The organism is Streptomyces sp. NPDC058678, assembly GCF_042714835.1.
Classification (GTDB): Bacteria; Actinomycetota; Actinomycetes; order Streptomycetales; family Streptomycetaceae; genus Streptomyces.
The window spans coordinates 56452-113250 of sequence record NZ_JBHXSG010000029.1 but is presented as its reverse complement, the minus strand read 5'-3'; the positions used below and the strand labels follow the sequence as shown (position 1 = coordinate 113250).

Below are 56799 nucleotides of genomic sequence, written 5' to 3'. Positions count from 1 at the left end.
GGGGCGAGGTCGCGTGCGCTTGCTTGTGCGGATGTGCCTGGTCAGGGTACCGCCGGTGAGGGTGGGGCGGTGGGGTTCGGCCGGGCCGGGTGCCGCTGCGCAAGTCACAGGGGCGCCCCGGCCGAATGTCAGCCCCGGATGATGCCCAGGACCTCGTCCCGGACCTTCGCCATCGTCGCCTCGTCCCTCGCTTCCGCGTTCAGGCGCAGCAGGGGCTCCGTGTTGGAGGGGCGGACGTTGAACCACCAGTCGGCGGCGGTGACGGTGAGGCCGTCGAGTTCGTCCAGCGTGACGTCCTCCCGGTTCTCGTACGCGGCCTTGACGGCGGTCAGGCGGCCGGCCTGGTCGTCGACCGTGGAGTTGATCTCGCCGGAGCCGGTGTAGCGGTCGTACTGGGCGACGAGGGCGGAGAGGGTGCCGTCCTGGCCACCGAGGGCGGCGAGGACGTGCAGGGCGGCGAGCATGCCCGTGTCGGCGTTCCAGAAGTCCGCGAAGTAGTAGTGCGCGGAGTGCTCGCCGCCGAAGATCGCGCCGGTCCTGGCCATCTCGGCCTTGATGAAGGAGTGGCCCACGCGCGTGCGTACCGGCGTGCCGCCGTTCTCCTTGACGACCTCGGGCACCGACCAGGACGTGATCAGGTTGTGGATGACGATGCCCTTGCCGCCGTGCCTGGCGAGTTCGCGGGAGGCCACCAGGGCCGTGATCGCGGACGGGGAGACCGGGTTGCCCTGCTCGTCGACGACGAAGCAGCGGTCGGCGTCGCCGTCGAAGGCGATGCCGAGGTCGGCGCCCTCCTCGCGGACGCGCTTTTGCAGGTCCACGAGGTTGGCCGGGTCGAGGGGGTTGGCCTCGTGGTTGGGGAAGGTGCCGTCCAGCTCGAAGTACATGGGCACGAGGTCCAGGGGCAGGCCCTCGAAGACCGTCGGAACGGTGTGGCCGCCCATGCCGTTGCCCGCGTCGACGACGACCTTCAGGGGGCGGATGGAGGTCAGGTCGACGAGGGAGCGGAGGTGGGCCGCGTAGTCCGTCAACGTGTCCCGCTGGGTGATCGTGCCCGTCGTGGCCGCGGGGGCCGGGGCGTCCGACTCGCTCCACCGCTCGACGAGTTCGCGGATCTCGGCGAGGCCGGTGTCCTGGCCGACCGGGGCGGCGCCCGCGCGGCACATCTTGATGCCGTTGTACTGGGCAGGGTTGTGCGAGGCCGTGAACATGGCGCCCGGCAGGTTCAGCGCGCCGGAGGCGTAGTACAGCTGGTCGGTCGAGCACAGGCCTATCTCGGTGACGTGCACACCGCGGGCCGCGGCTCCGCGGGCGAAGGCGGCCGACAGTCCCGGCGACGAGGGCCGCATGTCGTGCCCGGTCACGATCGCGCTCGCGCCGGTCACCTGGACGAACGCGGCCCCGAAGAGCTCGGCGAGCGGCTCGTCCCACTGGTCCGGAACGACCCCCCGCACGTCGTACGCCTTCACGAGCTGGGAGAGATCAGCGGCCACGGCCACCCCTTCTGAAAGTCCTCTGGTCACCACAAACTACTCGCACCCACCGACGGGGAGCTGTGCGGTAGCCGACTGGACTCCGAGCCGTAACCTCAGGTCAGAAACGGAATGGAGCGGTCAGGGCAGCATCCAGCCCAGCATCGGCGAACGCTGCCCGACCACGATCAGACACATCACCAGCAGCAGCCCGAGGCTCCAGGGCAGCACCTTGCGCGGCAGATCCCCCTCACGGCCGGCGAGGCCCACGGCCGCGCAGGCGATGGTGAGGTTCTGCGGCGAGATCATCTTGCCGAGGACACCGCCCGAACTGTTGCCGACCGGGTCGCCGTCCGCGTCGAGGACGTTCAGGAGGGGCGAGCCCTACGTCTGCGTCGCCCTGGCGAGCCAGTCCTTGACGGCGGGGATCCGGGCGATGGAGAACTTCGCGACGATCGGCGCGTACGGGGCGTAGGCGCCCACGGCTTCACCGCGTGGGTCGGCCTCGTCCAGGGTCCCGCTGCGGGCGCCGGTCAGCACGGCCGCGCGTACGGCTCGGCGGCCGGCCTGCGCGCGTGGGGCACCGCGACCAGGACGCCAGCGCCGGGCAAGGCGGCGTTGATGTCGGCGAGTTGTGCCGAGAGTGGTTGGAGGCGGCGAACTGGGCGACGGCGAAGGCGACTCCGCACACCCGGGCAGGCACCCAGGTCTCACGCAGCCCGCGCCGCCCGTCTACCGGCCGGACCAGCACCAGCGGCACCACCAGGGCCGGCAGGGGCGTCTGACGGCCCACCACGGAGCCACGGCGTCCAGGGGCAGTTCGGGACCTGAGCTTGGGTCACGACCGGCGTGCCCATCGCGCAGAAGGCGACCATCGCGCAGAAGGCGACCGTCGCGGTGTTGGCGACAGGGCGACGACCGCGGCGCGCACCGGGTCGAAACCGAGCGCCGCCACCAGCATGACCGAGCAGATCGCGACGGGTGCGCCGAAGCCGGCGAGGGCCTCCAGGAGGGCGCCGAAGCAGAAGGCGACGACGAGGGCCTGGATGCGCGGGTCGTCCGACAGCCGCCCGATGGAGCGGCGCGGGATGTCGAAGTGTCGGGTGCGGACCGTCATCCGTTACACCCAAGGGCCTTGACGACGATCCAGACCGGCGGCACGCGAGGATGGGGAAGAGGCCGAAGACGGCTCCCTGGGCGGCGCTGGAGACGGTCTGGCCCGGCGGCATGCCGTACGCGAGCAGGCGACCGGCGCGGCTGACAGGGGGCCTGCGAGGCCCGCCAGGTGCGCCTTCACGCGGACGCCGCCGAGCAGGACGAGGACGATCACGAGGGGAAGGGCCGCCGCCAGGGCGGACAGGCCGAGCGAGTCGGCGGCGGGTTCCAGTTCCTGGACGTACACGAGCGACCTTGCTTCCGGCATGCGGAAAGCGATTTCTCGCTTGCACGGGACGGAGCGGTCACGTCCGCGCCAACGGCCCGTGAAAGGGCGTCACTCGATGAAACGCGCGTGCACAAGAACGGGGCGGGGAGGTCAGTTGTCCGGGGAGCGCAGGACCCGGAGATGGCCGCGGCGTGCGACCTCCATCGGGTCGGCTCCGCGCCCTCCGCCGCCACCGGCTCCTGCCGCCCGCTCCTGCGGACGGGCCGCCTCGCGCACGGCGTTGGCAAGCGCTTCCAGATCGTCACCGCTGGGCCGGGCGGGGGCCGAGGCGTCGAGGAGACGGACGACCTCCCAGCCGCGCGGGGCGGTGAGGCGCTCGGAGTGCTCGGCGCACAGGTCGTAGCAGTGGGGTTCGGCGTAGGTGGCGAGCGGGCCGAGGACCGCGGTCGAGTCGGCGTAGACGTACGTCAGCGTCGCGACGGCGGGACGGCCGCAAGCGGTGCGCGAACAGCGACGTACAGGGCTCACGACGTTGGACGGTACCGCACTCTTGAGCGGGCCGCGACGACTCCCCCTCAGGTCACTCCACCGTGTCGCGCTGTGAATCGCCCCACACACCACTCCGAACACACCGGCCTGACCTGCACGGACAGATGCGTCCCAGAGATCGAGCGGTTTTGAAACCGGTCACCACTCGGAACAAACCATGTCAATTGCCTTGAGAGCGACGGTCCTGGAGAGACATGTAATCGAGCCCAACCTTGGCTGGAATGGTCAACTGCCGTCATGCCGTACGGGACGGACGCCCAGGGTCCGGCTGCCGCGTGGGGCCGGGCACCCGGCCCGGGCGGGGACTACGCTTCACCAGTGATGGACAACCCCGTACCGCCCCGTGCCGCCGACCCCGGGCCCCGCCGTCGTGATCGACACGGCCGGGGCATGCGCGGGCCGATCGCGCCCCCGCAGGTGCCGCTGGCGGCCAGCCGTGCCGAGGCGTTCGCGGACCTGGTGCAGGACTCCGTGGAGCGCCTGGAGCGGCGGTGGCCGCAGCTCGCCGACATCGACTTCCTGGTGCTGGAGGTGCCGCGGCTGGACGCGCCCGGCGAGGTCTGGAACGACGAGGCGGTCCCCCTGGGCGGCACCATTCCCTCTCGCGAGGGGACGCCCGCCCGGGTGATCGTCTATCGCCGGCCGGTCGAGATTCGCACGAAAGGGCGCGACGAACGCGCCGCCCTGGTGCACGAGATCGTGGTCGAGCAGGTCGCCGAGCTGCTGGGGCTGACTCCGGAGACCGTGGATCCGCGGTACGGCGAGGACTGACCGCCTGCGGATCGAACGCCGCCCGGCCTACTTCTGCAGCACCGACAGGTCCTGGTCCGCCTCCGGTACCGCCACCGTTCCCCGGTCGTCCGGGAGGGTCTGGATCGTGAAGCCCGGGACGCCGTCCTCCGTGGCCGCCAGGGTCCGGGACGCGTAGACCGGGCCGCCGGAGACCGGCTCGATCGTCAGCGCGTACGTGCCCTTCCCACCGCTCGGGGCCGGGGCCTCGATGTTCTGGGTCGTGCCCGCCTTGATCGTGTACGTCTTCGAGACGGCCGTACCGCCGTCGCTGCCCACCGACGCGGTGACCTTGACCTTCGCGGCGCGGCCGGGTGCGACCACGGAGAGCGTGGTGCCCTTGGCACTGTTGTCGGCGGCCGACGCGCGCGTGCCGACCGGGCGGGTGGCGGGGATGAACGCCGTCTCCTGTTTCGACCCCTTGCCGCGTACGACCCGCAGCGCCGCGACCACCGGCACGGAACGGTCGGTGGGGGTCAGGATCAGTGAGCCGGCCTCGCCGCGGGTGACGTCGCCGAGGTCGACCGCGGTGGTCATGCCCGCCTTGACGTGCAGGGTCTCGTTGCCGGCCGGGGTGATCTGCCCGGACGGCGAGGAGAGCCGCACCTTCAGGTCGGCGTCGGAGTCGCCGGGGGTGAAGGCGACCAGGCGCACGGCGGTGGCGTCCTTGGGGATGCCGGGCAGGACCAGGCTGCCCGTCGGGTCGGTGGACGCGGCCAGCCAGTCGCCGCCGAGCTTGTCGTCCAGGGCCTGTACGGCGGCGCCCACGCGTCCGCTGCGGACGTTCACATGGACGGTGAGGTTCTCCTGCTTCTCGTCCGTGAGCGTGGACAGCAGGACCGGCTCGCTGGAGTGCGGCCGGACCGTGATGCCCTCCCCCACCGCGGACTCCAGGGCGCCGTCCTTGCCGTAGAGCTCGATGTCGACGACGGCGGCGGAGTCGTCGGGGTTGGTCAGGTGCACGTAGTCGGTGCGGTCGGCGGCCGTGCTGGCGCCCGGGAACCAGAACTCCGTGTCCGGCGCGGTGCAGTTGACGCCCTGGAGACCGCGGCCGGTGCCCGCGGCGACCTCGGTGGTCTCCTGGACGGTCCAGCCCGGCGCGAACTTCCCTTCGGCGGTCCCGACGAGCGCGGGCGCGTCGCCCCCCGAGGCGTCCCCGGTGACCGGAGTGCCGGGCTCCTTCGGTGTCAGGACCGGCTTGTCGGCCTTCTTCTTCCCCTCGCTCCCGCCGTCCGCCGACTGCTCCGTGGCGGACTGGAGTTCGGCCTTGCCGTCGCTCTCGGTCCCCTTCGTGACCGGAGTGAAGGACGTGTACGACGTGTCGGCGAGGTCGGAGAGGCTGGGCGCCGGGCAGAGCAGGCTGGTGCGCTCCACGGGCAGGACGGCCGCCGCCTCGGCGGTGTTCGTGCCGGCGGCGTCCGGCGTGGTCAGCACGGCGAATCCGGTGACGGCGGCGAGCGCGGCGGTGCCGGCGATCAGGGACAGGGTGGTGCGGTTCACTGCTGACTCCCGTCGGGGCGCTCACTGCCGTTGCCCTGCGGGGGCGGCTGCGTCGGGTCGTACGCCGGGTCGTAGCCCTGCTGGTCGTACTGCCGGCCGTAGCCCTGCTCGTACGGTGCCTGCTCGGGCCGGCCGCCGTACGCGTACGGGTCGTACTGGCCGCCCTGGTACGGGTCCGCCTGGTACGGCTGCTGGTCGTAGCCGCCCGGCGGGTACTGCTGCTGGGCGTCCTGGTACTGCCCGCCGTAGCCGTCGGCGTACTCGGTGCCCGCGTAGCTCGGGGTGTCCCTCCCCCAGCCTCGATCATCCTCGCCCGGGGGGACCCCCATGCCGTAGGACTGCTGCTGGGGGACGGCGGGGGCCTCCTCCGGAGGAGGGGGCGGGAACTCCTCGGGCCTGCCGCCCTCTTCGGCCTCGGCCTCTGCCTGGGCGCGCAGGCGGCGGGCGCGGCGGCCCTCGCCTGCGACGGCCTGGGCGGGGACGGCCGGCTCCTCGGGAAGGTCGTCGTCGACGTCGCGACGGCGGCCGGGCAGGGCCAGGACGACGAGGACGACGGCGAGCGCGCCCTGGGCCCACAGCCAGGCGGTGTGGGTGATCGGGTCGTCGAAGGTGACGTCCAGCTTGCCGCCGGAGGCAGGGAGTTCGAAGCCCTGGGCCCAGCCGTCGACCGTGGTGCGGGTGAGCGGGCTGCCGTCCAGCGTGGCCGTCCAGCCCTCGGCGGCGGTGTCGGCGAGGCGCAGGACGCGTCCCTCCGCGCCGGACGGGATGGTGGTGTGGATCTCGACGGGGCCGGCGGCGACGGGCTGCGGAACACCCGACTCGGGGACGACCGTGGCGCGCGCGACCTCCTGGTCGACCCGCCACAGGCCGCTGCCGTCCTGCTGGCTGAGCCGGGACAGGCCGGGTGTGGCGTCCAGGATGCGCGTGACCTCGCGGGGCGCGCCCTTGTGGACCAGGACGTAGCGCACGGCGAACTTGCCGAGCTGGTCGGCCTGGTCGGCGCCGGAACCGGCCACGAGGTTGGCGACGATCTTGTCGAGGCTGCTGTTCTCACCGTCGGCCGCGGCCAGTTCGGCGTCACCGAGGCGGGCGCCGGAGCCGCGCACCAGCATGTAGCCGACGTGGGCGGCGGAGTCGCTGTCGAGGACGAGGGTGCGTGCCTGGTCGCGGGTGCCGCTCTCCTCGGCGACGAACGCGGGCACCTGCACCGGGTCGCGGCGCTCCAGCGGTCCGTCGGCGCCGCCGAGCATCCAGCCGGCGGCGACGAGCAGCGGGCCCGCGGCCGAGGCGAAGGCGATCAGGGCGGCGACCGGCTGACGCCAGCCGAAGCTCTGCTCGGCCACGCGCGACCGTGCCCCGTCGGCGCCGAGGGCGGCGGCGACGAGGAGGGCGAGGCCGTAGACGAGGGTCGCGGGGCCGGCCCAGGTGGAGCCGTTGGACAGGACGGCGAAGACGAGGCCCACCAGGGCGGCGGCCCAGGCGGTCCAGATGCCGAACTGCCGCTCTGAGCGCAACAGGGCGGCGAGCGCGGCCAGGACGACGCCGATCAGCATCAGCCCGCTGACCGTGCCGGGGCCGCCGGGGCTGATGCCGAGCAGGTCGAGGGCGGAGGCCGTCGAGGCGCCGTAGTCCAGGCCGGCTTCCTGGAAGAAGCCGAACGGGAGGAGGGACAGCGACCAGGGGGCGAGGATCAGCAGGGGCGTGCCGAGCTGGGTCAAGAAGCGCAGGCCGTAGGCGGTGATCTCGGCGCGGCGCACGGCCAGCAGGCCGATGCCGAGGATCAGCGCGATGGGCCACACGATCGGCGTGAACGCCGTGGTGATGGTCAGCAGCAGGGCGTACGCCCAGGTGGCGCGCCAGCTGCCCCGCGTGCCCGAGCTGTGCGCCAGGCCGCTGGCCGCGATGCCCGCGCGCGCCATGAGCGGCAGCAGGATGGCCAGGACGGCGGTGCCGATGCGGCCGCCGGCGAGGGCACCGGTGGCGGCGGGCAGGAAGGCGTAGACGACGGCCGCCCACGCGCGCAGGAGGCGCGACTCGACGAGCGGACGGGAGGCGAAGTAGGCGGCGAACCCGGCCAGCGGCACCGAGCAGACCAGCAGGACGGTGACCGCGAGGCCGGTCGAGCCGAACAGCACGGAGGCGAACATCGCGACGAGCGCGAGGTACGGCGGCGCGGCAGGGGTGCCGCCGACGCCCACCGCGTGCCAGGCGTCCAGGTAACGCGACCACAGCTCGCTCGAGTCGGCCGGGGCGGGCAGCAGGGCGCCGCCCGCGAGCGCGCCGCCGCCGAGGAGGGCCCGGCAGGCGACCAGGGAGACCAGCAGCAGCACCAGGAAGAGCACCGGGCCGGGCTTGCGGGCGATGCGCTTGAGGCGGACGAACTGCTCGACCTCCAGGAAGTCGGCGTCGTCGCCGCCCGGACCGGACTCGACCGCGCCGCCGTGCCGGCCCGCCCCGGAGGTCACCTCTGGGTCGGAGCTGCCGAAGAGGCTGCTCGCGGCCTGCTCGACCGTGGCGCGGACGGTCGCGCCCGGTGGCGGGAACAGCGGCCGCATCTCGTCCTTGTCGACGGCCGCTCGGCCGCGCCTGCGGCGCCCGGCGAGGATCCGCTCGGGCCGCAGCAGGGTGCCCACCAGGCCGCGGATCTCGTCGACGGCCTGACCGGGGACCTTGCCGACGAGATAGGCGACGGTCCGCAACAGGGTGCCCAGGAGCAGCCGCACCAGCACCCAGGGCAGCAGGGCCGCACGCGTGTTGACGAGCAGGGTGTAGACGGCGCCGGCCTTGTCGACCTTGTGCGGGGAGGCGGTGGTGCGGCCCGCGCAGTCGACGGCGCGGCGCTCGCGCGAGGCGGCCTCGGCGTGCCGTACGACGGCTTCCGGGGCGATCAGGACGCGGTATCCGGCCGCGTGCGCCCGCCAGCACAGGTCGACGTCGTCGCGCATCAGGGGCAGCCGGCGGTCGAAGCCGCCGAGCTGCTCGAAGACGTCGCGGCGGATCAGCATGCCGGCGGTGGACACGGACAGCACCGACCGGACGTGGTCGTGCTGGCCCTGGTCCTGTTCGCGGCGGTCCAGGCCGGTCCAGCGGCGGCCGGAGTGGGCGATGCTGACGCCTACCTCCAGCAGCTGCCGCCGGTCGTACCAGCCGCGGAGCTTGGGGCCCACGACCGCCACGTCGTCCCGGCCCAGGTCGTACTCGGTCTCCACGACCCGCAGCAGCTGGGCCAGGGCGTCGGGTTCGGGGGCGCAGTCGTCGTGCAGCAGCCACAGCCACTGCACCGGCTCTCCGTGCGGGAGCTCCGGCATGTCGTAGGCGTCGTCGCGCCAGGTGCGCGTGACGGGGTCCCAGCCGCTGGGCCGCTTCAGGTACGGCAGCTCGTCCGGAGTGAGGACGGGCGCGGTGCGGCCCGCCTCCTCGACGGCCTGGCCGAAGCCGGTACGCCGGGCGAGGTGCAGCACGCGGTCGGCGCCGAGGACGTCGGTGACCAGCTGGGCGGAGTCGTCCGCGCTGCCGGTGTCGGCGCCCATGGCGAACTGCACCGGGCGCTCCTGGCCGAGCAGTCCGGCGAGCGCGTCGGGCAGCCAGCGGGCGCCGTCGTGGGAGACGAGGACCGCCGTCACCACGTGACGCGGAAACTCAGGGGTGGCAGCGGTGTCTTGCTGGGCTGCCGTGTGGCTGTGCACGGACATCGAGGTACGGGCCCCGGTTCGGTGGACTGCGGTGGACGCCTGTGCCCCGAGGGGGCAGCGGGGCGTCTCGGACGAGCGCCCACACTATCGGCTGGGCATGTCGACGGCCCGCCGCCTGTGGATAACTCACCTGCGACGGGCCGTTCGCACCGTGTTCCTGGGCGGACTCGGGCCATGGCCCTCGACTCAGACCGCCGCCTTCTTCAGTCTGCGGCGCTCGCGCTCGGACAGGCCGCCCCAGATTCCGAAGCGTTCGTCGTTGGCGAGGGCGTACTCGAGGCACTCGGAGCGGACCTCGCAGGAGAGGCAGACCTTCTTCGCCTCGCGGGTGGAGCCGCCCTTCTCGGGGAAGAAGGACTCGGGGTCGGTCTGGGCGCACAGCGCGCGCTCCTGCCAGCCGAGTTCCTCGTCCGCGTCGTCGACCAGCAGTTGCTGCACCGTCTCGGTCATGTGCGCCCCTCGTCTGTCTTTCGCGTCCCCGTGATGTAGCCGTACCGATTTCGGCTGAACGACACGAGTGAAATTACAAGTGTGCTGCTCCGGGCGAGTCAAGCCGAGATCTGCTATTGGGCCCCTTATTCACTCTGCGGAACCAAGGTCTAGCAGAAAGTGTTCAAATCGGCCTAAACCTTGACAAGCAGAGGAGACCCCTCGAGGGGCGCCGCTCCCGCACCGGCTTTTGGGGCCTGCACAGAGAAGGACGCCCACCAGTTCGATCTCGTTCCGAGGCTCGTGCGCCTGGCTGTGCGCCATGTGTCCCGCCGATGCGTGCACAAACCTTTCACCTGAGAGATGAACCGGATGTGGTGAAACTCGTCCCACATACCGGGCGTCGAGTTGACAGTGAACGTGTGAACCGCTGTTCTTGTGGGCATGCTCGCGAACTTGGCACTCACCTCGACCCGCCCCGCGGGGTCCCTCGGTGCTGCCCACGCTCGCTGTAGCTGTTGTCGCTGTTCCAGCTGTTGAGCCAAGCGCGCTCCGGCTGCTTCTGAGTCCACCGCGACTCGGCTGCCTGTTCCCCACGCCCGGACCAGGGCACCTCTGTCCCCCGTGACCCGGGCGGACGGTACCTGACACCCAGTGCCCCCACACACTCCGCCGAGGAACCACCGCACACCATGAACAGCGACAGCGACCTCCAGATCGCCGGCGACATCCTCGAAGTCCCGCACCTGCTCCAGCCCGCGCGCGAGCACCCGGCCACCGTCGCCGAGTTCGTCGGGCTGTCCCGCTCCATCGCCGCCGACCGGGCCCAGTGGGAGCACCTCGTCCAGTACGACGCCACCACCCGCTGGTACCACCGGCTGCGCACCGGCCCCGGCTACGAGGTGTGGCTGCTGTCCTGGGTGCCCGGACAGGGCAGCGGACTGCACGACCACGGCCGCTCCTCCGGTGTCCTGACCGTGCTGGACGGAAAGCTGACCGAGCGGACCGGGCGGGGCACGCGCGCGTTGGCGGCGGGTGCCCAGCGGGTGTTCGCGCCGGGGTACGTGCACGAGGTGGTCAACGACACGCTGGAGCCGGCCATAAGCCTGCACGTCTACTACCCCGGCCTGACCGAGATGCAGATGCACGCGCCCCAGTGCTCGGCCCCGGCGACGTACGACGAGGTGGACGTCGTAACCGCCTGACGCGTTGTCGTACCGGCCTGCAAGACTTGCCCCCATGCGCATTGTGGTTCTGGCAGGCGGCATCGGTGGTGCCCGGTTCCTGCGCGGTCTGAAGCAGGCCGCGCCGGACGCGGACGTCACGGTCATCGGCAACACCGGGGACGACATCCACCTCTTCGGGCTGAAGGTCTGCCCGGACCTCGACACGGTGATGTACACGCTCGGCGGCGGCATCAACGAGGAACAGGGCTGGGGGCGGGCCGACGAGACCTTCCACCTCAAGGAGGAGCTCGCGGCGTACGGCGTCGGGCCCGAGTGGTTCGGGCTCGGCGACCGGGACTTCGCCACACACATCGTGCGGACGCAGATGATCGGCGCCGGGTATCCGCTGAGCGCGGTGACCGAGGCGCTGTGCGACCGGTGGAAGCCGGGCGTCCGGCTGATCCCCATGACCGACGACCGGGTCGAGACGCATGTCGCCGTCGAGGTCGACGGCGAGCGCAAGGCGGTCCACTTCCAGGAGTACTGGGTGCGGCTGCGGGCCTCCGTGCCGGCCGAGGCGATCGTGCCGGTGGGCGCGGAGCAGTCGAAGCCGGCGCCGGGCGTCCTGGAGGCGATCGCGGAGGCGGACGTCGTGCTGTTCCCGCCGTCCAACCCGGTCGTGTCCATCGGCACCATCCTCGCCGTGCCCGGCATCCGGGAGGCGATCGCTGACGCCGGAGTGCCGGTGGTCGGGCTGTCCCCCATCGTCGGGGACGCGCCCGTGCGCGGGATGGCCGACAAGGTGCTCGCGGCGGTGGGCGTGGAGTCGACGGCCGCGGCGGTCGCCGAGCACTACGGCTCGGGACTGCTGGACGGCTGGCTGGTCGACACCGTCGACGCCGGCGTCGTGGACCGGGTGAAGGCCGCCGGGATCCTGTGCCGGGCCGTGCCGCTGATGATGACCGACGTGGACGCGTCCGCGCAGATGGCGCGTGAGGCTCTGTTGCTGGCGGAGGAGGTGCGGGCGGTTTGAGCGGCGTGCCTGTCGACGGTTACCGGGTCTGGGCGGTGCCCGGACTGCCCGAGGTGCAGCAGGGGGACGATCTCGCCAAGCTGATCGCCGCCGCCGAGCCCGGCCTGGCGGACGGGGACGTGCTGCTCGTCACCTCCAAGATCGTGTCCAAGGCGGAGGGCCGGATCGTCGAGGCGGTGGACCGGGAGGCCGCGATCGACGCCGAGACCGTGCGGGTGGTGGCGCGGCGCGGTGCGCTGCGCATCGTCGAGAACCGGCAGGGGCTCGTGATGGCCGCCGCGGGGGTGGATGCCTCCAACACGCCGTCCGGGACGGTGCTGCTGCTCCCCGACGACCCGGACGCATCCGCGCGGGCGATCCGCGACGGGCTGCGGGACGCCCTCGGCGTCGATGTCGGGGTCGTCGTGACGGACACGTTCGGGCGGCCCTGGCGCACGGGGCTCACGGATGTCGCGATCGGCGCCGCCGGGGTGCACGTGCTGGACGATCTGCGCGGGGGCACGGACGCGTACGGCAATCCGCTCAGCGCGACGGTCGTGGCGACGGCGGACGAGCTGGCCGCGGCCGGTGACCTCGTCAAGGGCAAGGCCGCCGGGCTGCCCGTCGCCGTGGTGCGCGGGCTTTCCCACGTGCTGACCGAGGACCACGGCGAGGGGGCGCGGGCCATGGTGCGCGGCGCGCGCGACGACATGTTCCGGCTCGGGACCTCGGAGGCGGTACGGGAGGCGGTCACCCAGCGCCGTACCGTACGGGCCTTCACCGAGGAGCCCGTCGACCCGGGGGCCGTACGACGGGCCGTGGCCGCGGCGGTCACCGCGCCGGCGCCGCACCACACGACGCCGTGGCGGTTCGTGCTGCTGGAGTCGGCGGCCGCGAGGACCGGGCTGCTGGACGCCATGCGTGATGCCTGGGTCGCGGATCTGCGGCGGGACGGCAAGAGCGAGGAGTCGATCGCGAAACGGGTGCGGCGGGGGGATGTGCTGCGGAAGGCGCCGTACCTCGTGGTGCCGTGTCTGGTGATGGACGGGTCGCACAGGTACGGGGACGCGCGGCGGGACGCCGCCGAGCGGGAGATGTTCGTGGTCGCCACGGGGGCCGGTGTACAGAACTTCCTGGTCGCGCTGGCCGGGGAACGGCTGGGGTCGGCGTGGGTGTCGTCCACGATGTTCTGCCGGGAGGTCGTGCGGGAGGTGCTGGGGCTGCCGGAGGGGTGGGATCCGATGGGGGCCGTGGCGGTCGGGCATCCGGCGGAGGAGCCCCGGGCTCGGGCCGAGCGGGAGGCGGGGGCCTTCATCGAGGTGCGGTGAGCCTGGTCATACGGCCGCCGTGGCGTCGTACGGGGGCCTAGTCTCGTAGGGCAGTCAGGTTCGTGGGCCGCCTGGTGCCGTAGACCGCCTGGTGCCGTAGACCACCTGTGGTGCCGTAGGGCAGCCGAGCTCGTACGGCCACCTTGTGCCGTAAGGCACAGCCAGGCTTGTACGGCCGCCTGGTGCCGCAGGGCAGCAGGACACCTTCGAATTCTCCGGGACTTCATTCGTGGCAGGACGATTCGCTCCCCGGCCCACGCGTACGACTGTGCGCGGTGGGGAGGCCGGTGTACCCGCCGCGCGCGGGGCTTCGCGGCCTGTTTCCGCAACGGGGCTCGTGCGGACGTATGTGCCGGACGGGCCGCTCGATCTCGGGCTGGTGCTCGGGCCGCTCCGGCGGGGGCCGGGGGATCCGACGTTCCGGGCGACGCCGGACGGGTCCGTGTGGCGGGCCAGTCTCACGCCGGGCGGGCCCGGGACGCTGCGGGTCCGTGCGGTGGGCGGGGTCGTGCGCGGGGAGGCGTGGGGGCCGGGGGCCGAGTGGCTGCTGGAGCAGTTGCCGGGGATGTTGGGGGGCGAGGACGATCCGGCCGCGTTCACGCCTCGGCACCGGGTGGTGGCGGGGGCGTGGCATCGGCGGCCGGGGTTGCGGTTGACGCGGACCGGGCTGGTGCTGGAGTCGTTGATTCCGTCGATTCTCGAGCAGAAGGTCACGACCGATGAGGCGTATCGGGCGTGGCGGCTGCTGGTGCGGAAGTTCGGGGAGCCGGCGCCTGGGCCTGCGGGTTCGGGCGGGGGTGCGGGTTCGGGTTCGGGTTGGGGTGGGCGGCTTTGGGTGATGCCGGCGCCTCGGACGTGGGCGTTGATTCCGTCGTGGGAGTGGCATCGGGCCGGGGTGGACAACAAGCGGGCCTCGACGATCTTGCGGGCTGTTCGGGTTGCCGCGCGGCTGGAGGAGGCCGTGGGGATGGAGCCAGGGGCCGCGCAGGCCCGGTTGGAGGTCGTGCCGGGGGTGGGGCCGTGGACGTCGGCGGAGGTTGTTCAGCGCAGTCATGGGGCGGCGGATGCGGTGACGGTGGGGGATCTGCATCTGCCGGGGATCGTGGGATGGGCACTGGCCGGGGACCGCGACGCGGATGACGCGGTGATGTTGGAGTTGCTGGAGCCTTATGCCGGGCAGCGGCATCGGGCGGCTCGGTTGATCTTGTTGAGTGGGGGGGTTCCGGCGAGGCGGGCGCCGCGGATGCCCCGAGGGGACATCGGCCGGTTGTGACCTGAGCGGCGTCTCGGGGACCGTCCCTGGGGGCTCCGCCCCCAGACCCCCGCTCCTACGCCCACCCAGCCACCCGTCTCGGTCGGTCGAGAGGCGGACCTCGCCCGGGGTTGCCGCCCCCGGACCCCGCAACGCCAGACAGACCGACAGATACCACCGGCATCACGAGGGGCGCCCCCAGCGGGTGGGTGGGTGGCATGTGGACCGGCATCCCAAGAGGCAACCCGAACGCCGGGCGGAGTGACACCCGTTGGTCAGTGCCGGGACGGTGGCGGGGTTAGTGGGCCGAGGAGAAGCGGACCGGCCTCACAAGAGGCAACCCGAACACCGGGCGGAGTGAACCCCGTTGATCGGTGGCCGGGTGTTCGACGCCGGGCAGGCCCCGCCTGGCCGCCCGGCGTTGGTGGTGGAGTTACTGGTCCGAGGAGAAGCGGACCGCGCCTCGGGGGATTTGGGCGTCGCACCAGATGCGCATGCCGTCGCGGAGTTCGTTGTCGGGGCCGATGACCGCGCCGTCGCCGATGACCGTGCCGGTGAGGACGGAGCGTTCGCCCACGCGGGCCCGGGTGCCGATGAGGGAGTCGGTGATGACGGCGCCGGGTTCTATGACGGCGCCGGGGAGGATCGTGCTGCCGAAGACGCGGGCGCCTTCGGCGACGAAGGCGCCCTCGCCCACCACCGTGCCGCCCGCGAGTTTCGCGTCGGGGGCGACCCGTGCCGTCGGGAGGACGAGGCGGTCGCCGCAGCGGCCCGGGACGGCGGGGGACGGGGCGCGGCCCAGGACGAGGTCGGCGGAGCCGCGGACGAACGCGGCCGGGGTGCCGAGGTCCAGCCAGTACGTCGAGTCGACCATGCCCTGAAGGTGGGCCCCTGCCGCCAGGAGGTCCGGGAAGGTTTCCCGCTCCACCGAGACCGCGCGGCCTGTCGGGATCGTGTCGATCACCGAGCGGCGGAAGACGTACGCCCCCGCGTTGATCTGGTCGGTGACGATCTCCTCGGGGGTCTGCGGCTTCTCCAGGAACGCCAGGACCCTGCCCGTCCCGTCGGTCGGGACCAGACCGTAGGCGCGCGGGTCCGTGACCTGCGTGAGGTGGAGGGAGACGTCCGCGGCGGTCCTCTCGTGGGTCTCCACCAGTGCCCTGATGTCGAGGCCCGTCAGGATGTCGCCGTTGAACACGAGGACCGGGTCCTCGGGCGCGGAGTGCAGGCGGGAGGCGACGTTGCGGATCGCGCCGCCGGTGCCGAGGGGCTCGTCCTCGGTGACGTACTCGATGTGGAGCCCGAGGGAGGAGCCGTCGCCGAAGTACGGTTCGAAGACCTCTGCCAGGTAGGAGGTGGCGAGCACGATGTGGTCGACGCCCGCCGCTCTCGCTCTCGCCAGTTGGTGCGTGAGGAACGGGACCCCGGCCGCTCGGACCATGGGCTTCGGTGTGTGCACCGTGAGCGGGCGCAGCCGGGTGCCCTTGCCGCCGACCAGGAGTATCGCTTCTGTCACCTGTCGTCTCTGCTTCCTGCCGGGACCGCCCGAACTGTCTTTCGGCCGGCCAGTGTATGCAGACGTTGCGCGGTGCCTTCGACGGCCGTGCGGCGTTCCACCTCTTGCCCCCCGACGGCGGTGAATGTGTCCTACGGCCGGACAGACTCCGGTGGCGTCCGAACGGTTCCCGGGCAGGTCCGGCAGGTCCCGGCGCTACCGGCCCTGATAACGGGCCGCGGTCGAACGGGTCGTGCCGAGCTTGCGGTAGAGCCGATAGCCGGGGCAGGCCGTGGAGAAGCCGTCCCGGTGACCGGAGATCACATTCAGTCGTACTTTCTTTCCCTTGGGGTAGAGATTGCCACCGCCCGACTTCAGATATGTCTTGCCGCGTGGATTGGCGCCGTAGAGGCCGAGCTTCCACGCGGTGAGCCGGGCGAGGGCCTTCACCGCGGCGGCGGACGGCTTTTTGGTACCGAAGCTGCCGAGGACGGCGATCCCCATGCTGTTGGTGTTGAAACCCAGCGTGTGGGCACCCATGACCGGCTTCGCCGCGCCCCCGGCGCGCCCCTCGTAGATGTTTCCGCACTTGTCGACGAGGAAGTTGTAGCCGATGTCGCGCCAGCCCATGCTCAGGACGTGGTAGCGGTAGATACCACGGATGACGGAGGGGGCCTGCGCGCAGCGGTATCCGTTGCCGGACGCCGTGTGGTGCACGAAGGCCGCCTTGACCTTCTTCGTGTAGACGAAGGTCCTCTCCCGCAGACTCTCGTTCGCGCCCCAGCCGCGCCGGGTGACGATGCGCGGACGCGGGCCGATCTTCGGCTTCACTCGCTGCCCTTCGGCCAACTCGGTGGTCCGCGGGGTGAACAGCTGTCGCTCGGTCTCGTCGCGGGTCAGGGACGGGATCTCGGTGGCACCGAGGGGGGCGAGATCGGTGTTGGCGGCGGACGCGTCCGTGGCGGCCAGGGCCTGGGCGGGTTCGGCGGTCGGGATGTCGGCACGGGGAGCGCCGGCGGCATCGGCGGGGGCTGCCCGGGGCGGGTCGTCCGGGGCGCCCGGGTCGACGAGTTCGAGGCGCATACCGGTGGGGAGCGGGACGGCGGCCGTCGCCGTGCGGGGGCCGCGGGCGGTTTCCTCGACCCGGACGGCGCGGGGTTCGGCGTCCGCGCGGACGCGTACCTCCACGCCGTCCGAGCCCCCCACCCACAACGGTGCCGTCGCGCCGCGTACCCGGCCGGAGGTGCGCTCGGCGGAGTCCGGGTCGGCCGCGTGGTCGGAGTTGTGCGTCTCGAGGTGCTGCCAGCCGGACCAGGTGCCGGTGCCGGCCTCGCGGGTCCGGACCTGGACCTGGCCGTGGAGTTCGACGTCCGGGTCGTCCCAGACCACGCCGACGAGCGAGAAGGGCCGTACGTCCCGGCGGGTCAGGCCCTGTTCGGGGGGGAGGCCCCCGGCCCGGTCCTGGGTGAGCGGCACGAGGAGCAGCGACTGGGTGCTCCCCGTCGCTTCCGCGGTCGCCGCCGGTCTCGCGGTCGCCTTGGCCGGCGTGCTCACCGCCGGCGATCTCGCGGACAGGACAGCCGCCGTGGCCGGCAGGTTCGCCGCGGCCGCGGGCGGGGTCAGCGGAAGGGCCAGGGCGGCCGCACAGGTGACGCCGATCGAGGAAGCAAGGAATCCGTGCATGCCCCTGATCTTGGACATAGTCATACATATCTGTCCATCGGGGAATTGACGTGCCGTCGGGCCGCGTTCCGCCGAACCGGTGGTGAACCGGCGGCGACCCATGGCCCCTTCCGCCGGTGCGCGAGCGCGGGCCCGCGTACGCTTCTTCGGGTGAACGCCACCGACCGCACCCCTGCCGACCTGCTGCGTTCCGCGCTCGCCGCGGACCCCGGACGCCCGCTGGTGACCTTCTACGACGACGCCACGGGTGAACGTGTCGAATTGTCCGTGGCCACCTTCGCCAATTGGGTGGCCAAGACCTCCAACCTCCTCCAGGGCGACCTCGCCGCGGCGCCCGGCGACCGGGTCTCACTGCTGCTGCCCGCGCACTGGCAGACCGCGGTGTGGCTGCTGGCGTGTTCGTCGGTGGGCGTGATCGCCGACGTGGGCGGTGATCCGGCGGTGGCCGACGTGGTGGTGAGCGGGCCGGATTCGCTGGAGGCGGCGCGGGCGTGCTCCGGGGAGCGGGTCGCGTTGGCCCTACGGCCGCTCGGCGGGCGGTTTCCGCAGCCGCCGGCCGGATTCGCCGACTACGCCGTCGAGGTACCGGGGCAGGGGGACCGTTTCGCGCCGTTCGCACCGGTGGATCCCGATGAGCCGGCGCTGATCGTGGCCGGGCGGGAGTTCAGCGCGGCCGAGGTCGTCGAGCGGGCCGGGGCGGAGGCGACGGGGGTGGGGCTCACCGGGCCCGGATCCCGGCTGCTGTCGGGGCTGCCGTACGACACCTGGGAGGGCTTGAACGCCGGGCTGTACGCGCCGCTCGCCACCGGTGGGTCCGTGGTGCTGTGCCGGAACCTGGATCAGCTGGGCGAGGAGGCGCTGGCCAAGCGGATCGAGAGTGAGCGGGTCACGGCCACGGCCCGGTAGGCGACGGTCGCTCGACCGCGCCGACGTCGGTCCCGGCCTCACTGGAGGCTCCGCCCCTCCAGGCCCGCGACGCATGCCAACCCTGCCACCCGGCACGGTCGGGCGGTCGGGCGGTCGGGTGGGCGGTCGGGCGGTCGGGCGAAAGGTGACCGCCACCTGATAGCTCCGCCCGGAACCCCGCCTGCGCAACCCCGCCACCCGGCACGGCCGGTCGGCCACTCGGCCGGGCGGGCAGTCGAAAGGTGACCGCCACCTGATAGCTCCGCCCGGAACCCCGCCTGCGCAACCCCGCCACCCGACACGGTCGGGCAAGAGTGATCCTCGCCCCGAGCCGCCGCTCATCCCCCGTTCGGCCCCCTCCACCCACCCCCCGGCCCCTCATCCACGCCATGGTCGTAGGAGCAGCTCGCACGACACGCTCGTACGCCACATGACTCGTTCGCCATGAGGGGTGGATTCCGACGTGACCGACACCGCAGGCGCGCCCTCCGCGCCCTCCGGACCACTCGGGCCGGGGGCGGGGGCCTCGGCGACCGGCCGGGGGCTGATACGGCGGCGTCGGCGGCGGTGTGCGCGAGGGGCCGGGATCGCGGTCACGGTCCTGGTGCTGGCGGCCGGCGGAGCCGGGTGGGCCGTCTACGCGAAGCTGGACGGGAACATCACGTCGGACAACGCGGCGGCGGAGGAGTTGGCCCGGTACGAGAGGGACCGGCCCACCTCGCTGGTGCGGGGGGCGCAGAACATCCTGGTGATCGGATCGGACTCGCGGTCCGGGGACGGGAACCGGCGGTACGGGCGGGACTCGGGGACCGAGCGGTCCGACACCACCATCCTTTTGCATCTGGCCGCGGGTCGGGACCGTGCCACCGCGGTGTCGCTGCCCCGGGATCTCATGGTGGACGTGCCGAGTTGCGCACGGCGCGACGGCAGTCGTACCGAGCCCATGTTCGCGATGTTCAACTACGCCTTCCAGGTGGGGGGATCGGCCTGCACGATCCGGACCGTGGAGCGGCTGACGGACATCCGTGTGGACCATCATGTGGTCGTCGACTTCCACGGGTTCAAGGACATGGTCGACGCGGTCGACGGCGTCGAGGTGTGCCTGGCCGAGCCGATCCGGGACAAGGCGGCCAAGCTGAGGCTCCCGGCGGGGCGGGTGACGCTCGACGGCGAGCAGGCCCTCGGGTACGTGCGGGCCCGCAAGACGCTGGGCAACGGCAGCGACACCGACCGGATGGACCGTCAGCAGCGGTTCCTCGGGGCGTTGGTCAACAAGGTGCAGAGCAATGACGTCCTGCTGAATCCGGTGAAGCTCTATCCGGTGCTGGACGCGGCCACTTCCGCACTCACGACCGACCCTGATCTGGCGAGCCTGCGCGGCTTGTACGAACTCGTGCGCGGGCTGCGCGACATCCCCACCGAACGTGTGCAATTCCTTACGGTTCCGAGGGAGTCGTACGTCTACAACGCCAATCGCGACCAGCTTGTGGAACCCGAGGCGGAAAGACTGTTCGAACGGCTTCGCTCGGACGCGCCCGTGGAGGTGGCACGGAACGCACCTCGGGGCTCGGCGGAATCGACGGAGTCGACGACCAAAAGCCGCAATTCAGCCGAGAATGACGGGAAAAGCGGCGAGAGCGGCGACAAGGAGAGGGGCGAGGGGGTGGGCGGTGAGCAGTACGACGAGCCCGCTGCCGTCAATTCCCCCGCGCCGACGTTCCGGGGGAACACGGCGGCCGAGGACACGTGCGAGTAAAGCATTTGTCAAGGTGGCGAACTACCGACCGAGCAAATGGGCGTATTGCCCGGTTGTAGGGAAGTGGAATTAATCACCGGCGTCGCTCGGAGGCGAACAAGGCGGTTAGTGTGAGCGACCCGGTGCATCCGGCCAGAGGTCCGTCCTGGGGTCGAGCACTGTGTGACCGAGACCCGAGCGCCTTTGGAGGGGAAAGGCGCCGCGTGGCCCCGACGGAGGGTTCAGACAACCGTGGACGCGCAAGGCCGTGGGCGGGCGGACGACATCGACCCCGCAGACCAGTGGGTACTCAACCCGAGCACCGGCGAATACGAACTGCGACTGACCCCTTCCGCACCGCAATCACCGCGGGCGGCCGTTCCCGGTCCCCGTAGATCGGTCACCGACAGAGCGGGCGCCTCGCCGCGCGGTCGTACGGCGGCCCCAGCGGCTCCCGCGACCCCCGGCCGCGAGGTGCCGCCGCCGCGCAGACGGCGGGGCGTGCCCGAGGAGCCGCTGCCGGGGCGGCGCGGGCGCCGGCCGGTGAAGAAGAAGTCCAAGGCGAAGAAGACCCTGCTGTGGACCGGCGGCACGATGGCACTCGTACTGGTGGCCGCGGCGGGCGCCGGGTACCTCTACATCGAGCACCTGAACGGCAACATCACGTCCGTCGCCGACGACGGCGCGAGCACCGGTGGCTTCCAGAAGGACAAGGCCATCAACATCCTGGTGATCGGCACGGACAAGCGCACCGGCTCGGGCAACGAGGGCTACGGCGACTCCGGCAGCGTCGGCCACGCGGACACCACGATCCTGCTGCACGTCTCCAAGGACCGCTCCAACGCGACCGCGCTGAGCATCCCGCGTGACCTGATCGTCGACATACCGGACTGCCCGACCACGCAGAAGGACGGCTCGCAGGAGGTCATCAAGGCCACGACCGACGTCCGTTTCAACACCAGCCTGGGCCAGGACGACCGTACGCCCAGCTGCACCATGCGGACGGTCACCGAGCTGACCGGGATCACCCCCGACAACTTCATCGTCGCCGACTTCAACGCGGTCAAGACACTGACCACGGCGGTCGGCGGGGTCGACGTGTGTCTCGCCAAGGACATCAAGGACCCGGACTCGCACCTCGACCTGAAGAAGGGGACGCAGCACATCTCGGGCGAGACGGCGCTCGCGTTCGTACGCACCCGGCACGCGGTCGGCTTCGGCGGCGACCTGAGCCGGATCACGCTGCAGCAGCAGTTCCTCAGCGCGCTGATGCGCAAGCTGAAGTCCAACGACACACTGACCAGCCCGTCGAAGATGATCAAGCTGGCCGAGGCGGGAACGAAGGCGCTGACCGTCGACTCCCAGCTGGACAGCATCAACAAGCTGAAGGACCTGGGTCTGGAGCTGGGCAAGCTCAACGTCAAGAACCTGACGTTCACCACGGTTCCGGTGATCGACAACCCGGCGGAGAAGGTCAAGGCGACGGTCGTCCTCAACGAGTCCACGGCCCCTCAGGTCTTCGACATGATCAAGAACGACGTGTCGTTCACCGAGGTCAAGGCGCAGAAGAAGAAGGAAGCCGCCGCGGTCGCCGCCCGTCTCAAGGGGACGAAGGCGGACGCCTCCCAGGTGCGGGTGCGCATCCTCAACGGCGGTGCGGCGGCCGGCAGCGCGCAGACCGAGCTCGAGTACCTGCAGAACGAAGAGGGCGTGCTCAAATCGGAGAACGCGGGCAACGCGGGTACCGAGCTGAGCAAGACCACGCTCGAGTACGCTCCCGATCAGGCCGACCAGGCGCGCCGGCTGGCCGCCATCATGGGCCTTTCCGGTTCGGCGATGAAGCCGGGCAAGAGCGTGACCAACTCCCAGGGTCTGCCGACGATGACCCTGACCCTGGGCAAGGACTTCAAGGGCGCGGGTGAGTCGCTCACCACTCCGACGAAGGCGCCGGAGGGGGTTCAGCAGTCCACCGCGGACAAGGTCGAGTGCGCCAAGTGACCTGACGGGCCTGCCTTACGTCTGACTGGGCGAAGAGGCAGGCCCGTTCGATGGCGCGAGGGTGGGGAGACAGGGGATGACGCACAGCAGTGTGCACGGGGAGGGGACGCGACCGGGCGTCCGGCACGCGAGTGGGGCGGGGCGGGAGGACGGCCGTCGTGGGGACGACGGCGACGGCTCCGGCAGACCCGGCGGTTCCTCGGGGGGCGGGCACGGCGGGCGGCGCAGCCGACGCCGGGCCAAGGCCAAGCACCGGGTGCTCCGATGGTCCGCGACGACCCTCGCGGTGCTGATACTGGGGACGGCCGGCGCCGGTTACCTCTACTACCAGCACCTCAACGGCAACATCGAGAAGGGCGAGCGCAGCGGCGGCGACTCCAAGGCGCGCAGGACCGAGCCGAACGCCGACGGGCAGACGCCGCTGAACATCCTGCTGCTCGGCTCGGACAGCCGTGCGTCCGACGCGAACGTGGCGCTCGGCGGCGGCAAGGACAGCCGGGGCAACCCGCCGCTGGCCGACGTGCAGATGCTCATCCACCTCTCCGCGGACCGCAAGAGCGCCGCGGTGGTGAGCATTCCGCGTGACACCCGGGTCGACATCCCGGCGTGCAAGGACCCCGACACCGGCAAGACGTACCCGGCGACCAACGAGATCATCAACACGACGCTGGGCCGCGGCGGAGCCGGCTGCACGCTGACCACCTGGGAGAACCTCACCGGGATCTACATCGACCACTGGATGACGATCGACTTCGCGGGCGTGGTGAGCATGGCGGACGCCATCGGAGGCGTCGAGGTCTGTGTGAACCAGAACGTGTGGGACCACCCGCTCCCGGGCGTGCCCGGCGGCTCCGGCCTGAAGATGAAGGCCGGCTCGAAGAAGGTCGAGGGCAAGCAGGCCCTGGAGTGGCTGCGCACCCGACACGCCTGGGGCAGCGACCCGCTGCGGGCCCGGGCCCAGCACATGTACATGAACTCGATGATCCGCACGCTGAAGGACCAGAACGTCTTCACCGACGGCGGCCGGCTCATGGACCTGGCCGAGGCGGCCACCAACTCCCTGAAGGTTTCCGAGGAGATCGGCACGGTCAAGGAGCTCTACGACCTCGGCATGCAGCTCAAGACGGTGCCCACGGACCGCATCACGATGACGACGATGCCGACCATCGAGGACAACGAGAACGAGAACCACCTGCTGCCGGACGGGGCCGACGCCGAGAAGATGTGGGCGATGCTCCGCGACGACGTGCCCTTCGACGACAAGGGCGAGACGGGCGGCAAGGGCGACAAGGGCGCGAAGACTGACGCCGAGACGGCGAGCACGGCCGGCGCCGCCAAGACCAGCGACGACCCCGCCGCGGCGAAGGACCAGATCGGCGTCCTGGTGCAGAACGCCACGACGTCCACCACTCTCGGCCCGGTCAGCGGCCGGGCGGGCGAGATCGCCCAGGCACTCGTGGGCAAGGGGTTCGCCAAGGCGACGAAGGACACCTCGACAGCGCTCACCGAGGCGCGGACCGTCGTCCGCTATCCGAGCGCCGAACTGGCGGGCGACGCCCAGGCGGTGGCCAAGTCCCTGGAGATTCCGGTGAGTTCGGTGCAGAAGTCGACGGACGTCTCCGGTGTCACCGTCGTCGTCGGCGCCGACTGGCGTTCGGGCACGGCCTATCCGAAGCAGAAGACGCCGGAGGCCGGGGACCTGCCGGGCAACGCCGACGCCCTCAACGGCTCGGAGACCGGGAAGTGCATGGACGTGTACAAGCCGTACCGTTGGTAGCGCCCCGCGATGGTCAAAGAAAGCGGGGAAAGTTCACTCGCCGCCGAATCGTGCGGATAGTGTGAGCGATCCAGTGGGGAAGGCGCTTGCCCTGACGGAGGATTCGGACAACCTTGGACGCACCAGGCCGTGAGCGGGCGGAGCATGTCGACCCCGCAGACCAGTGGGTACTCAATCCGAACACCGGCGAATACGAACTGCGGCTGACGCCCGCCGCACCGCGCCGCGCCGTTCCCCAGCCCCGTGGCGGCCGTACGGCGCGCCCGGCTGCTCCCGGCCGCGAGGTCCCGCCCCCGCGCAGGCGGGGGCCGGTCCCCGAGGAACCGCTGCCGGGGCGGCGCGGCCGCCGCCCGGTCAAGAAGACGTCCAAGGCGAAGAAGGCCCTGTTGTGGACCGGCGGCAGCATGGCGTTCGTCCTGGTCGCCACCGCGGGCGCCGGCTACTTCTACCTCAAGCACCTTGAGGGCAACGTCAAGACGACGGATGTCGGTGACGCGGGCGCGAGCAGTTTCAAGAAGGACGAGGCCTTCAACGTCCTCGTCATCGGCACCGACAAGCGCACCGGCGAGGGCAACGAGGGCTACGGCGACGCCGGCAGCCTCGGCCACGCCGACACCACGATCCTGCTGCACGTCTCCAAGGACCGCTCCAACGCGACCGCGCTGAGCATCCCGCGTGACCTGATCGTCGACATACCGGAGTGTCCGGCCACGAAGGACGACGGCACCGAGGTGACGGTGGGGGCCCAGCAGGACGTCCGCTTCAACAAGAGCCTCGGCGAGAGCGGCCGGGACCCGGGCTGCACCATGCGGACGGTGAAGGAGGCCACCGGCATCCAGCCGGACCACTTCATGATGGCCGACTTCAACGCGGTCAAGACGCTGACGTCGGCGGTGGACGGCGTCGACGTGTGCGTGACGAAGGCCGTGAACGACAAGGAGTCCAAGCTCGTCCTGCCCAAGGGCGAGTCCACGATCGAGGGCGAGAGGGCCCTCGCCTTCCTGCGCACCCGGCACAGCTTCGGCAACCAGGGCGACCTCGACCGCATCAAGGTGCAGCAGCAGTTCCTGGGTTCGCTGATGCGCAAGATGTCCTCCAGCGACACCCTCACCAACCCCAAGAAGCTGCTGAAGCTGGCCGAGGCGGCCACCAGCGCGCTCACCGTGGACTCCGCGATCGGCAAGGTCGGCACGCTCAAGGACATGGCCCTGGAGCTGAAGAAGGTGCCCACCAAGAACATCACCTTCGCCACGATCCCGGTGGTGGACAACCCCGCGGAGAAGATCAAGGCGACGGTGATCGTCGACGAGACCAGGGCGCCCCAGGTCTTCGACATGGTCCGGAACGACGTGTCGTTCACCGAGGTCAAGGCGCAGCAGAAGAAGGAGGCCGCCGCGGTGGCCGCCCGCCTCAAGGGCACCAAGGCGGACGCCTCTCAGGTGCGGGTCCAGATCCTCAACGGCGGTGCCGCGTCCGGCAGCGCGCAGAAGCAGCTGGACTGGCTGCAGAACAGCGCGGGTGTCGTCAAGTCGGAGAACGCGGGCAACGCGGACGCCGACCAGGCGACGACGACCATCGAGTACGCGCCGGACCAGGCCGACCAGGCCCGTCGGCTGGCCGACATCATGGGCCTGTCGGGCTCGGCGATGAAGCCGGGCAAGAGCGTGACCAACTCCCAGGGGCAGCCGACGATGACCCTGATCCTGGGCAAGGACTTCAAGGGCGCGGGCGTGAAACTCAACGGCGCCTCGGCCGAGACGCCGGACGTGGAGAAGTCCACGGCCGACAAGGTCCAGTGCGCGAGTTGACGGTTCAGATGCGTTAGTTGACGAAACAGAGCAACCTGACGGGCCCGTCGTATGTCTCCTGGACGTACGGCGGGCCGCGCCATGGCGCGATGGCGGGATGGTCGGGGAGGACTCGAAGTGACGCGGAACAGTGTGCGGGATGTCGAACCAGTCGCCGAGAAGGTCGGCGGCACCGGCGACAGCCGGCACGGCGGACGCCGCTCACCGCGGACGCACCGGCTGCTGCGCTGGTCCGCGACGACCCTCGCCGTGCTGGTACTGGGCTCGGCCACCGCCGGTTACCTCTACTACCGGCATCTCAACGGCAACATCAAGAAGGACGAGCTCAACCTCGGCGACAACAAGGTCGCCGAGCCGACGCCGAACGCCGCCGGCCAGACCCCGCTGAACATCCTGCTCATCGGCTCCGACGCCCGCGACACCGAGGAGAACCAGCAACTCGGCGGCGCCCGCGAGACGTTCGGCTCGACGCCGCTGGCGGACGTGCAGATGCTGGTGCACCTGTCGGCCGACCGCTCCAACATGTCGGTGGTCAGCATGCCCCGCGACACCCTCGTGAAGATCCCGAAGTGCACCGACCCGGACGACGACGAGGTGTACCCGGCGAGCGAAGGCCGCGTCATGACCAACCGGAGCCTCGGACACGGCGGTCCCGGCTGCACGGTGGCCACCTGGCAGGAGCTCACCGGCATCCACATCGACCACTTCGTGATGGTCGACTTCGCGGGCGTAGTGTCCATGGCGGACGCCGTGGGCGGGGTCCCGGTCTGCGTGGACGCCAACATCCTCTCGCGCGACAGCCAGGGCCACGGCTCCGGTCTGAAGCTGGAGAAGGGCACCACCCCGGTGAAGGGCGAGCAGGCCCTGCAGTGGCTGCGGACGCGTTACGGCTTCGAGGACGGCAGCGACCTCGCCCGCGCCAAGGCCCAGCACATGTACATGAACTCGATGGTCCGGACGCTGCGCGAGAACGCGACCCTGGGCAGCCCGAACAAGCTCCGCAAGCTCGCCGAGGAGGCCACCAAGGCCCTCACGGTCGACTCGGGCCTCGACACCGTCAAGAAGCTCTACGACCTCAGCGACGAGCTGCGCAAGGTGGAGCCGGAGCGCATCACCATGACCACGATGCCCAACCGGTACGTGGGCGCCCGCGTCGAGCCCACCGAGGACGCCGAGCAGCTGTTCCGCCTCGTCCGGGAGGACATCGCGCTGGACGGCAAGGACGGGGAGAAGGCGAGCCCGGCCCCCTCGGCGACCGCCTCCGGCGACCCGGCCGCCGCCGACGACAAGATCGGGATCCTGGTCGTGAACGGCACCCGCACCGACACCCTCCGCGCGGCGTCCGGACGCACCAGCGCGGTGACCGGGCTGCTCGTGGAGAAGGGCTTCACCAGGGCGGCCGCGGACACCACGTCTGCGCTGAGCGTGGACCGTACGGTCGTCCGCTACCCGAGCGCGGAACTGCAGGGCGACGCCGAGCGGGTCGCCAGGTCCCTCGGGATTCCGGCGAGTTCGGTGGAGCGGTCGACGGACGTCTCCGGGGTCACGGTCGTCGTGGGCGCGGACTGGCGTGAGGGTACGACGTACAAGGCGCCCGAGGAGGACGACAGCACCCCGGAGTCCGCCGAGGCGCTCAACGGCGCCGACGAGGACGCCTGCATGCACGTGAACCCGGGATTCACCTGGTCCTGAGCCGGGCCTGGAACCGGGCCCTGAACCGGGCCCTGAGCCTGTGTCAGGTGGTCAGCTCGCCGGCGCCAGCGTGGACCGCGGGGCGCCGGCTCGCGATCACCTTGCGGGCGAGCGAGCGCGGGCTGGTCAGGAAGCCCCAGCCCCACGACATGTGCATGGTGGCGAGGGCCACGGGGATCTGCAGCCGCGCCTTCAGCGGCAGCCCCTTGCCCGCGGGGACGGACCCGAGGACGATCGCCGCGAGGTAGCCGCCGGGGACGACGAGGGCCCACGGGCTGACCAGGGCGCCGAGGACGATTCCCGCGCCGATCGCGCACACCGCGGTCGGCGGCGCGAGGTAGCGCAGGTTGATGGAGCCCTCGTGGTAGCGGGCGACGACGTGCCGCCAGCGGCCGTAGTCCTTGTACTGCTTGGCGAGGGCGCGCACGCTCGGCCGGGGCCGGTAGGACACCTTCAGCTCGGGCGAGAACCAGATGAGCCCGCCGGCCTCCCGGATCCGGAAGTTGAGCTCCCAGTCCTGGGCGCGGATGAACTCCACGTTGTACCCGCCCTGCTGCTCCAGCGCCTCGCGGCGGAACACCCCGAGGTACACCGTCTCGGCCGCGCCGGCCTGCCCGCCCGTGTGGAAGGAGGCGTTGCCCACGCCGATCTTCGACGTCATGGCGGCGGCGACCGCGTGCTCCCAGTCGTTCTCGCCCTCGGCGTGCATGATGCCGCCGACGTTCTGCGCGCCGGTCTCCTCCAGGAGCCGTACCGCGGTGGTGATGTAGTTCGGCGAGAGCATGCCGTGGCCGTCGACGCGCACGACGATCGGGTGCCGGGAGGCCTTGATCGCAGCGTTCAGCGCGGCCGGCGTGCGACCGGTCGGGTTCGGCACGGTGTGCACGCGGGGGTCTTCACGGACGAGCTCGGCCGCGATCTCGTCCGTACGGTCCGTGGACGGACCGAGGGCGATCACGACCTCCATCTCGCCGGCGTACTCCTGCGCGAGGATCGCTTGGACGGCTCCGCGCAGATGCCGTTCCTCGTTGAGGACGGGCATGATCACGGACACGGCGGGGAGCTGCACGTCGGGCTTGGCGTTCATAGGGCCCAAACGTTACCGCGAATGGGGGACACCGGTGCGCCCCGCCCGGGGCGGTGCACCGGGCCGCAGATCGTATGGGCCTACGGTGCTCACGATCCCAGGTACGGCCCCTGGGGCCGCTCCGGCGGATCCTGGCCGGGGTCGCGGGCTCTGGCACGCCCGTCCCCCGCTCACCTCGGTCGAAAGCAACCGTCCATCCGAGTCCGGCCCGATCCGCCCCAGCGGAGGTGTCCCCCTTGCCCACGCCGCCCCGCTCCCCCGACGCCCGGCCCCGGCGTCGCCCGCAGCCACCGCGGTCGGCGCGGCCCCCCGTACGACGGAAAAAGCCGCGCTGGGCCATGCGGGTGGTGACGACCCTCTCCGTGGTCGTGCTCGCCGCCGCCGGGATCGGCCACGCGGTGGTCACCAGCCTCGACGCGGACATCGCCCGGGTCGACCCCTTCAAGGACATGAAGAACCGCCCGCGGGCGGGCCACGGCATGAACGTCCTGCTCGTCGGCACGGACGGCCGCGACAAGATCACCGAGGCCGAGCGGCAGAAGTACCGGCTCGGCGGTGCCCCCTGCCGCTGCACCGACACGATGATGATCGTGCACATCTCGGAGGACCGGGAGCGGGTGAGCGTGGTGAGTCTGCCGCGCGACTCGTACGCCGTGACGCCCACGCACACCGACCGGACGACGGGCAAGCGGCACCACGGACACCCGATCAAGATCAACGCGGCGTACGCGGAGGGCGGCCCGCAGCTGACCGTGCGGACCGTCGAGAACATGACGCGGGTGAAGATCGACCACTACCTGGAGGTCGACTTCACCAGCTTCATGAAGACGGTGGACGTACTCGGCGGGGTCGAGATCTGCACCACCGAGCCGCTGAAGGACACCTACACCGGCCTCGACCTCCCGCCCGGCATCCACACCATCCGGGGCGGCCAGGCCCTCCAGTACGTCCGCTCCCGTCACGTCGACGGCGCCTCCGACCTCGGCCGGATGCAGCGCCAGCAGCGCTTCATGGCCGCCCTGATCGACCGCGCCACGACCTCCGGGATCCTGCTGAACCCGCTGAAGTTCCGGGACATCACCCGGGCCGTGCTGGGCTCGGTACGCGCCGACAAGGGCTTCGGCGCGCACGAGCTGCTCGACCTCGGCCGGGCGATGCGCAGCTTCTCCCCCTCCTCGTCCGAGTTCACCACCGTGCCGATCGGGCAGATGGGGTACGCCGTCAAGGGCGTCGGTTCCACGCTGAAATGGGACGCCCGCAAGGCCGGCCGCCTCTTCGAGTCCCTCCGCGAGGACGAGCCGCTGTCGGTGGGCAAGCCGCGGCACAAGGCCCTCCGCGTGGACGTCGCCCCCCAGCAGATCCGCGTCCAGGTGGAGAACGGCACCGCAAAGGCCGGCCTGGGCAAGCGCGTGGACGCGGGGCTGGCGGCGACCGGTTTCCGTACGACGCGACTGCCGGTCAACGCGGCCGACCGCACGGTGAAGCGCACGGTCGTCGCCTACGACCCCCGCTGGGACCGCTCCGCGAAGTCCCTCGCGGCCGCGCTGCCGGGCAGCGAGCTGCGGGCGGTGAAGGGGCTGGGGGCGACGCTGAAGGTGATCGCCGGGGCGGACTTCCGGGAGGTGCGCAGGGTGCGGGCGGTGGATCCTACGCAGGGGGCGTTCGGGGTGATGCGGGGCGACGAGGTGTTGTGCCCGTAGGGGCGTCGGTCGTCGGCCTCGGCGGCATGCTGCCCCAGGACTCGGCCCGGGTGGTCGCGGGACGGCCGGGGTCGGGCGGCGCTCAGTCCTCGAAGCCCTCCGCCGCCCGGCGCTCCCGGAGCTCCATGATCGCGCGGCGGCGGGCCAGCCGGTGGGTGCGGCGGATCTGGGCCTCCTGGTAGCGCCGCTTGTCGCGCTCGGTCTCCGGGTGTACCGGTGGCACCCGGCGCGGTGTGCCGTCGGCGTCGACGGCGGCGAAGACGAGGTAGGCGGAGCCGACCTGGGTGGCCGGGTTCGACTCGTTCCAGCGCTCGGCCAGCACCCGCACCCCGACCTCCATCGAGGTCCGGCCGGTCCAGTTGACCTGGGCCTTCACATGGACGAGGTCGCCGACGCGGACCGGCTCCAGGAACGCCATCTCGTCCATGGACGCGGTGACGGCGGGCCCGCCGCTGTGCCGGCCGGCCACGGCACCGGCCGCGTCGTCGACCAGCTTCATGATCACGCCGCCGTGCACGGTGCCCAGGAGGTTCGTGTCGGCGTTGGTCATGATGTGGCTGAGCGTGGTCCGGGACGCCGAGGTCGGCTTGCCCGGGATATCCGGAGTCTCCGATTCCGCGGCGGAGGCCTGTTCTGTCATGGCCTCAACCTTATGCCGAGGTGACAACCCGGGATTTTGTGTCAGCTTCGCAACAGCAGTGCCCTTATTTTCCGACGAACCTTGTAAGGGACATACCAGTGCCCTGCACACTGGGGCCCATGAACGATTGGCCCGAGGCATGGTCCGACGACAACCGCGGCAGCCGGTACGGACGCGGCAGCTCGAGCGCGCAGCCCGAGAGCGCCCGCGTCATGCGGCAGGTCCGCCGCGGCCAGGCGGCTCCGCCCGGGCAGGGCGGGTACGGCGGCCCCGGCGCCCCCGCCCCGCCGTACGGCGGGGTCCCGCAGCAGCCGTCGTACGTCAACGGCGGTGACGACACCGTCTACGACGACGGGTACAACAGCGGCTACAACACGGGCCAGGTCTACGGCGGCGGTGGCCCCGGCGGTCCCGCCGGCGGCGGCCGTGGCCCGCGCCCCGCGCCGAACTGGCGCCGTCGGATCAAGCTGACCACGGTCATCGTGCTGACCGTGCTGGTCGTGACGACCGTCGGCACGTACTTCTGGGCCGACTCCAAGCTCAACCGCGAGGTCGACCTGTCCAAGGTCATCGACCGGCCGGAGGCGGGCGACGGCACGAACTACCTGATCGTCGGCTCCGACAGCCGCGCGGGCATGTCCGCCGAGGAGAAGAAGAAGCTGCACACCGGCTCCGCCGAGGGCAAGCGCACCGACTCGATGATGATCCTGCACGTCGGCGGCAACGGCGACACGCTGATCTCCCTGCCGCGTGACTCGGACGTGGAGATCCCGACGTTCAAGGGCTCCGACTCCGGCAAGACGTACCCGGGCACCGGCCGCCACGTGAAGCTGAACGCGGCCTACGCGGAGGACGGCCCCGAGCTCCTCGTCCGCACCGTCGAGTTCAACACCGGTCTGCACATCGACCACTACGTGGAGATCGGCTTCGCCGGCTTCGCGAACATCGTGGACGCGGTCGGCGGCGTCGAGATCGACATCCCGAAGGGCGGCATGAAGGACACCAAGTCCGGCGCCGACTTCGAGGCGGGCAAGCAGACCCTGAACGGCGAACAGGCGCTCGCCTTCGTCCGTACCCGGTACGCCCTGAAGGGCTCCGACCTGGACCGCACGAAGAACCAGCAGAAGTTCCTCAACGCGCTCGCCAACCAGGTCGCCACCCCGAGCACGCTCCTCAACCCGTTCAAGCTGTACCCGACGATGGGCTCGGGCCTGGACTCGCTGATCGTCGACAAGGACATGGGCCTGTACGACCTGGCCTCGATGTTCTGGGCGATGAAGGGCGTCAACGGCGGCGACGGCACCTCGATGAACATGCCGATCTCCGGTTCCACGAACGGCAACCTGGTCTGGGACAAGGCGAAGGTGAAGACCCTCGTCGACGAGCTGAACAACGACGAGAAGGTCACGGTCTCCGGCAACTGACAGCGGTGCGGGCCGGCCGCAGACCGTTCAAGGGCACCCGCGAGGGTGCCCTTGAACGCGTTCGGGCGCGTGGGTCACATCGTGGCGCCCGCCATGGCGCGGCAACTCGCCTCGCAGCGGCGACACGCCTCCGCGCAGCGCATCATCTGGGGATCGTCCGGCATGGACATACACGCCTCGGCGCACATCGCGCACGCCGTGGCACACATGGCACACATCTCGGCCGACATGGGTGAGCGGCGCATCATCATGTCCGCGCACATGCGGGTCGTCTCGGCGCAGTCCATGAGCGTGCGCATGACCTGCATCTGAGCCTGGCCGCCCATCTGCATGCAGGAGCTCATGGTCTCCTCGCAGACGGTGTGGCAGGACATGCACGCCTCGACGCAGTCCTGCATCTCCCTGCTCATCGCGGTCGTCGTTCCGGGCTGGGTCATGGCTCCTCCTGGGGTGCGGGAGCCCGGGGCGGGCCCCGTGCCTTCCGTCCTACGCCTGTCCACCGGACAGCGCCATCGGGCGGACGCGGAAATTCCGCGGCCCGCTCCCGCACACGCGCGTCGCCCTCCGCCTCTGGACGAGGCGGAGGGCGACGGGGTGCGGCGGCCGAGCGGGGGTTACGGCAGGTTGCGGGCCATCACGATGCGCTGGACCTGGTTCGTGCCCTCGTAGATCTGGGTGATCTTCGCGTCGCGCATCATGCGCTCGACCGGGTAGTCGCGGGTGTAGCCGTATCCGCCCAGCAGCTGGACCGCGTCCGTCGTGACCTCCATCGCCACGTCCGACGCGAAGCACTTGGCGGCGGCGCCCTGGAAGGTGAGGTCCGCATCGCCGCGCTCGGACTTCGCCGCCGCGGCGTAGGTGAGCTGGCGGGCGGCCTCGATCTTCATGGCCATGTCGGCGAGCATGAACTGGATGCCCTGGAAGTCGGCGATGGGCTTGCCGAACTGCTTGCGCTCCTGGACGTAGCCCTTGGCGTAGTCGAGGGCGCCCTGGGCGATGCCGAGGGCCTGGGCGGCGATGGTGATGCGGGTGTGGTCGAGGGTCTTCATCGCCGTGGCGAAGCCGGTGCCCTCCGCGCCGATCATGCGGTCGGCGGGGATGCGCACGTTGTCGAGGTAGACCTCGCGCGTCGGGCTGCCCTTGATGCCGAGCTTCTTCTCCGGGGCGCCGAAGGAGACGCCCTCGTCCGACTTCTCGACCACGAAGGCGCTGATGCCCTTCGAGCGCTTCGTGGGGTCGGTCACCGCCATGACCGTGTAGTACTCGCTCACACCCGCGTTGGTGATCCAGCGCTTCACGCCGTTCAGCACGTAGTGGTCGCCGTCGCGGACCGCCTTCGTCTTCATGCCGGCCGCGTCGGAGCCCGCGTCCGGCTCGGAGAGGGCGTACGAGAACATCGCGTCGCCCTTGGCGAGCGGGGTCATGTACTTCTTCTTCAGGTCCTCGGAGCCGGAGAGGATCACGGGGAGGGAACCGAGCTTGTTCACGGCCGGGATCAGGGAGGAGGAGGCGCACACCCGCGCCACCTCCTCGATCACGATCACCGTGGCCAGCGCGTCCGCGCCCGCGCCGCCGTATTCCTCGGGCACGTGGATCGCGTGCAGGTCGCCGGCCACCAGGGCCTCCAGCGCCTCCTGCGGGAAGCGGGACTCCTCGTCGACCACGGCGGCGTACGGCGCGATCTTCGCCTCGGCCAGCGAACGGATCGCGTCGCGGAGCATGTCGTGCTCCTCGGACGGGCGGTACAGGTCGAAGTCAGCCGATCCGGCCAAGGTGACTCACGCTCCAAAAAACGCTGCGGTGCTGACGCTAATTACCGTTAAGTAACTCAAATTTTAAGTGCCTGCCCACCCAAGTGATACGTGAGCTTGGCGACAGCGGGAAAGTTGCCCGCCGAGGGGCCGTGTCATGCCACGACTATGCTCTTCCCGCGCACCTGACGCACCCCACGGCCGTCCCCCCTGGAGCACCACATGAGCCTCAAGATCACCGTGATCGGCACCGGCTATCTCGGCGCCACGCACGCCGCCGCCATGGCCGAGCTGGGGTTCGAGGTGCTGGGGCTGGACGTCGTGCCGGAGAAGATCGAGATGCTCCAGCGCGGCGAGGTCCCGATGTACGAGCCGGGGCTGGAGGACCTGCTGCGCAAGCACGTCGCCGGGATCGAGGGGTCGAGCGGGCGGCTGCGGTTCACCATGGACTTCGCCGAGGTGGCGGCGTTCGGCGACATCCACTTCGTCTGCGTGAACACGCCGCAGCGGCACGGCGAGTACGCCTGCGACATGTCGTACGTCGACTCCGCCTTCGCCTCGCTCGCGCCCTATCTCACGGGCCCCGCGCTCGTCGTCGGCAAGTCGACCGTCCCCGTCGGCTCGGCCGACCGGCTGGCCCGCTACCTCGCCGAGAACTCCCCGGCCGGCGAGGACGCCGAGCTGGCCTGGAACCCGGAGTTCCTGCGGGAGGGCTTCGCCGTGCAGGACACGCTGCGCCCGGACCGGATCGTGGCGGGCGTGCGCAGCGAGCGGGCGGAGAAGCTGATGCGCGAGGTGTACGCGACGCCGATCTCCGACGGCACGCCCTTCGTGGTCACCGACTTCCCGACCGCCGAGCTGGTGAAGACGTCCGCGAACTCCTTCCTGGCCACCAAGATCTCCTTCATCAACGCGATGGCGGAGGTGTGCGAGGCGGCCGACGGCGATGTCGCCAAGCTGGCGGAGGCGATCGGGTACGACGACCGGATCGGGAAGAAGTTCCTGCGGGCGGGGATCGGCTTCGGCGGCGGGTGTCTGCCGAAGGACATCCGCGCCTTCATGGCCCGGGCGGGCGAGCTGGGCGCCGACCAGGCGCTGACCTTCCTGCGCGAGATCGACTCGATCAACATGCGCCAGCGCGGGCAGATGGTGGAGCTGACCCGGCAGGTGCTGGGCGGCGGCTCCTTCCTGGGCAAGCGGGTCGCCGTGCTCGGCGCCACCTTCAAGCCCGACTCGGACGACGTCCGCGACTCGCCCGCGCTGAACGTCGCCGGGCAGATCCACCTGCAGGGCGGCCAGGTCACGGTGTACGACCCGAAGGGCATGGGCAACGCCCGCCGCCTCTTCCCGACCCTCGGATACGCCGACTCTGCCGTCGACGCCGTGCGGGGCGCCGATGTCGTCCTCCACCTCACCGAGTGGCGCGAGTTCCGCGAGCTGGACCCGGCGGCGCTCGGCGAGGTCGCCACGGACCGGGTGATCCTGGACGGGCGCAACGCCCTCGACCCCGAGGTGTGGCGGCGGGCCGGGTGGCGGTACCGGGCGATGGGCCGGCCGACGGCCTGAAAGGAATTCAGGACCGGAAGGCCGGTTCCTTGAATTCCTGACGGGTTCGATGGAAATTCGGGAATTCCCGCAGGTTCGGTGAAGGTGCGGTCGTACATAAGGTGATTTTCTGGAGGACCGTCGCGGGAATCCCCGCCTACGGCCCCCATGCCGAGTCGCGCCCGACCCATGTCCCGCACGGCATGCACGGTTTCCGAGGGCGGCATATGCCCGCCATCCCCGGAATCCTCAACACGAGTTCGATTCCCTTTCGAGCAGCGTGCGCAATTGACCGTTCTCACAGAGGGTGCCCCTGTGAAAGAGAGGTAAGCAACGGCCACTTAACAAATGCGTAGTCAAGCGGAATCCAGGTTCCACTCCACTGGTCGTCATTCGCCACACCTTCCATTGGCTTGACCAGACCATGCCAGGAGTGATTCATGCCCTTGTTCCGCAGGGCGGAGTGGCCACGCGACCACCGCGACGAAGTGGTGGCGGGCGCGCTCGTCGGCGCCGTGGTGATCGTGCTGGGGTACGCCTCGGGCATCGGCGCCCCCTCCGGCACCGCCGAGGCCGCCGTTCCCCCCACCTCGCCCCCCGCGGCCACGGCCCCGGCGAACCCTGTCGCTCCGGGCGGCTCCGGGGCCCAGGACGCCGGCGCCGGCGCCGGCGCGGGCGGCGGATTCGGTACCGGTGAGCTGCCGTCGTACGGCGGCGTCGGCGGCGTCGGCACGGGCACCGGTTACGGCACCGGCGGCCAGGGCGGCTACACCGGCGGCACGGGCGATTCGGGCCACTCCGGTCACGAGACCTCGCCGCCCCCCGGGAGCGCCTCCCCCACACCCACCCCCACCCCGTCGCCCACCGGCCCCGACGCCGACACCTGCCAGGACGGCGAGGTCACCCTCGTACGGCCGCTGCTCGACGGACTCACCGAGCCCCTGTTCGGCGTCCTGAACGGCAGTGACACCGGCACCATCACCGGCACCGTCACCGGCACCGAGGAATCGCCCGAGCCGCAGCCCTCCCCCTGTGTCGGGCTCGCCCCCGTCTCCGTGACCGGGCTCCTCGGCGTCGGCGCCTCCCCGCTGCCGGAGGCGACCCCGTGACCCGCAACCTCCGCCGCACCCTGCTCCTGCTCGTCCTCACCCCGCTCCTGTACGCCCTGGTCGGCGCGCCCCAGGCGGCGTCCGCCCACACCGACCTGGTCGCCTCCTCCCCCAAGGACGGCGTGGACCTCACCAAGGCCCCCGACCACCTCACCCTCACCTTCGACGAACCCGTCGACCTCGCCGACGTGCGCGTGCTGACGATGGACGGCGACCGGCTCCCGGTGTCCCGCACCCCGGGCGCGGGCGCCGACAGCGTGCGGGTCGCCCTCGCCGCCCCGGTGGGAGGCCGACTCGCGGTCGTCTGGTCGGTGGTCGACGAGGAGGACGGGCACGCGTCCTCCGGCCGGATCGCCTTCGGCGTCGGCGCACCCATGGTGGCTGCCGCGACCGGCGGCGACGAGGCCGCGTCCCCCGTTCCCGCACCGTCCCCCTCGGTGCGCAGGGGCATCGTCGCCGTCCGCTGGGCCGGCTACCTGTCACTGGCGCTGTTCGTCGGCGGGCTGGGCTTCGTCACTCTGTTGTGGCCGCGCGGCGCGCACGAGCCGCGGGCCCGGGCGCTGCTCACACTCGCCTGGACGGGCGGCATGCTGGCGACGGTCGCCGCCGTCGGGCTGCAGGGCGCGTACACCGCGCTGGGCGGCCTGCGGGACGCGCTGCGCCCGGCGACGTACGCCGACGTGCTGGCCACCGAGCCCGGCGTGGTGCTCGCCGCTCGCGGTCTGCTGTGGGTGCTGGCGGCCGTGGTGCTGGGCGCGCTGATGCAGGGCGGTCCGGCCACCTCCCGCTCCCCCGGCTGGCGGGTGGGCGCCCTCGCGGTGACGTTCGGGCTGCTGCGGACGACCGGTATGACGGGACACAACTCGGACGGCAGCGAGCCCACTTGGGGCGCCGTCGCCGACTTCGTCCATCTGCTCGGCGCCTCGCTGTGGATCGGCGGGCTCACCATGCTCACCCTGGCCGTGCTGCCGCGCCGGCGGGCCGGGGAGCTGGCCGCGGTGGTGCCGGGCTACTCGCGGCTCGCGGCCGTGAGCGTCACGGGCATCGTCGCCGCGGGACTGGTGCTCACCTGGCAGGTGGTGGGGTCGTTCGACGCCCTGCTGCACAGCTCGTACGGACATCTCCTGCTCATGAAGACGGCCGTCCTCGGGGCCGTCCTCCTCGCCGCGTACGCCAGCCGTCAGTGGGTGCGTACGCGCCTCGATCTCGCCGTGCTGTTGCGCGGTGACGCCGCGACCGTGCGGCCCTTCGGTTACTCGGTCGCGGTCGAGACGGGGCTCGTCCTCGTCGTGCTCGTCGTGACGAGTCTGCTGGTCACGGCCGACCCCGGCCGCTGAACTTCCCCAATGCACGAAGGAGTTGTAGTGAAAGAGAGCAACAACACCGGTGAACGGCGGCGCAGGCCGCCGACCGGGAACCGGGGCCTGCTGGTCGCCGGACTCGGCGCGGCGCTGGCCGCCGTGCTCAGTCTCGGGCTGCTGAACGCGGCCTCCGGCTCGACGAACACCTCGGAGGTTGCGGGCGCGGCTCAGGCGCCCGCCGCCGCCGAGGCGCAGCCCGCGGCGGCCGCCAAGGCCGACTACCAGGTCGACATCATGGGCAACAAGTTCGGCGACGGGAAGCAACTCGTCGTCGAGGTCGGCCAGACGGTCCAGTGGACCAACCACGACAGCGTGCCGCACACGGTCACCACCACCAAGGCCCCGGAGAAGTTCGACTCGGGCACGCTCAACCAGGGTGACTCGTGGTCCTACACCTTCACCAAGGCGGGGACCTACGAGTACTACTGCGCGGTGCACCCGGACATGGTGGCGTCCGTGAAGGTCGTCGCGGCCGACGGCGGTGGTTCGACGCCGGCTCCCACGCCCACGCCGACGCCGACGGCCCCGCCCACGACCGGCCCCACTCCCACTCCCACCACGCCGCCGACCGCCACACCCACTCCCACGGGCGGCACCGGGGGCGGCTCCGGCGGCGGTTCCGGTGACGACGAGCAGTGCGCCAGCGTCCAGAACGTGCTGCTGCCGATCCTCCAGCACCTCTACGTGGCGCACCTGGAGCGGTCGCCGGGAGAGCAGGTGCAGGACGCCCTCGCGCTCGACTCGTACCTCAAGATGCACACGGTGTGGGTGGAGAGCATCCTCAAGCCGGCCCTCGAAGGCGGCGGCTCGGTGCTCGACGACACGCTGAGCGTGCTGCTGAACCACGTCAACAAGGCGCACCTGGAGGAGTCGCTCGGACAGCAGGTCACCGACCTGCTCGACGTCGACAGCTACGTGAAGATGCACACCGTCTGGGCCGGGCAGATGCTCACGCCCACCACGGACTTCCTCACCACCAGCTGCTGACGATCTGACACGGGGACGCCGCTCCGGCCGGGGCTCAGCCGGCCGGAGCGGCGCCCTTCCCATTCTCCACGCCTTCACCACGCTTCGGGAACCGCTTTCCAAGGAGTCCGGGATGACGACCGTCACCCTGCCCACCGTCCCTCCCCCGCCACAGTCGCGCGCCGGCACCGGCCGGCTGCTGCCCCTGCCCGGCCGGTACACGGTCGCCCCCGGCCGCTCGCTCGTCGAACTCACCGCCTGGTACGGCCCGTTGCCGACCCGACGCCGTCGCGTCGCGCTCACCGGGGCGTCCCTCACCGTGTCCGACCCCCGGTCCGACATCGACCCGCAGACCGTCCTCGCCGAGGCCGACACCCCCCTCTTCCGCCTCGGGTTCGACGGCCCGCACCTCGAGGCCGAGTTCACCTCGGAACGAGTCGACGAGTCCGACGGCCGTCTCCAGCTCACCGGCGACCTCGACCTCGACGGCGTCGCCTTCCCCGTCCTGCTGCGGCTGCGCGTGGTCGAGCGGGCCGACGACCGGCTGCTCGCCGTGGGTACCGCCCGGCTGCCGTACCGGCTGCTGCGCCGGGCCACCGGGTTCCGGCTGCCCTGGCGGCTGCCGGCCACCCGGCTGCGGCTGCTCGTCGCGGCGGAGTTCGCGTGAGGGCGGCCCGGCGCATGACCCGGCGTACGGCCCGCAGTGCGGCCGCGTCCGCCGTCCTCGCCCTCCTCGCCCTGCCGTTGCTCCCGTCCGGTCAGGCGTCGGCGGCCTCGTACAGCGTGGCCATGAAGGGGTACGCCTTCTCGCCCGCGAGCCTGAGCGTCCCCGTCGGTTCCACGGTGACCTGGACCAACCAGGACACGGCACCGCACGACGTGAAGACCACCTCGGGTCCGGTCTCGATCCACTCCCCCATGCTCGACAAGGGGGAGAGCTGGAGCTTCACGTTCGGCACGGCCGGGTCCTACGGCTACTACTGCACGGTCCACCCGGACATGACGGCCCAGATCACGGTCAAGGCGGCGGCACCGGCGACGACGGCCGCCCCCACGCACGACCACTCGGGCTCCTCCGGCTCCTCCGGCTCCTCCGGCTCCTCGGGCGGTTCCGGTACCTCGGGTTCCTCGGGTTCCTCGACAGGTCACGCGGAGCATCAGGCGTCCTCGCCCGGCCGCACGGCGGCGAGCAGCAAGGCGCCGACGATGAGCATGCCGGCGTCATCGCCTGCGTCCACCGCCCCGGGGGCGGCCGTACCGCAGGCACCCCAGTCGCCGCAGCCGGGGCAGATGGCCCAGCCCCAGACCGCCGCCTCCTCGGTCCGCCCGCTCGACCCCCTGCTCGTGCTGGCGGGCATCGTCGCCGGTGTCGCCGTGCTGTGTCTGCTGGTGGTCGGGTCCCGGGCGGCGGCGCCCCGGGGTGGGGAGGAGGCGGGGGCGTAGGTCAGTCCTTCGCCCGGTAGCGGCGCATCTTCGCGCGGGCCCCGCACACCTGCATCGAGCACCAGCGGCCCCGGCCGGCCGGGCTGCGGTCGTAGTACGCCCAGTGGCAGTCGACGGCCTCGCAGGCCTTCAGCCGGGTCCAGGTGCCCTCGACGAGGGCCTGGGCGACGGCTGCCGCGACCCGTGAGAGCAGCGGGCCCTGGTCGGCCGGGGCGAGGGCGGCGGAGCCGTCGCCCTCGTCGACCGTCACCACCAGGGGCGCCCGCGCGAGCAGCTCGCCCAGCGGGGTCACCGGGCGGTGCGGCGGGTGGCCCGCGTGGGCGAGCAGGGCCGCGCGCAGGGACTCGCGCAGTTCGCGGGCGGCCGGGAGTTCGTCCTTGGTCAGCCCGAATCTCGCCCCGTCCAGCGAGTCGACGTCCGACTCGATGTCCAGCGTGTTCACCAGGGACTGGACCAGGGCCAGGCCTCCCGGTGCGGGCGATCTCTCACTCATGCTCGCGACGTTACCGCCAATGGGGATGCATGCAGTAACCGTTACTGGTTACTCTGCTCTACAGGTAACCCCTAGGCAGGTAACTCCGACTTCAAGGAGGAAGTCATGGCTCTCGCCAAGCTGGGTGTCGTCGTCCTGGACTGTCCCGACCCCCACGCCCTCGCCGGCTTCTACGCCGACGTGCTCGGTGGCACCGTGGAGGACCAGGGAGAGTGGGTGGACCTGAAGCTGCCCGACGGGCAGGCGCTGGCCTTCCAGGCCGCCCCCGGGTACGTAGCGCCGCGGTGGCCCGCACCCGACCACTCGCAGCAGTTCCACCTCGATCTGGACGTGCCGGACCTGGACGCGGCCGAGAAGGAGGTGCTGGCGCTGGGTGCGAAGCCGCTGGACGCAGAGGACCGCTCGCGGAGCTTCCGGGTTTACGCGGACCCCGCGGGGCACCCGTTCTGCCTCTGCGCCGGCTGATGGACCCGTTGACCGCCCCTGATCGCCTGTCGAGCCGGGAGGATCCCATGGCACCCGTGGCACGTTTCCGTTCTGTGGTCGTCGACTGCCCCGACCCGCACGCGCTGGCCGCCTTCTACGCCCAGGTGGGCGGCGGTACGCCGGAGGCCGAGGACGACGACTGGGTCGTCCTGCGGATTCCGGACGGGCCGCGGCTCGCCTTCCAGCGGGCGCCCGGCTTCGTCCCGCCGGAGTGGCCGCGCGCTGACCGCAACTCGCAGCAGTTCCACGTCGACTTCGACGGCGGGACCACCTGGGAGGAGATCGACGCGGCCGAGGAGAAGGTGCTGGCGCTGGGGGCGCGGATCCTGGACCGCGAGGACTTCGAGAAGAAGGACTTCCGGGTGTACGCCGATCCGGCGGGCCATCCCTTCTGCCTCTGCCGGATCGACCCGCTGTAGGTCCCGGGTCCCGTGATCCACCCGTCCACCCGCGTCCACCCAGTCCACCCGTCCGTCTATCCGTCCAGGTCGGCGATCTTCGCGGTGGACGGCTGTCGGCGCGCCTGGGCCGCACGGGCGGTGAAGTCCGCGCCGCGCAGCACGCGTTGGAAGTTTCCCCAGGTCAGCAGGGCGATATCGGCCTCGGGCCAGCCGCGGCGCAGGAGTTCGGCGATGAGGTGCGGGTAGCACGAGGCGTCGCCGAGCTCCTGCGGGTGGGCGATGCCGACGTCGAACGTGCCGGACAGGCCCACGCACTCCGCGCCCGCGACCTCGCGGACGTGGTCGAGGTGGTCGGCGACGTCCCGGACGGTCGGGCCGGTCTGCTCGGCGGTCAGCGGCACCATGCACAGGCCCTTGGCCTCGCCCAGCTCGGCGAGCAGGTCGTCGGGGAGGTTCGCCGGGTGCGGACGCAGGGCGCGGGCGGCGGAACGGGTCCAGACCACCGGCGCCTTGGACACGGCCAGCACGCGGCGGACGGTGTCCGCGGAGGTGCCGGAGAGGTCGGCGAGGACGCCGAGCCGGTTCATCTCGCGCAGCACCTCCTCGCCGAACCGGGTGAGTCCGGCCTCGCTCGCCCAGGACACCCCGGTCAGGGTGAGAACGCGCAGGCCGAGGGCGCGCAGGGAGCGCAGGATGCCCAGCGAGTCGCCGAGCGCGGCGGCTCCGGCGGGGCCCAGCAGGACGGAGACGCGGCCGCAGTTGCGCACGTCGGTCATCTGGCCGGCGGTGCAGGCGAGGCGCAGGCCCTCGGGGTGGTCGCGCACGACCGTGTTGACCAGGTCCAACTGGTCCAGGGTGGCGCCCACGGCCCGGTCGCCGTCGAGGCCCTCGGGCAGGTGCAGCGACCACAGCAGCGCGCCGACGTGGCCCTCGCGCAGCCGCGGCACGTCCGTGTCGACGGCGCTCTCACCGAGCTCCAGGTCGTACCAGGGCAGGTGGCGGAGCGCCCAGGGCAGCCCGCTGTAGCCGTCGGCGACGGGGTACGCCTCGAGGATCGCGCGCGCCTGCTCCAGCCGGGTGGTGCCGGGGGCGGCGACGGGAACGTACGGCTCCGCCGGGAGGGGCTCCGGCAGGTCGTCGAACTCGCCGGCCTCTGTGGTGGTGTGCAGTTCGTCCTGGAGGTCTGCCATGGCGGGCTCCGTACGTCGTGAGACACGTCGTGAAGTACGTCGTGATCGTCGTGATCGCCGTACGGTCACCGTCACACGGAGGCGGAGGGCCTTCCTGGTGGGCGGGGCGTTCGGGGTATGGGCACGGGCACCTTTGGCCATGGATCTTCGTCCTTCAGGGTGTGAACGTTCATAGACCGGTCCGTGTCCTCGTCGTGGACGCCGACCCCGGCACCCGGCCCCTGACAGCAGCGCTCGGCGAACTCGGCTTCGAGATGTACGCGGCCGGCCGTGGCCGCTTCGCGACACCCGTCGGCCGCTCGGTACGGCCCGATCTGGTCGTCCTCGACATGGCTCTGCCGGACGGCGACGCCGTCGAGACGTACGACGCGCTGCGCGCCGTCGGCGTCCACGCGCCGCTGCTGTTCCTCTCCGCCCGCGACGACAGCGCGGCCGGGGCGGAGGTGCGGCGCCTGATGACGCCCGCGGACGGCCATGTCACCAAGCCGTTCGAGCTCCCCGAGGTGATCGCGAGCGTGCAGGAACTCCTGGCCCGCGACCGCGCCGACGAGAGCCGACTGCTGCGGCACGGGGACCTGGCGGTCGACGCGTGGCGCCGCGAGGTCTGGCGGGGCGAGGCCCGCATCGAGCTCTCGGCCCGCGAGTTCGAGCTGCTCGGCTACCTGCTGGACAACGCCGGCCAGGTACTGACGAAGAAGCAGATCCTGGACCGGGTCTGGGGGGTGCCGTTCCGCTCCGGGACCGTCGAGACGTACGTCTACTACCTGCGCCGCAAGCTGAACGACGACGATCAGTCGCTGATAAGGACGGTGCGCGGCGTCGGCTACACCATGCCGCGCGGCTGACGCCCGGCTGAGTCTTCCCGCGCCGCGTCGATCACCTCGTCGAGCGTCTCCCGGGACCGGACCAGGTCGGCGATCATCCGGTCGATGCGGTCACGTTCCTCGGTGAGGTCGGCGACGAGTTTCGGTGTGGCGACGACGGAGGGGCCGCCGTCCGCGTCCCGCATGCAGGGCAGCAGCTGCGCGATCTTCGAGCTGTGCAGTCCGGCCGCGAACAGCTCCTGGATGTGGACGACCCGGTCGACGGCCGCCTCGGCGAAGTCGCGGTGGCCGCCGGCCGTACGCCCGGCGGCCAGCAGCCCCTGCTGCTCGTAGTACCGCAACGACCGCTCGCTCACCCCGGTACGCCGGGCCAGTTCACCGATCCGCACGACTGCCTCCGGGCCTCGGGGGACTTGGGTTCGCAGGCACCTGAACGCGACGGGCGCGGTCAGCCGTCGAGCGAGTCGATCGTCGCGTTGGACGGCCCGCGCGTGGCCTGGAGGTCACGCGCCACGTCCTGAGCCGCGCCCAGCACCCGTACCGCGTTCTGCCAGGTCAGCTTGGCCAGGTCGGGCTTCGACCAGCCACGGTCGAGCAGCTCGGCGACGAGGTTCGGGTAGCCGGAGACGTCGCTGAGGCCGTCCGGGGTGAAGGCGGTGCCGTCGTAGTCGCCGCCGATGCCGAGGTGGTCGACGCCCGCGACCTCACGCATGTGGTCCAGGTGGTCGGCCACCGTCGAGACGGTCGCGACGGGGCGCGGGTTCCGTTCCTCGAAGGCGCGGTGCACCGTCATCGCCTCGGGGGTGGTGGCGAGGTGGTGGAAGCCGTGCGCGCGCATGTTCTCGTCGGCCGCGGCGGTCCAGTCGACGGCCGCCTGGAGCACGAACTTCGGTACGAACGTCACCATCGCCACGCCGCCGTTGGCGGGCAGCCGCTCCAGAACGTCGTCCGGGATGTTGCGCGGGTGGTCGCAGACGGCCCGTGAGGAGGAGTGGGAGAAGATCACCGGCGCGGACGTGGCGTCCAGCGCGTCCCTCATCGTCGTGGCCGCCACGTGCGAGAGGTCGACCAGCATGCCCTCCCGGTTCATCTCCCGCACGACCTCACGGCCGAAGGCCGACAGCCCGCCGACGCCCGGCTCGTCGGTCGCGGAGTCCGCCCACGCCACGTTGTCGTTGTGGGTGAGGGTCATGTAGCGGACGCCGAGGGCGTACAACCCCCGCAGCGTGGCGAGGGAGTTGGCGATGGAGTGGCCGCCCTCCGCACCCATCAGCGAGGCGATGCGGCCTTCCGCGCGCGCCGCCTCCATGTCCGCGGCCGTCAGAGCGGGCCTCAGGTCCCGCGGGTAGCGCGCCAGCAACTGCCGTACGCAGTCGATCTGTTCCAGCGTCGCCGGGACCGCGTCGGGCAGGTCCGAGCGGACGTACACCGACCAGTACTGCGCGCCGACCCCGCCCTCGCGCAGGCGGGGGATGTCGGTGTGCAGGTGGGCGTTCTGGCGGGTGGCGATGTCGCGGGCGTCGAGGTCGTAGCGGACCTGCTCGCGCAGCGCCCAGGGCAGGTCGTTGTGCCCGTCGGCCACGGGGAACTCGGCGAGCAGCGCGCGGGCCTCACGCAGCGACGGCGACGGCATGCGGGTCACTTCCCGAAGCCGAAGCCGTTGCCCGCTCCGTCGACCTTGGCGCGCAGGCGCTTGCCCTTCTCGGTGGCCTGTTCGTTCAGCTCCTGCTGGAACTCCCGCATCCGGACGAGGAGTTCCTCGTCGTGCGTGGCGAGGATGCGGGCGGCGAGCAGTCCGGCGTTGCGGGCACCGGCGACGGAGACGGTCGCGACGGGCACACCGGCCGGCATCTGCACGATCGACAGCAGCGAGTCCATGCCGTCGAGGTACTTCAGCGGCACGGGCACGCCGATCACCGGCAGCGGAGTGACCGAGGCGAGCATGCCCGGGAGGTGGGCGGCGCCCCCGGCCCCCGCGATGATCACCTTCAGCCCGCGCTCGGCGGCCTGCTCGCCGTACGCGACCATCTCGCGCGGCATGCGGTGCGCGGAGACGACGTCGACCTCGTACGCGATCTCGAACTCGTCGAGGGCCTGGGCGGCGGCCTCCATGACGGGCCAGTCGGAGTCGGAACCCATCACGATGCCAACAACGGGGCTCATTCGGTGATCGTGCCTCTCAGGTAGCCGGCAGCGTGACGGGCGCGCTCCAGCACGTCGTCGAGGTCGTCGCCGTAGGTGTTGACGTGGCCGACCTTGCGGCCGGGCTTCACGTCCTTGCCGTACATGTGGATCTTGAGCTGGGGGTCGCGGGCCATGCAGTGCAGGTACGCGGAGTACATGTCCGGGTAGTCGCCGCCGAGGACGTTGACCATGACCGTCCACCCGGCGCGCGGGCGCGGGTCGCCGAGGGGGAGGTCGAGCACGGCCCGGACGTGGTTGGCGAACTGGGAGGTGATCGCGCCGTCCATCGACCAGTGGCCGGAGTTGTGCGGGCGCATCGCGAGCTCGTTGACGAGGACACCGGAAGACCCGTCGTCATTGCGGGTCTCGAAGAGCTCGACGGCGAGGTGGCCGACGACGTCCAGTTCCTTGGCGATCCGCAGCGCCATCTCCTCGGCCTTCAGGCCCAGTGCCCGGTCGAGGTCGGGGGCGGGCGCGATGACGGTGTCGCAGACGCCGTTCACCTGCCGGGACTCGACGACCGGGTAGGCGACGGCCTGGCCGTGCGGCGACCGCACGACGTTCGCGGCGAGCTCCCGGACGAAGTCGACCTTCTCCTCGGCGAGGACGGGAACGCCCGCACGGAAGGGGTCCTCGGCCTCCGTCACGTTGTCGACGACCCACACGCCCTTGCCGTCGTAGCCGCCGCGGACGGTCTTCAGGACGACCGGGAAGCCGGCGCCCTCCTGAGCGAAGGCCACCACGTCCTGCGGGTCGCTCACGATCCGGTGCCGTGGGCACGGCACCCCGATGGCGTCGAGCTTCGCCCGCATCACGCCCTTGTCCTGGGCGTGCACGAGCGCGTCGGGACCCGGGCGGACGGGGATGCCGTCCGCCTCCAGGGCCCTGAGGTGCTCGATGGGGACGTGTTCGTGATCGAAGGTGATCACGTCACAGCCCCGCGCGAAGTCACGCAGCGTGTCGAGGTCGCGGTAGTCGCCGATGACGACATCGCTCACCACCTGCGCCGCGGAATCCTGAGGGGTGTCACTGAGGAGCTTGAACCTGATGCCGAGCGGGATGCCTGCTTCGTGCGTCATACGAGCGAGCTGACCCCCGCCGACCATGCCGACTACCGGGAACGTCACGTACCTAGGGTATCGGCCACCCGATGGTGGCCGATTTCACGTCCCGCCACCAGGTCCTTTGCCCGGCTATGGGCTCATCCACAGGCGATCACCAAGGGGGGTGGATAGCATGGCTGGGTTGACGAAACCAACGGACGGGGGCCTGGACAGCCATGGAACGTGGTTCCTCAGGGTCTCGAACGGCCGCACCTCGCTCCGCGGCGCGGCAGCGCGTCGACCGGCTTGTGCGCGAGGCCGCCAAGTTCGGTGCGGTGGGCGGGGCCGGTGTCCTGGTCAACCTCCTCGTCTTCAACCTGACGCGGCACACGACCGACCTCCAGGTCGTGCGGGCCAGTGTGATCGCCACGGTCGTGGCGATCGCGTTCAACTACGTCGGGTTCCGGTACTTCACCTACCGTGACCGCGACAAGTCCGGGCGCACGAGGGAACTCACCCTGTTCCTGCTGTTCAGCATGGTCGGGCTGGTCATCGAGAACGGCGTGCTCTACGCGGCGACCTACGGCTTCGGCTGGGACAGCCCGCTGCAGAGCAACATCTTCAAGTTCGTCGGCATCGGCATCGCCACGCTCTTCCGGTTCTGGTCGTACCGCAGCTGGGTGTTCCGCGCGCTTCCGGTCAAGGAAGCGGTGGCCGACGCGGAGTCGATTCTGGCCACGGAGGCGAAGAAGCCGCGCTCCGAACAGCGCGTGCCGTAGCCGCGCCATGGACGTGCCCGAGAGGTGGACGAGTCGAGTCGGGGACGTGTCCTAGCGGACCGTCGGCTCCTCGTCCGGCGTCGACGCCTTCTTCAACGGCGTACGCGACAGGAACAGTCCGAACACCGGCGGCTGGGTCTGGAGCATCTCCAGACGGCCTCCGTCGGCCTCCGCGAGGTCCCGGGCGACCGCGAGGCCGATGCCCGTGGAGTTGCGGCCGCTGATGGCCCGCTCGAAGATGCGGGCACCGAGATCGGCGGGGACACCGGGCCCCTCGTCGGTGACCTCGATGACGGCCTGGTTTCCGGTGACGCGGGTACGCAGCGCGACCGTGCCGCCGCCGTGCATGAGGGAGTTCTCGATCAGCGCGGCCAGCACCTGCGCGACCGCCCCCGGCGTGCCGACCGCCGTCAGGTGCCGCTTGCCGGAGCTGACGATCGCCCGGCCCACGCCGCGGTAGGCGGGCCGCCACTCGGCGAGCTGCTGCTGGATGACCTCGTCGAGGTCGAAGGTGACGGCGGAGCCGGTGCGCGGGTCGCGGGAGTTCGTCAGCAGCCGCTCGACCACGTCCGTGAGGCGTTCCACCTGGGTGAGCGCCACGTTGGCCTCCTCCTTCACCGTGTCCGGGTCGTCGGTGAGGGTGATCTCCTCCAGGCGCATGGACAGCGCGGTCAGCGGCGTACGCAGCTGGTGGGAGGCGTCGGCGGCGAGCCGGCGTTCCGCGGTCAGCATGCGGGCGATGCGCTCGGCCGAGGAGTCCAGGACGTCGGCGACCCGGTCCAGCTCGGGGACGCCGTACCGCTTGTGCCGGGGCCGCGGGTCGCCCGAGCCGAGGCGTTCGGCGGTCTCCGCGAGGTCGGTGAGCGGGGAGGAGAGCTTGTTGGCCTGACGGATCGCGAGCAGCACCGCGGCGATCACCGCGAGCAGCGCCACCAAACCGATGATCAGCAGCGTGCGGCCGACCTCACGGGTCACCGAGGAGCGCGGTTCCTGGACGAGGACGGTCTCGCCCTCCTCGCCCGTGGCCGTGGCCCGGATCACGTCACCGGTGGGCTTGGTGCCGACCTCGATGACCGGCTCTCCCGGAATCCGGATCACGGCGTACCGGTCCGCGGTGACCTGGTCCTTGAGGACCTCCGCGTCGACGTTCCCGGCTCCGAGCAGGCGGCTGTCCACGATGCTGGCCAGCCGCGCCGCCTCCAGCTCCACCCGCTCCTGGGCGCTGTTGCTGATGGTGCGGGTCTCGACGATGACGAGGGACACACCGAAGACGGCGATGACCACGAGCACGACGGCGAGGGTGGACTGGATCAGGCGACGGCGCATGTTCTCTTACCTGTCGGACGCCCGCCGGGCGGGCGGGAGCTCAACTCTTCTCGAAGCGGAAGCCCACGCCACGCACCGTCGCGATGTACCGGGGGTTCGCCGCATCGTCGCCGAGCTTCTTGCGCAGCCAGGAGATGTGCATGTCGAGCGTCTTGGTCGACGACCACCAGGTCGTGTCCCAGACCTCCCGCATCAGCTGGTCGCGTGTGACGACCCGGCCCGCGTCCCGCACCAGCACCCGCAGCAGGTCGAACTCCTTCGCGGTGAGCTGGAGCTCCTCCTCGCCCATCCACGCCCGGTGCGACTCGACGTCGATGCGCACGCCGTGCGTGGCGGGCGGCTGCGCCGGCTCCGAGGCACCGCGCCGCAGCAGCGCCCGGACTCGGGCGAGCAGTTCGGCGAGCCGGAAGGGCTTGGTGACGTAGTCGTCGGCGCCCGCGTCGAGACCGACCACGGTGTCGACCTCGTCGGCGCGCGCGGTCAGGATGAGGATCGGCACGGCGAGGCCCTCGGCGCGCAGCCGTCGGGCCACTTCCAGGCCGTCCATACCGGGCAGACCGAGGTCGAGCACGACCAGGTCGATGCCGCCCTGGATGCCGGCGTCGAGCGCGGTGGGGCCGTCCTCGCGCACCTCGACCTCGTAGCCTTCCCGGCGCAGGGCGCGGGCCAGTGGCTCCGAGATGGACGCGTCGTCCTCGGCCAGCAGTACACGGGTCATGAGGTGATGGTAGACCGCCCGTGACCACAGCTGGGGTGTGATCGGCGGTGAGTGATTCTTACCTTCGGGCGTATCGGCACGAACCTCTGTGTGTGGGGTGCGAACCGCGTAAGGACCTTGGAAAAGGTGTGTACGGTTCCACGGTCACCTGTGATCCGCGTCTCAAGTCCTTCCATTTCCGGCATCGTCCTGCCGTATGGTGATTGGGCGCCTGTAGCACCGCGGGGACCTTTGGCGAGGATTTGACGCTGAAGGTCTCTTTTGTGTGTGCCCCCACCCCACTCCAGGCGCGTCCCGAGCAGCAAGGAACGACCATGGCGTCCAGCCTGACGAAGGACTCGGTGACTCCGGGCACCCCCGGATCCGAGACCGCCTTCTTCGGCCACCCCCGCGGACTGGCCACACTCTTCATGACCGAGATGTGGGAGCGCTTCTCCTACTACGGCATGAGGGCCCTCCTCCCGCTGTACCTCGTCGCTCCGGGCGGCCTGCACCTCAACGCGGCGACGGCGACGGCGATCTACTCCGTGTACGTGTCGCTGGTGTACCTGCTCGCCATGCCGGGCGGCTGGTTCGGCGACCGCGTCTGGGGTCCGCGCAGGACCGTCGCCGTCGCCGGCGCGGTCATCATGCTCGGCCACCTCACGCTGGCCCTGCCGTCCTCCGGGACCTTCTACGCCGGCCTCGGCCTGGTCGCGATCGGCTCGGGTCTGCTGAAGGCCAACATCTCGACGATGGTCGGCCACCTGTACTCCGGCCCGGACGACCCGCGCCGCGACGGCGGCTTCACGGTCTTCTACATGGGCATCAACCTCGGTGCCTTCGCGGCGCCGCTGATCATCGGCACCATCGGTGAGAACGTCAACTGGCACTTCGGCTTCGCGCTCGCCGCGCTCGGCATGGCGCTGGGGCTCGCCCAGTTCCTGATCGGCAGCCGCCACCTCGCGGAGCGCTCCAGCGTGGTCCCCACGCCGCTGTCCGCCGAGGAGAAGTCCTCGACGCTGCGCAAGGCCGCGGTCTGGGCCGGCATCGCCGTCGTCTTCTACGCGATCGTCGGCTTCACCGGCCACTACACGCTGAACTGGATCCTGGTCCCGCTGACCCTGCTCGGCGTGATCATCCCGGTGATGGTCCTCACCCGCATCAAGCGCGACAAGGACCTGGACCGCACCGAGCAGCGCTCGATGTCCGCGTACATCTGGTTCTTCGTGGCCGCGGCCGTGTTCTGGATGATCTACGACCAGGGCGGCTCGACCCTGTCGATCTTCGCCGACTCCTCCGCCGAGAACAGCGTCTTCGGCTGGACGTTCCCGGTCTCCTGGTACCAGTCGGTCAACCCGGTCCTGATCATGGCGCTGGCCCCGGTCTTCGCCTGGTTCTGGCTCGCGCTGAACCGGCGCGGCAAGGAGCCGAGCACGGTCGTGAAGTTCGCCTCGGGTCTGGTGCTGGTCGGCGCGTCCTTCTTCCTCTTCCTGGCACCCCTGTCGATCGCCGAGGGCGGTCACAAGGCGGCCGCGATGTGGCTGGTGGCGATCTACTTCGTCCAGACCGTCGGCGAGCTCCTGCTCTCCCCGGTGGGCCTGTCGGTCACCACGAAGATGGCCCCCGCCAAGTACGCCTCTCAGATGATGGGCGTCTGGTTCCTCGCCGTCACCGCCGGCGACGCCACCACCGGCCTCCTCTCCATCGCCGGCGTCGACCTCAACAAGACCGGCGTCGTGGCCCTCGAAGCCACCCTCGCCGTCGTCGCCGGCCTCGCGGTCTGGATGTACCGCAACAAGGTCAAGGACCTCATGGGCAGCGTCCGCTGAGGTCTGCGGACCTGGTGGAACGACGGAGGGCCACCGCACCCTGGGTGCGGTGGCCTTTCGCGTCTCATGGACGCCGTGCCCGCCGGGGCGCTCCCCGTGCCGGCCGCCGCTGCCGTGCCCGCCTCCCCGGCAGGAACGTGAACACCGCGCCGCCCAGCAGGACGGCCGTGCCGGCGACCAGGCCCGGGGCCTCGAGAGCGTCGTTGTCCGCACCGCCGGTCCCGGCCGGTCCGCCGGTCGTCGAGGAGCCGCCGCCCGATGTGTGCCCTCACCTTCCCCTCGGTGGTGCCGTCGACAGGGGCGGACCGGCCGCCGCGGGCGGCACGCACCGGGTCGCGTACCCCACGTCGGCGCCCTGGGCGGGCACGGCGGCGACGCCGAGCACGCCGCCCGGTGTGCCCCTCCTTCGCCTGCTCACGTGGGCCCCTGCCTGGTGGGAGTCGTAGGACCCGTGGGAGCCGTAGGAGCCGTGGGAGTCGTAGGACCCGTGGGAGCCGTAGGACCCGTCGGGTTGTCGTCTTGTGGTGCGGAGGGACGGCCGGCCGTCCCCGGATCGGCGTCCGGGGTGAACCACGGCAGGGTCGCAGCGGAGGGGGGCGGCTGGGCCGAGGAGGACTTCGGCCCCGGCAACCCCGGCAACTCCGGTAGCCGCAAGGAGAGTTCGGGCAGCCGTGGTCCACGGCGACCGCCGCGCACCCCGCCCGGGCGCCGCGGCCGTACCCGGTCCACCACGGCCATCGCGGCGCGGAACACCGAGGCCGGCACGACCAGGCAGACCAGGACCCAGAACAGGGTCACGCCCCAGGGCCGCCCCACGCCCCAGGGTTGTTCGGCAAGGACCTTCCCTCCGTACTTCAGCGACACCGTGTAGTCGCCGTGCGCGCCTCCCGTGAGTTCGACGGGCAGTTCGATCCGCGCCTTCTTCCCCGGCCGGATCGTGCCGCGCCACTGCTGTTCCTCCCACTGCGGGGCGAACACGCCGTGGGAGGTGCCGACTTGGAAGACGGGGTTCTTGACGGCGGAGGTGCCGACATTGCCGACGGTGAGGACGAGGGTGCGCACGGGCGGCGCCCCGAACCAGGTCAGCAGCCCGCTCGACCCGTCGAGCCGGGTGTCGGTGAGCACCGACAGACGTCCGCCCGACGGCTCGGCGGGCAGCGGTTCGACCGCGTGCCCGGCGACCTGGAGGATCGCGTCGGCCTCCGCCTTCGCCCCCTCCACCGTCGCCACGTGCACCACGCACGGACACGGCACGGGCGGCTCGGCGACCGGCAGTTTCCGGCTGAAGCGCCCTTCGTCGTCGGTCGTCACGGCCCTGCCGTCCGCGTTGGCACAGGAGTCGGTGCCGCCGACCACACCTCGCGAGGGCACGGACTGCCCGCAGATCAGGATCATCAGCAGCGCCCGCGCCCGCCAGCCGTCCCCGGTGACGGTGATCGAACCCCCGGTACCCGCCTGCGACTTGGACAGTGCCACGCTCGGCCGGTCGGCCGCCGTCCCGGTCCCCGCGAAGGGCAGCAGGACCAGCGCGAGCACCATGACCAACACCGGAATCCGCCGTGCCTCGCCGCTCACGTCATCGCTCCCGTCAAGTCGACGTCCGCACGCGGAGGTTCGGCCACCTCGCCGCTGCGGCGCCCTGGTCGTCGTACGACGAGGAAGGAGCCGCACGAAGCCTCCACCGCACCCTCCGGCCCCCGCCACCTCGCACCACCTCGCGCAACCTCGCCCCCACGGTCCGTCAGCGGCGGGCCGCCTGGTTCCTCCGGGTCAGCCACAGCGTGCCCGCCGCGCCCGCGAGCAGCACCGTGCCGCCGAGGGTGCCGAGGGCGATCGCGGAGTCCTCGGGGCCGGTCTGCGGGAGGTCGGCGCCGGAGTCGGCGCCCGAGTCGGAGCCGCTCTGGGGGACGCCCCCGCCTGCGGCCGTGACGTCGAGGCTCAGCGACGGCCCGGGACTGTTCGTCGGCGTACAGGTCGTCGTCGTCCCCAGCGCCTTGATGGTGAGCACGCCCGCGGTCAAGGTGACCTTGCCGGTCTTCTTCGGCGTGTACGTGCCCGACAGGTCGTTGATCTTGATGGGGGTGTTGGCGGGGAGCGCGGCCTGGTTGGCGGGGCCGGTCACCGTGAGCGTCCCGCTGTCCGCGCCGCCGAGCTTGATGGTGGCGCTCGGGTTCATCGCGCCCTTGCCCAGTTCGACGGGGCTGGAGGAGACGCCCTTCTGCCACGACATGGTCACCTTGTAGCCGCTGCCACTCTTGACGGCCTCGATGTCGATGGGCGAGACGGCGCTCTTGTCGCCGATCGGCGTCTTGCACTGGTAGCGAACGTCGACGACCTCGGCATGGGCCGCGGGGGCGGCCATCAGCACCGCCGAGCCGGCCAGGGCCGCGGCGGAAGCGAGGGCGGCGGTTCGTTTCTGGTACGTCCGGTTCGACACGGTGCCCACTGTCCCCTCATTCCTGACGGCACATCAGATCGGCCGTCAAGGTACGCCCGGGGTCGTGGAGAGGGAAGACAAAGTGCGCGCCGGATCTGCCGAGCGGGTCGGGCGGGTGCGCCCGGCTCGGCCCGGGAAAGCGGGTTACGCGGGTGCGCCCAACTCGGCCCAGACCCTCTTGCCCGAGGCGCCGGGGGTGCGGACGACCCCCCAGTCCAGGCACAGCCGCTGCACGATGAACATGCCGTGGCCGCCGGGGCGGCCGGCGCGGTGCGGGGTGCGCGGGGCCGGCTGGCCCGTGCCCTTGTCGGAGACCTCGATCCGGATCACCTTGTTGTCGCAGGTGATCCACATCTCGTCGGGCCCCTCGGCGTGCAGGCAGGCGTTGGTGACCAGTTCGGAGACGACGAGCAGCACGTCCTCGGCGGCGGCCCGCTGGTCGGCGGTCGCGGCGGGCAGCCAGCCCCACGCGTACAACGCCTGGCGGGTGAAGTCGCGAGCGAGCGGCACGACACCGCTCTCGCCCTCGAAGTCCAGTCTGCGGACCTGACGTCCGCGTCCCCCCGACGACACGGCAGCGCCCCCGTCGGGCGCCCCGGTCGTGGGCGGGCCCCCCTCGGGCGCCCCGGAAGCGCCGCTGGGCTCCGGGCGGCGGTCGCCCGGCGGGTAAGGCCGGGTGGTGCTCATCAGCGCTTCACCTCACCGATTCACCAGTTCACGATTCAAAATCCTGCCCAGTCCGTTTCTGCGCAGTCGGTCACCGAACACGTACGGGAGTCTCCTGCCCGACCGGACCGGCAGAACACCCCTGTATTCGGCACGAAAGCCGTGACGCCTGAAAAGCGCCGGTCACAGGGGGGCGAGGGGGCACGGTCACCATGGTCGGGCCGGACCCGCCGGCTCAGCCGGTCTCGCCCGGTTCGTCGGCCAGGGCGGCTTCGACAGTGTCATGGACAGTGAACACAGCTTCGGCCCCCGTGATCTCGAAAACCCGCGCGACCACGGGCAGCATCCCTGCCAGGTGCACCCCGCCCCCGGCCGCCTCTGCCTTCAGTCGTGCGCCCAGCAGTACGTTCAGGCCGGTGGAGTCGCAGAACTCCAGGCGTGAGCAGTCGACCACCAGTCGACTGAATCCCTTGTCGAGGCAGTCCTCGAGTGGCTCGCGCAACAAATCGGCGGTGTGGTGATCCAACTCACCCGCCGGGGTCACGACGGCACTAGAGCCCGTTTCCCGAACCTCGACCAGAAGCCGGCCCGACTGTGCGCTGCCGACTGTCCCGCGGTCCATGCCGTCTTCTCTCCCGACGTCGTGGCTGCTGACTGACGCCCCCGAACACTACGCCTTCTCCACATTCTCCGACACCCGAACAACCACCCGCAAACGGACATAAACGCACATAATGCACTTGCGATCGCCTCGGGAAACCGGGTAGGGCTAGTAGAGACACGTACTCGACACGGCCGGCTTTGGAGGCGCCGCACACCGCAGTGCACGAACTGGCTTCGGCAGCCATATGCCGAGAACGATGGAGGACATCATGTCACCCCGGCTCGACGCATCGCATACCCAGCAGGCGACGTCGACATCCCCCCCGGAACATCTGGATCCCATCGGGCAGGACGACCCACTCGCAGACCTCCCGGACATCCCCCCGTACGACGAGGTGGGGCCGGTGGACGCACGGGCCCTGTCCAAGACCCTCTTCGCGCGCCTCGAGTCGCTGGAGGAGGGCACCCACGAGTACTCGTACGTCCGCAACACGCTCGTCGAACTCAACCTCGCCCTGGTCAAGTTCGCCGCCTCCCGCTTTCGCTCCCGCAGTGAGCCGATGGAGGACATCATCCAGGTCGGCACCATCGGCCTGATCAAGGCGATCGACCGCTTCGAACTCAGCCGTGGTGTGGAGTTCCCCACCTTCGCGATGCCAACCATCGTCGGTGAGATCAAGCGGTTCTTCCGCGACACGTCGTGGTCCGTGCGCGTACCGCGCCGGCTCCAGGAACTCCGGCTCGACCTGGCCAAGGCCGGCGACGAGCTGGCCCAGAAGCTCGACCGCGCCCCCACCGTGGGCGAGCTCGCCGAGCGCCTCGGTCTCTCCAAGGACGAGGTCGTCGAGGGCATGGCGGCGTCGAACGCGTACACCGCCTCGTCGCTCGACGCCCAGCCCGAGGAGGACGACTCCGAGGGCGCCCTCGCGGACCGCATCGGTTACGAGGATCACGGGCTCGAGGGCATCGAGTACGTCGAGTCGCTGAAGCCGCTCATCGCCGAGCTCCCCTCCCGCGACCGCACGATCCTCTCGCTGCGCTTCGTCGCGGGCATGACCCAGTCCGAGATCGGCGACGAACTCGGCATCTCGCAGATGCACGTGTCCCGACTGCTGTCGCGGACGCTGGTGCGGCTGCGGAAGGGT

At 71.2% G+C, this 56799-nt stretch carries 50 protein-coding genes and 1 pseudogene (1 of these 51 only partly in view); 25 read left to right on the top strand and 26 right to left on the bottom strand.

What is annotated here, in order from left to right:
* Positions 1-128 precede the first annotated feature (128 nt).
* The 5 genes and pseudogenes from ACFWWR_RS25440 to ACFWWR_RS25420 all read right to left on the bottom strand — a co-directional run bounded on the left by ACFWWR_RS25440 (position 129) and on the right by ACFWWR_RS25420 (position 3435).
* On the bottom strand, positions 129-1493 hold the full coding sequence (locus tag ACFWWR_RS25440; RefSeq protein WP_383858492.1) for a phosphomannomutase/phosphoglucomutase: 1365 nt from the start codon (positions 1491-1493) through the stop codon (positions 129-131).
* Between the two features lie 120 nt (positions 1494-1613).
* The gene (locus ACFWWR_RS25435; RefSeq protein WP_384305451.1) at positions 1614-1781 is read right to left on the bottom strand and encodes an L-lactate permease; all 168 of its coding nucleotides are present in this window, start codon (positions 1779-1781) and stop codon (positions 1614-1616) included.
* A gap of 75 nt (positions 1782-1856) precedes the next feature.
* A complete protein-coding gene (locus ACFWWR_RS25430) occupies positions 1857-2012 on the bottom strand; it encodes a hypothetical protein (RefSeq protein WP_383859137.1) in 156 nt (51 codons plus the stop codon).
* Positions 1960-2589 (bottom strand): annotated as a pseudogene (locus tag ACFWWR_RS25425) (L-lactate permease). Before ACFWWR_RS25425 ends, ACFWWR_RS25430 begins: the two are co-directional and overlap by 53 nt.
* A 417-nt stretch (positions 2590-3006) precedes the next feature.
* Complete coding sequence (locus ACFWWR_RS25420; protein WP_383859097.1) at positions 3007-3435, bottom strand: DUF3499 domain-containing protein; 429 nt, start codon at positions 3433-3435, stop codon at positions 3007-3009.
* 291 nt (positions 3436-3726) lie between these two features.
* Between ACFWWR_RS25420 and ACFWWR_RS25415 the strand changes: the two genes are divergently transcribed.
* A complete protein-coding gene (locus ACFWWR_RS25415; RefSeq protein WP_383859100.1) occupies positions 3727-4176 on the top strand; it encodes a metallopeptidase family protein in 450 nt (149 codons plus the stop codon).
* A 27-nt stretch (positions 4177-4203) separates the two neighbouring features.
* Here the strand turns inward: ACFWWR_RS25415 and ACFWWR_RS25410 are convergent, their stop codons facing one another.
* From ACFWWR_RS25410 to ACFWWR_RS25400, 3 genes are all read right to left on the bottom strand, one after another.
* Complete coding sequence (locus ACFWWR_RS25410; protein ID WP_384305448.1) at positions 4204-5694, bottom strand: DUF5719 family protein; 1491 nt, start codon at positions 5692-5694, stop codon at positions 4204-4206.
* Positions 5691-9386 carry a glycosyltransferase gene (locus ACFWWR_RS25405; RefSeq protein WP_384305445.1) on the bottom strand — a complete coding sequence of 1232 codons (3696 nt, stop codon included), beginning with the start codon at positions 9384-9386 and terminating at the stop codon, positions 5691-5693. The genes ACFWWR_RS25410 and ACFWWR_RS25405 overlap by 4 nt, the downstream gene beginning before the upstream one ends.
* Before the next feature lie 186 nt (positions 9387-9572).
* Positions 9573-9836 (bottom strand): WhiB family transcriptional regulator, encoded by a 264-nt coding sequence (locus ACFWWR_RS25400; RefSeq protein ID WP_020137941.1) that lies wholly within the window; start codon positions 9834-9836, stop codon positions 9573-9575.
* Positions 9837-10507: 671 nt separating this feature from the next.
* On the opposite strand from ACFWWR_RS25400, the gene ACFWWR_RS25395 reads away from it, so the two are divergent.
* From ACFWWR_RS25395 to ACFWWR_RS25380, 4 genes are all read left to right on the top strand, one after another.
* Entirely contained in the window at positions 10508-11020 is a 513-nt protein-coding gene (locus tag ACFWWR_RS25395; protein WP_383858504.1) for a cysteine dioxygenase, read from the top strand.
* 34 nt (positions 11021-11054) lie between these two features.
* Entirely contained in the window at positions 11055-12014 is a 960-nt protein-coding gene (gene cofD / locus ACFWWR_RS25390) for a 2-phospho-L-lactate transferase (protein WP_383858507.1), read from the top strand.
* A complete protein-coding gene (locus ACFWWR_RS25385) occupies positions 12011-13321 on the top strand; it encodes a coenzyme F420-0:L-glutamate ligase (protein ID WP_383858510.1) in 1311 nt (436 codons plus the stop codon). The genes cofD and ACFWWR_RS25385 overlap by 4 nt, the downstream gene beginning before the upstream one ends.
* Before the next feature lie 229 nt (positions 13322-13550).
* Entirely contained in the window at positions 13551-14594 is a 1044-nt protein-coding gene (locus ACFWWR_RS25380) for a DNA-3-methyladenine glycosylase family protein (RefSeq protein WP_384305443.1), read from the top strand.
* Between the two features lie 412 nt (positions 14595-15006).
* On the opposite strand, the gene ACFWWR_RS25375 is transcribed toward ACFWWR_RS25380, so the two are convergent.
* Both ACFWWR_RS25375 and ACFWWR_RS25370 read right to left on the bottom strand, forming a co-directional pair.
* Positions 15007-16089: a sugar phosphate nucleotidyltransferase gene (locus ACFWWR_RS25375; protein WP_383858516.1), complete on the bottom strand. Its 1083-nt coding sequence runs from the start codon at positions 16087-16089 to the stop codon at positions 15007-15009.
* A 195-nt stretch (positions 16090-16284) separates the two neighbouring features.
* Positions 16285-17775, bottom strand: coding sequence for a peptidoglycan recognition protein (locus ACFWWR_RS25370; protein WP_384305440.1), 1491 nt, complete (start codon positions 17773-17775; stop codon positions 16285-16287).
* Positions 17776-17901: 126 nt separating this feature from the next.
* Here ACFWWR_RS25370 and ACFWWR_RS25365 point away from each other — a divergent pair, with 126 nt between their 5' ends.
* The 6 genes from ACFWWR_RS25365 to ACFWWR_RS25340 all read left to right on the top strand — a co-directional run bounded on the left by ACFWWR_RS25365 (position 17902) and on the right by ACFWWR_RS25340 (position 27667).
* Positions 17902-18657 (top strand): TIGR03089 family protein, encoded by a 756-nt coding sequence (locus ACFWWR_RS25365; RefSeq protein WP_383858522.1) that lies wholly within the window; start codon positions 17902-17904, stop codon positions 18655-18657.
* Positions 18658-19120: 463 nt separating this feature from the next.
* Positions 19121-20413 (top strand): LCP family protein, encoded by a 1293-nt coding sequence (locus ACFWWR_RS25360; protein WP_383858524.1) that lies wholly within the window; start codon positions 19121-19123, stop codon positions 20411-20413.
* Between the two features lie 231 nt (positions 20414-20644).
* Entirely contained in the window at positions 20645-22390 is a 1746-nt protein-coding gene (locus ACFWWR_RS25355) for an LCP family protein (protein ID WP_383858527.1), read from the top strand.
* 76 nt (positions 22391-22466) lie between these two features.
* Positions 22467-24167 carry an LCP family protein gene (locus ACFWWR_RS25350; protein WP_384305438.1) on the top strand — a complete coding sequence of 567 codons (1701 nt, stop codon included), beginning with the start codon at positions 22467-22469 and terminating at the stop codon, positions 24165-24167.
* Between the two features lie 113 nt (positions 24168-24280).
* A complete protein-coding gene (locus ACFWWR_RS25345) occupies positions 24281-25975 on the top strand; it encodes an LCP family protein (protein ID WP_384305435.1) in 1695 nt (564 codons plus the stop codon).
* An 81-nt stretch (positions 25976-26056) separates the two neighbouring features.
* Positions 26057-27667 carry an LCP family protein gene (locus ACFWWR_RS25340; RefSeq protein WP_383859103.1) on the top strand — a complete coding sequence of 537 codons (1611 nt, stop codon included), beginning with the start codon at positions 26057-26059 and terminating at the stop codon, positions 27665-27667.
* Positions 27668-27710: 43 nt separating this feature from the next.
* Here ACFWWR_RS25340 and ACFWWR_RS25335 read toward each other — a convergent pair whose 3' ends face one another.
* Positions 27711-28754 (bottom strand): glycosyltransferase family 2 protein, encoded by a 1044-nt coding sequence (locus tag ACFWWR_RS25335; protein ID WP_383858536.1) that lies wholly within the window; start codon positions 28752-28754, stop codon positions 27711-27713.
* 338 nt (positions 28755-29092) lie between these two features.
* Here ACFWWR_RS25335 and ACFWWR_RS25330 point away from each other — a divergent pair, with 338 nt between their 5' ends.
* On the top strand, positions 29093-30454 hold the full coding sequence (locus ACFWWR_RS25330) for an LCP family protein (RefSeq protein WP_383859106.1): 1362 nt from the start codon (positions 29093-29095) through the stop codon (positions 30452-30454).
* An 82-nt stretch (positions 30455-30536) separates the two neighbouring features.
* Here ACFWWR_RS25330 and ACFWWR_RS25325 read toward each other — a convergent pair whose 3' ends face one another.
* Complete coding sequence (locus ACFWWR_RS25325) at positions 30537-31094, bottom strand: acyl-CoA thioesterase (RefSeq protein ID WP_383858539.1); 558 nt, start codon at positions 31092-31094, stop codon at positions 30537-30539.
* 119 nt (positions 31095-31213) lie between these two features.
* Here ACFWWR_RS25325 and ACFWWR_RS25320 point away from each other — a divergent pair, with 119 nt between their 5' ends.
* Entirely contained in the window at positions 31214-32518 is a 1305-nt protein-coding gene (locus tag ACFWWR_RS25320) for an LCP family protein (RefSeq protein ID WP_383858542.1), read from the top strand.
* A 74-nt stretch (positions 32519-32592) separates the two neighbouring features.
* On the opposite strand, the gene ACFWWR_RS25315 is transcribed toward ACFWWR_RS25320, so the two are convergent.
* Positions 32593-32955 carry a four-helix bundle copper-binding protein gene (locus ACFWWR_RS25315; protein WP_383858545.1) on the bottom strand — a complete coding sequence of 121 codons (363 nt, stop codon included), beginning with the start codon at positions 32953-32955 and terminating at the stop codon, positions 32593-32595.
* 177 nt (positions 32956-33132) lie between these two features.
* Positions 33133-34290, bottom strand: coding sequence for an acyl-CoA dehydrogenase (locus tag ACFWWR_RS25310; protein ID WP_383858548.1), 1158 nt, complete (start codon positions 34288-34290; stop codon positions 33133-33135).
* Between the two features lie 201 nt (positions 34291-34491).
* On the opposite strand from ACFWWR_RS25310, the gene ACFWWR_RS25305 reads away from it, so the two are divergent.
* From ACFWWR_RS25305 to ACFWWR_RS25280, 6 genes are all read left to right on the top strand, one after another.
* Positions 34492-35835 (top strand): UDP-glucose dehydrogenase family protein, encoded by a 1344-nt coding sequence (locus tag ACFWWR_RS25305; RefSeq protein ID WP_383858551.1) that lies wholly within the window; start codon positions 34492-34494, stop codon positions 35833-35835.
* Positions 35836-36254: 419 nt separating this feature from the next.
* Positions 36255-36923 (top strand): hypothetical protein, encoded by a 669-nt coding sequence (locus ACFWWR_RS25300; protein ID WP_383858554.1) that lies wholly within the window; start codon positions 36255-36257, stop codon positions 36921-36923.
* Entirely contained in the window at positions 36920-38260 is a 1341-nt protein-coding gene (locus ACFWWR_RS25295; protein ID WP_384305432.1) for a copper resistance CopC/CopD family protein, read from the top strand. The genes ACFWWR_RS25300 and ACFWWR_RS25295 overlap by 4 nt, the downstream gene beginning before the upstream one ends.
* Positions 38261-38287: 27 nt before the next feature.
* Positions 38288-39271, top strand: coding sequence for a plastocyanin/azurin family copper-binding protein (locus ACFWWR_RS25290; RefSeq protein ID WP_383858560.1), 984 nt, complete (start codon positions 38288-38290; stop codon positions 39269-39271).
* A gap of 112 nt (positions 39272-39383) precedes the next feature.
* Positions 39384-39917 carry a hypothetical protein gene (locus ACFWWR_RS25285; protein WP_383858562.1) on the top strand — a complete coding sequence of 178 codons (534 nt, stop codon included), beginning with the start codon at positions 39384-39386 and terminating at the stop codon, positions 39915-39917.
* Positions 39918-39931: 14 nt separating this feature from the next.
* Positions 39932-40693 carry a cupredoxin family copper-binding protein gene (locus tag ACFWWR_RS25280; protein WP_383858565.1) on the top strand — a complete coding sequence of 254 codons (762 nt, stop codon included), beginning with the start codon at positions 39932-39934 and terminating at the stop codon, positions 40691-40693.
* Between the two features lies 1 nt (position 40694).
* Here the strand turns inward: ACFWWR_RS25280 and ACFWWR_RS25275 are convergent, their stop codons facing one another.
* Positions 40695-41186, bottom strand: a complete 492-nt coding sequence (locus ACFWWR_RS25275) for a CGNR zinc finger domain-containing protein (protein WP_384305429.1) — start codon at positions 41184-41186, stop codon at positions 40695-40697.
* A gap of 105 nt (positions 41187-41291) precedes the next feature.
* Between ACFWWR_RS25275 and ACFWWR_RS25270 the strand changes: the two genes are divergently transcribed.
* Positions 41292-41651: a VOC family protein gene (locus ACFWWR_RS25270; protein ID WP_383858571.1), complete on the top strand. Its 360-nt coding sequence runs from the start codon at positions 41292-41294 to the stop codon at positions 41649-41651.
* Positions 41652-41698: 47 nt separating this feature from the next.
* On the top strand, positions 41699-42091 hold the full coding sequence (locus ACFWWR_RS25265; RefSeq protein ID WP_383858574.1) for a VOC family protein: 393 nt from the start codon (positions 41699-41701) through the stop codon (positions 42089-42091).
* A 56-nt stretch (positions 42092-42147) separates the two neighbouring features.
* Here ACFWWR_RS25265 and ACFWWR_RS25260 read toward each other — a convergent pair whose 3' ends face one another.
* Positions 42148-43263 carry a dipeptidase gene (locus ACFWWR_RS25260; protein ID WP_383858575.1) on the bottom strand — a complete coding sequence of 372 codons (1116 nt, stop codon included), beginning with the start codon at positions 43261-43263 and terminating at the stop codon, positions 42148-42150.
* A 161-nt stretch (positions 43264-43424) separates the two neighbouring features.
* Here ACFWWR_RS25260 and ACFWWR_RS25255 point away from each other — a divergent pair, with 161 nt between their 5' ends.
* Entirely contained in the window at positions 43425-44108 is a 684-nt protein-coding gene (locus ACFWWR_RS25255; protein ID WP_383858578.1) for a response regulator transcription factor, read from the top strand.
* On the opposite strand, the gene ACFWWR_RS25250 is transcribed toward ACFWWR_RS25255, so the two are convergent.
* Genes ACFWWR_RS25250 through ACFWWR_RS25235 form a run of 4 tightly spaced genes read right to left on the bottom strand, consistent with a single transcriptional unit; the run spans position 44087 to position 47398 of the window.
* Positions 44087-44476: a MerR family transcriptional regulator gene (locus ACFWWR_RS25250; protein ID WP_383858581.1), complete on the bottom strand. Its 390-nt coding sequence runs from the start codon at positions 44474-44476 to the stop codon at positions 44087-44089. The genes ACFWWR_RS25255 and ACFWWR_RS25250 overlap by 22 nt on opposite strands.
* A 59-nt stretch (positions 44477-44535) precedes the next feature.
* Positions 44536-45720, bottom strand: a complete 1185-nt coding sequence (locus ACFWWR_RS25245) for a dipeptidase (protein WP_383858585.1) — start codon at positions 45718-45720, stop codon at positions 44536-44538.
* Positions 45721-45725: 5 nt separating this feature from the next.
* A complete protein-coding gene (gene purE, locus ACFWWR_RS25240) occupies positions 45726-46250 on the bottom strand; it encodes a 5-(carboxyamino)imidazole ribonucleotide mutase (RefSeq protein WP_383858588.1) in 525 nt (174 codons plus the stop codon).
* A complete protein-coding gene (locus ACFWWR_RS25235; RefSeq protein WP_383858591.1) occupies positions 46247-47398 on the bottom strand; it encodes a 5-(carboxyamino)imidazole ribonucleotide synthase in 1152 nt (383 codons plus the stop codon). The genes purE and ACFWWR_RS25235 overlap by 4 nt, the downstream gene beginning before the upstream one ends.
* 152 nt (positions 47399-47550) lie before the next feature.
* Here ACFWWR_RS25235 and ACFWWR_RS25230 point away from each other — a divergent pair, with 152 nt between their 5' ends.
* Positions 47551-48093 (top strand): GtrA family protein, encoded by a 543-nt coding sequence (locus ACFWWR_RS25230; protein ID WP_383858594.1) that lies wholly within the window; start codon positions 47551-47553, stop codon positions 48091-48093.
* Positions 48094-48144: 51 nt separating this feature from the next.
* Here the strand turns inward: ACFWWR_RS25230 and ACFWWR_RS25225 are convergent, their stop codons facing one another.
* Both ACFWWR_RS25225 and ACFWWR_RS25220 read right to left on the bottom strand, forming a co-directional pair.
* Entirely contained in the window at positions 48145-49419 is a 1275-nt protein-coding gene (locus tag ACFWWR_RS25225; protein ID WP_383858596.1) for an ATP-binding protein, read from the bottom strand.
* A gap of 40 nt (positions 49420-49459) precedes the next feature.
* Complete coding sequence (locus tag ACFWWR_RS25220) at positions 49460-50137, bottom strand: response regulator transcription factor (protein ID WP_383858599.1); 678 nt, start codon at positions 50135-50137, stop codon at positions 49460-49462.
* A 314-nt stretch (positions 50138-50451) separates the two neighbouring features.
* Between ACFWWR_RS25220 and ACFWWR_RS25215 the strand changes: the two genes are divergently transcribed.
* On the top strand, positions 50452-51948 hold the full coding sequence (locus tag ACFWWR_RS25215) for an oligopeptide:H+ symporter (RefSeq protein WP_383858602.1): 1497 nt from the start codon (positions 50452-50454) through the stop codon (positions 51946-51948).
* 414 nt (positions 51949-52362) lie between these two features.
* Here ACFWWR_RS25215 and ACFWWR_RS25210 read toward each other — a convergent pair whose 3' ends face one another.
* The 4 genes from ACFWWR_RS25210 to ACFWWR_RS25195 form a co-directional block, all read right to left on the bottom strand.
* Positions 52363-53487, bottom strand: coding sequence for a hypothetical protein (locus ACFWWR_RS25210; protein ID WP_383859109.1), 1125 nt, complete (start codon positions 53485-53487; stop codon positions 52363-52365).
* A gap of 202 nt (positions 53488-53689) precedes the next feature.
* The gene (locus tag ACFWWR_RS25205) at positions 53690-54385 is read right to left on the bottom strand and encodes an LPXTG cell wall anchor domain-containing protein (RefSeq protein ID WP_383858604.1); all 696 of its coding nucleotides are present in this window, start codon (positions 54383-54385) and stop codon (positions 53690-53692) included.
* A 144-nt stretch (positions 54386-54529) separates the two neighbouring features.
* A complete protein-coding gene (locus ACFWWR_RS25200; protein ID WP_383858607.1) occupies positions 54530-55072 on the bottom strand; it encodes an ATP-binding protein in 543 nt (180 codons plus the stop codon).
* A gap of 214 nt (positions 55073-55286) precedes the next feature.
* Positions 55287-55673, bottom strand: a complete 387-nt coding sequence (locus ACFWWR_RS25195) for an STAS domain-containing protein (RefSeq protein ID WP_383858610.1) — start codon at positions 55671-55673, stop codon at positions 55287-55289.
* 238 nt (positions 55674-55911) lie between these two features.
* Between ACFWWR_RS25195 and ACFWWR_RS25190 the strand changes: the two genes are divergently transcribed.
* Positions 55912-56799: the 5' portion of an RNA polymerase sigma factor SigF gene (locus ACFWWR_RS25190; protein ID WP_384305427.1), read on the top strand. Its footprint extends 18 nt past the window's final position; 888 of the gene's 906 nt are visible here — the first part of the coding sequence; its start codon is at positions 55912-55914; its stop codon lies beyond the right edge, outside the window.

Bases quoted from the DNA above. Each gene is read 5' to 3' on its own strand.
- ACFWWR_RS25435 (WP_384305451.1), bottom strand. From the start codon at position 1,781: ATGATCTCGCCGCAGAACCTCACCATCGCCTGCGCGGCCGTGGGCCTC.
- ACFWWR_RS25415 (WP_383859100.1), top strand. From the start codon at position 3,727: ATGGACAACCCCGTACCGCCCCGTGCCGCCGACCCCGGGCCCCGCCGT.
- ACFWWR_RS25405 (WP_384305445.1), bottom strand. From the start codon at position 9,386: ATGTCCGTGCACAGCCACACGGCAGCCCAGCAAGACACCGCTGCCACC.
- ACFWWR_RS25400 (WP_020137941.1), bottom strand. From the start codon at position 9,836: ATGACCGAGACGGTGCAGCAACTGCTGGTCGACGACGCGGACGAGGAA.
- ACFWWR_RS25395 (WP_383858504.1), top strand. From the start codon at position 10,508: ATGAACAGCGACAGCGACCTCCAGATCGCCGGCGACATCCTCGAAGTC.
- cofD (WP_383858507.1), top strand. From the start codon at position 11,055: ATGCGCATTGTGGTTCTGGCAGGCGGCATCGGTGGTGCCCGGTTCCTG.
- ACFWWR_RS25370 (WP_384305440.1), bottom strand. From the start codon at position 17,775: ATGACTATGTCCAAGATCAGGGGCATGCACGGATTCCTTGCTTCCTCG.
- ACFWWR_RS25350 (WP_384305438.1), top strand. From the start codon at position 22,467: ATGACGCACAGCAGTGTGCACGGGGAGGGGACGCGACCGGGCGTCCGG.
- ACFWWR_RS25340 (WP_383859103.1), top strand. From the start codon at position 26,057: ATGGCGCGATGGCGGGATGGTCGGGGAGGACTCGAAGTGACGCGGAAC.
- ACFWWR_RS25335 (WP_383858536.1), bottom strand. From the start codon at position 28,754: ATGAACGCCAAGCCCGACGTGCAGCTCCCCGCCGTGTCCGTGATCATG.
- ACFWWR_RS25330 (WP_383859106.1), top strand. From the start codon at position 29,093: ATGCGGGTGGTGACGACCCTCTCCGTGGTCGTGCTCGCCGCCGCCGGG.
- ACFWWR_RS25325 (WP_383858539.1), bottom strand. From the start codon at position 31,094: ATGACAGAACAGGCCTCCGCCGCGGAATCGGAGACTCCGGATATCCCG.
- ACFWWR_RS25320 (WP_383858542.1), top strand. From the start codon at position 31,214: ATGAACGATTGGCCCGAGGCATGGTCCGACGACAACCGCGGCAGCCGG.
- ACFWWR_RS25315 (WP_383858545.1), bottom strand. From the start codon at position 32,955: ATGACCCAGCCCGGAACGACGACCGCGATGAGCAGGGAGATGCAGGAC.
- ACFWWR_RS25305 (WP_383858551.1), top strand. From the start codon at position 34,492: ATGAGCCTCAAGATCACCGTGATCGGCACCGGCTATCTCGGCGCCACG.
- ACFWWR_RS25300 (WP_383858554.1), top strand. From the start codon at position 36,255: ATGCCCTTGTTCCGCAGGGCGGAGTGGCCACGCGACCACCGCGACGAA.
- ACFWWR_RS25285 (WP_383858562.1), top strand. From the start codon at position 39,384: ATGACGACCGTCACCCTGCCCACCGTCCCTCCCCCGCCACAGTCGCGC.
- ACFWWR_RS25280 (WP_383858565.1), top strand. From the start codon at position 39,932: ATGACCCGGCGTACGGCCCGCAGTGCGGCCGCGTCCGCCGTCCTCGCC.
- ACFWWR_RS25275 (WP_384305429.1), bottom strand. From the start codon at position 41,186: ATGAGTGAGAGATCGCCCGCACCGGGAGGCCTGGCCCTGGTCCAGTCC.
- ACFWWR_RS25270 (WP_383858571.1), top strand. From the start codon at position 41,292: ATGGCTCTCGCCAAGCTGGGTGTCGTCGTCCTGGACTGTCCCGACCCC.
- ACFWWR_RS25265 (WP_383858574.1), top strand. From the start codon at position 41,699: ATGGCACCCGTGGCACGTTTCCGTTCTGTGGTCGTCGACTGCCCCGAC.
- ACFWWR_RS25260 (WP_383858575.1), bottom strand. From the start codon at position 43,263: ATGGCAGACCTCCAGGACGAACTGCACACCACCACAGAGGCCGGCGAG.
- ACFWWR_RS25245 (WP_383858585.1), bottom strand. From the start codon at position 45,720: ATGCCGTCGCCGTCGCTGCGTGAGGCCCGCGCGCTGCTCGCCGAGTTC.
- purE (WP_383858588.1), bottom strand. From the start codon at position 46,250: ATGAGCCCCGTTGTTGGCATCGTGATGGGTTCCGACTCCGACTGGCCC.
- ACFWWR_RS25230 (WP_383858594.1), top strand. From the start codon at position 47,551: ATGGAACGTGGTTCCTCAGGGTCTCGAACGGCCGCACCTCGCTCCGCG.
- ACFWWR_RS25225 (WP_383858596.1), bottom strand. From the start codon at position 49,419: ATGCGCCGTCGCCTGATCCAGTCCACCCTCGCCGTCGTGCTCGTGGTC.
- ACFWWR_RS25220 (WP_383858599.1), bottom strand. From the start codon at position 50,137: ATGACCCGTGTACTGCTGGCCGAGGACGACGCGTCCATCTCGGAGCCA.
- ACFWWR_RS25215 (WP_383858602.1), top strand. From the start codon at position 50,452: ATGGCGTCCAGCCTGACGAAGGACTCGGTGACTCCGGGCACCCCCGGA.
- ACFWWR_RS25210 (WP_383859109.1), bottom strand. From the start codon at position 53,487: ATGGTGCTCGCGCTGGTCCTGCTGCCCTTCGCGGGGACCGGGACGGCG.
- ACFWWR_RS25200 (WP_383858607.1), bottom strand. From the start codon at position 55,072: ATGAGCACCACCCGGCCTTACCCGCCGGGCGACCGCCGCCCGGAGCCC.
- ACFWWR_RS25195 (WP_383858610.1), bottom strand. From the start codon at position 55,673: ATGGACCGCGGGACAGTCGGCAGCGCACAGTCGGGCCGGCTTCTGGTC.